The following is a 57,671-nucleotide window of genomic DNA, read 5'->3' on the forward strand; positions in this document are numbered from 1 at the left end:
AACTATGTGTGAAAAATGGTGTATTGTCACAAGAAGAATTAGAGTTAATTCTAGATCCATTCGAAATGACACACCCAGGGATTGCAGGAGCAACTCTTTTAAAGAAAAATTAAAAGAAGAGGGGGACAATCCCCTCTTTTTTGTTTACAATATAGAAATGCTATATATGAATAGAGGTAGGGATGTTATGAGTAAGTTTACAGTGGCTTCTAATGGTGCATTAGAAACAACATTAAGAGGAGCAGAAGTATTATCAACACCACTTTTAAATAAAGGGGTAGCTTTCACACAAGAGGAAAGAGAAGAGTTAGGTTTAAAAGGGTTATTACCGCCAGCGGTTTTAACGTTAGAAGAACAAGCACGCCGAGCATATGAACAATTTAGTTCTCAGCCGGATGATTTATTAAAGAATGTATACTTAACAGCGTTACATGATCGAAATGAAGTGTTATTTTATCGTATTTTAACAGAGCATTTACGTGAAATGTTACCGATTGTATATACACCAACTGTAGGTGTAGCAATTCAAAGATATAGTCATGAATACCGTAAACCACGTGGCATTTATTTATCAATTAACGATCCATCAGGTATTGAAGATGCATTTGCAAATATCGGTGCAACAGCTGAAAACATTGATTTAGTCGTTGTAACGGATGGAGAAGGTATATTAGGAATTGGTGATTGGGGTGTTGGTGGAATTAACATCGCAATCGGGAAATTGGCTGTATATACGGCCGCAGTTGGAATCGATCCTAGCCGTGTATTACCGGTAATTTTAGATGTAGGTACAAATCGTGAGGAATTATTAAACAATCCATTTTATATTGGAAATCGTCACCCTCGTATAACAGGTGAAGCTTACGATGAATTTATTGATACGTTTGTTCAAGCGGTAAATAAACAATTCCCGAAAGCACTTCTACATTGGGAAGACTTCAGTTCTCGAAATGCACGAAAAATTTTAGATAAATATCGTCATGACGTTTGTACGTTTAATGATGATATTCAAGGTACAGGGGCAGTTTCACTTGCTGCTGTATTATCGGCAGTAAAAGCTTCTGGTGTACCGTTAAGTGAACACCGTGTAGTTGTGTTTGGTGCTGGTACGGCTGGAATCGGTATCGCAGATCAAGTAAGAGATGCAATGGTTCGTGTCGGCTTATCAGACGAAGAATCACATAATCGTTTCTGGTGTATTGACCGTAATGGGTTGGTTACAGATAATATGGAAGATCTTCTTGATTTCCAAATTCCATATGCAAGAAAAGAAGCTGAAGTAAGTGATTGGAAACAAAATGATGCTATCGGACTTGCTGAAGTTGTGAAACATGTAAAACCGACAATTTTAATTGGTACATCTACTGTTGCAGGCGCATTTAAAGAGGAAATTATTAAAGAAATGGCTTCTCATGTAGAAAGACCAATCATTTTACCAATGTCGAATCCAACGCCACTTGCTGAAGCGAAACCAGCAGATTTAATCGAGTGGACAGAAGGAAAAGCATTAGTTGCAACAGGAAGTCCGTTTGAACCGGTTACATATAACGGTGTAACGTATGTGATTGGACAGTCAAATAACGCACTTATTTTCCCAGGACTAGGTCTTGGTACAATTGTTGTTCGTGCAAGCGTCATGACGGATGGAATGTTCGCAGCAGCAGCAGAAGCAGTTGCAAGTATGGTAGATACAAGTCAGCCAGGAGCGCCTATTTTGCCAGAAGTTGAAGAGTTACGTAATATCTCTGAACTGGTTGCGATTGAAGTAGCGAAAGTCGCAGTTGCAGAAGGTGTTGCTAGAGAGAACTTAAGTGATGACGATATTAAGATTGCAGTAAAAGAAGCAATATGGGAACCGGAGTATCGCCAAATAAAAGCGGTAGAAAAGGTTAGAATATAGAAATAAAGCCCGTTTATAATTATAAGCGGGCTTTCACTTTTACAATTGAAAAAAAGCATAGGAAGTGGCACCTTTGAATTGGAATCAATTATGGAAGAAAGATATGTATCTTTTAATTATATTAATGGTTGTTGTTCCGATTGCTGGAGAGCTGAATTTTCATCCTTTTAATGATATGTTTCGTGTTAGTTTCGGGACACCGCTTTTCTTCTTTTTATTACTATTTTTAAGAAGAGTGCCAGCAGCAGCTGCAGGTATTCTTGTAGGTATATCTGTAGTCTTATTTCGTGTATGTCTTGACTGGGTATTGCAAGGTTCATTCCATATGACAGAATCATTTTATTTGCGTTATCCTGTGTTCTTTTATTATTTTATTTATGGAAGTCTTTTTTCGCTTTGTAGGGTGAATAAGTTTCATCAGAAGCCACTTGTGATAGGATGTCTTGGAATTACAATTGAAATTATCGCAAGTATGTCTGAACTTGCGTTTTATCATATGTTAGTGCTGGGGACAACGATAACAGTTTCTGAAGTGAATAAACTAATTATTATTGCTATTTTTCGTAGTTTCTTTGCGCTTGGTTTTTTAAATATGATGAACTTGTATGAAACAAAATTAAAAGAATCACAAGTGCGAAAAGAAAATGAAAAAATGTTGCTGCATCTTTCTAACTTATATGTGGAATCTGTTCATTTGAAAAAAACGTTACAAAATGCGGAGTTAATTACACAAACAGCGTATCAATTATATCGGAATTTACAAGCGAACGATGATTCGAGTAGTAAAACAGCATTGAAAATAGCGGGAGAAGTACATGAAATAAAAAAGGATAATCAAAGAATTTTTGCAGGGTTATCTAAACTGTTATTAGATAAAAATGTGGCTGAGTATGTAGAAGGACATGAGCTTGCGGAAATGATTGTGAGAATAAATGAGAAGTACGCTGAAATGTTGGGAAAAGATATACGTTTTTCTAAACATATAGAAGGTGAGCATGCAGAATATCATGTGTACACGGTCTTATCAATTTTTAATAATTTAGTTGCAAATGCAGTTGAAGCAATTGCGGATAATGGCGTTATTATTATTAAGTTATATAAACTTGATAACCATATATTCTTTGAAGTAATTGATGATGGACCTGGTATTGCACAAAAATATAAGAAATTAGTATTTAAGCCTGGATTTACTTCAAAGTATGATCAAACGGGAACACCATCAACAGGAATTGGACTTTCTTACATAAACGAAATGGTAACAGAGCTCGGAGGAGAAGTGAGATTAGAAGACCGAGAAACTGGCGGAGGGTGTAAGTTTGTCGTTTGTTTACCGGAGTGCAGTTTAAAGCGGGAAGGAGAATGAAGTTGTTTTATTATATCGTAGATGATGATGAAGTTTTCCGCTCTATGCTTTCACAAATTATTGAAGATGGTGATCTTGGGGAAGTAATTGGAGAATCGGAAGACGGAGCTTTTATTGAAGCCGACCAACTAAATTTTAAAAAAGTAGATATTTTATTTATTGATTTATTAATGCCAATGCGAGACGGGATTGAAACAGTTCGCCATATTGCGTCCTCTTTTTCAGGGAAAATCATCATGATTTCTCAAGTTGAATCGAAACAGCTTATTGGTGAGGCGTATACACTTGGTGTTGAATATTATATTACGAAACCATTAAATAAAATTGAGGTTATATCTGTTGTACGTAAAGTAATGGAACGTATTCGTTTAGAGCGCTCTATACATGATATTCAAAAATCATTGAATAACGTTTTTAAGTGGGAACAGCCGCAAGTTCGAAATGAGCCAATGCAGGAAGGAAAAAGAATAGCAGATTCAGGGCGCTATTTATTATCAGAACTCGGTATTGCGGGAGAGAATGGAAGTAAAGATTTACTTAGTATGTTGGAATATTTATATGGACAAGAAAAAGAGCAAACGTTTGAATTTGGATTTCCTGCGCTAAAAGATATCTTTCACCATATAACTATAAGAAAATTAGAGAATATAGCTTCAGATGCAGATATAGATAAGGAGAGAAAAGCATCTGAACAAAGGGTACGTAGAGCGATTTATCAATCGTTAAATCACTTAGCTTCCCTTGGATTAACAGACTTTTCAAATCCGAAATTTGAAAGCTATGCTCCGAAATTTTTTGATTTCACTGTAGTTAGAAAACGAATGACAGAAATGACAAAGGATGAAGTAGCAACTTCTGGCCATATACGAATTAATACGAAGAAATTTATTCAAGTGTTGTATTTTGAGGCGAAACGGTTGATGGAGATAGAGTGAAAAAAGGTGCTTATATACAAGCATCTTTTTTTATTAAATCTACATTTTATATTTTCTCTTGGAGCATGTAAAATGTTAGTTAAGAGAAACTGGTTTTAAAGTAAGGAAGTGTCAAAACAATGGGTTTTACATTAAATAAATCGATTATTAAAGAAGTATGCGGAGAAACCTCATATAAAAGAGGCGAAGCTTATTATAAATCAAATAAAGTAATAATAAATCATTATGATGAAAATAAAGAAATTTGCGAAGCGACGGTAAAAGGGAACGAAGATTTTCATGTTACAGTAGAAAAAGCTAAAAAAGGTGATGTTGTTGCGAAATGTAGTTGTCCTTCGTTAGCGTCTTTTCAAACATACTGTCAACATGTTGCGGCAGTATTGATACAAATAAATTATAATCAGCAAACCGGTGGAATGGTGCCTCTTAGTAGCGGGAATATGAGTGGAAATGATCAATTAACAAGCGGGATGTTTCATTTATTTGCAGAAAAACCATTAAGACCAAAAAGTAAACAACACCGTTTTGATACACGTGAAATACTTCATGTTGAATTTATATGTACGCCAGTAGTTACGAAAAATGGTGGGGCACTGCTAGGTATTCAGTTTAAACTCGCCAAGATGTATTTTGTAAATCATATTAGAGAATTTCTTTCCAATGTGGAGAAAAGAGAGTCCTATAATTGTTCGAATAAATTTACATATACACCGGATGTACATAGCTTTAAGCAAGAAACCGATGCGATTATTCAGCAGCTCATTAAAATTTATCATAATGAAAAAATGTATGAGGATACACTGGAAGTACATGCAAAACAAGATGATAGTATGATTTTAATACCGCCAGCTTCATGGAAGGATATGCTTTCTTTACTTTCTAAAGTTGAGTTTGTGGGACTTAATCAAGGTGGAAAATCTTTTCACGGTTTACAAATTTCAAAAGGGCTACTTCCTTTACATTTTGAGTTTAATAAAGGGAGTAACGGTGGGTTTACACTTTATATTGACGGCTTACAACAAGTAGAAGTAATGGATACGTATAGTTATGCTCTATTTGGAGGGAAACTGTATCAGTTGAATGCTGAGGATTGTAAGCGACTTATCGAATTACAAAAAATGATGAATCGTTCTAGTAGTAACCAATTGTATATTCCAGCAGATAAGATGGAGCACTTTGTAGCAAAAGTTGTACCAGGGTTAATGAAGCTAGGAACTGTGCGAATAGATGAGGTAGTATCAGATCGTGTTGAAACACCCGCATTAAAAGCAAAATTGTATTTAGATCGAGTGAAAAATCGTTTGTTAGCAGGTCTCGAATTTCATTATGGAAACGTCGTGATTAATCCGTTAGAAGAGGATGGGCAGCCATCTGTTTTTAATCGTGATGAGAAAAAGGAAAAAGAGATTTTAGACATTATGAGTGAAAGTGCCTTTGCGAAAACGGAAGGCGGTTATTTTATGCATAATGAAGAGGCTGAGTATAACTTTTTATATCACGTCGTTCCAACGTTAAAAGGTTTAGTTGATATTTATGCGACGTCAGCCATCAAATTACGAATTCATAAGGGAGACACAGCTCCTCTTATAAGAGTTAGAAGGAAAGAGAGAATTGATTGGTTATCATTTCGCTTTGATATAAAAGGTATTCCAGAGGCAGAAATTAAAGGGGTATTAGTGGCACTTGAAGAGAAACGAAAATATTATCGTTTAGCAAGTGGTGCTCTACTATCACTTGAGAGTAAAGAGTTTAATGATATTAATCAGTTTATAAAAGAATCTAGTATTCGAAAAGGATTTTTAAAGGGCGAAGAAATAGATGTCCCTCTTATTCGTAGTGTGAAATGGATGAATTCACTGCAAGAAGGAAACGTATTAAGTTTAGATGAGTCTGTTCAAGAATTGGTAGAGAACATTCAAAACCCTAAAAAGCTGAAGTTTGCGGTGCCAAGTGGTTTAGATGCGATAATGAGAGAGTATCAAACATACGGATTCCAGTGGATGAAAACACTTGCCTATTATCGTTTTGGCGGCATTTTAGCTGATGATATGGGACTGGGGAAAACGTTGCAAAGTATTGCTTTTATAGACTCTGTTTTGCCGGAAATTCGAGAGAAGAAACTGCCTATATTAGTTGTTTCTCCGTCGTCCCTCGTTTACAACTGGCTTAGTGAGTTGAAAAAATTCGCTCCACATATTAGAGCAGTTATTGCCGATGGAAATCAAGCAGAGCGCCGAAAAATTTTAAAAGATATAACGAAATTTGATGTTGTCATTACGTCATATCCTCTACTGAGAAGAGATATAAGGTTATATGAGCAGCCATTTCATACGCTATTTCTTGATGAAGCACAAGCATTTAAAAATCATACGACGCAAACTGCAAGAGCGGTAAAAACAGTGCAGGCGGAGTACCGTTTTGGATTAACAGGAACACCTGTAGAAAATTCATTAGAAGAGCTATGGTCTATCTTCCACGTCGTCTTCCCAGAATTATTACCGGGAAGAAAAGAGTTCGGTGATTTAAGACGTGAAGATATTGCGAAGCGGGTAAAACCTTTCGTGTTAAGAAGGTTAAAGGGTGATGTATTACACGAACTCCCAGAAAAAATTGAGCACTTGCAATCATCAGAACTTTTACCAGATCAAAAGAGGCTTTACGCAGCTTATTTAGCAAAGTTAAGAGAAGAAACGTTAAAACATTTGGATAAAGATACGTTACGTAAAAATAAAATTCGGGTTTTAGCTGGTTTAACGAGACTACGGCAAATTTGTTGTCATCCTGCTTTGTTTGTTGATGACTATAAAGGTAGTTCAGCTAAATTTGATCAGCTGCTAGAAATTTTGGAGGAATGCAGAAGTACAGGGAAGAGAATTCTTATCTTTTCCCAATTTACGAAGATGCTTTCGATAATCGGACGTGAATTAAATCGTCAAGCAGTTCCATACTTTTATTTAGACGGGAGTACACCAGCGCAAGAACGTGTAGAGCTATGCAATCGGTTTAACGAAGGAGAAGGGGATCTATTTCTTATTTCGTTAAAAGCTGGTGGCACAGGACTAAATTTAACAGGTGCAGATACAGTTATATTGTACGACTTGTGGTGGAATCCAGCTGTTGAACAACAAGCTGCGGATAGAGCGTATCGAATGGGACAAAAAAATACAGTGCAAGTGATTAAGTTAGTAGCACATGGAACAATTGAAGAAAAAATGCACGAGTTACAAGAGAGTAAGAAAAATTTAATCGCTGAAATTATCGAGCCGGGAGAAGAGAAGTTATCTTCTATTACGGAGGAAGAAATCCGCGATATTCTTATGATTTAATATGCAAAAAGCTATGCTTTCATAGAGATGAAAGCATAGCTTTTTTGTTGTAATAATTATATTTTGTTTTGTACAAAGTAAAGAGATAAAGTGAAACTTTAAATAGTGGGAGTTGTTCGTCTCCCACTATTTATTTTATTTCTTTGTACCTTTACTTTTGTATGGTTTTGCAGCTTTCTTTTTCGCACTTGATTGCCAACGGTTCCATCCTTTACTTCCTGTACCTTGTCCTACACCTTTTTTCGGTTTTGCTTTCGTTTTACTCATATGATCACTCCGTTATATAAAAAATCTGATTTGATAATAGCCAATGTTTTAGAAAAATACTATCGATAAATGACTATGCTTGCTTTAAATAAAAACAAACTGCTTGAATGCTATAGTATATCATGAAATTGCGAGTAAACTGAAAGGAATTATAAAGAAAATGAAAATAATAAGAAATACTGCGGATTCTATATTTCGAACAATCACACTAGTTGTTGTATATATGTTAGTTTCAATTAGTGAAATGTTTTTTGGATTGAAGAGACAAAGGAAATAAAAATGTTATATTAAGAACAGTCGGTAAAGGCATAAAATAAAGAATTGAAAAATATTTTAAAACTTTTTGTTGACTTTATCGATTTTTTGTATAGAATAATCATTAATAAAATGTTTCAGAGATGTGACAATAAAACGACTATGAAAGGACGAGTAGTAGTAGGATGTAGTTTAAGCGAGTCAGGGACGGTGTGAGCCTGATACGAAGCCTATTATGAAGAACCTCCTGGAGTCGCTAACCGAAATCCTTTATAGGAAAGTAGACTTAGCCGGGAACTTCGCCGTTACAAGAAGAACAGTATCGAGATTTTTTAATCTCCGTATTGTATAAGTGAGCAACCTCTGTTGCTAATTTGGGTGGTACCGCGGAACCAAAGTCTTTCGTCCCAGTTTTTTGGGAAAGAAGGGCTTTTTTTGTTGGCTTCTTTTCACAACATCCAAACATTTTAGGAGGAAACCACCATGTATCAATCATTAATGACAGTAAGAGAGACTCAAATCGCAATTAAGGAAGTTAAAACATTTTTTGAGGATCAATTAGCAAAACGACTTGAACTATTCCGCGTATCTGCACCATTATTCGTAACGAAGAAATCAGGATTAAACGATCACTTAAACGGTGTAGAACGTCCAATTGAATTTGATATGTTACATTCAGGAGAAGAATTAGAAATTGTACATTCACTAGCGAAGTGGAAAAGATTCGCATTACATGAATACGGATATGAAGCTGGTGAAGGTTTATATACAAACATGAACGCGATTCGTCGTGATGAAGAACTTGATGCAACGCATTCCATTTATGTTGACCAATGGGATTGGGAAAAAATCGTTCAAAAAGAATGGCGTACTATCGATTACTTACAAAAAACAGTACAAACAATTTATGGAATATTCAAAGAATTGGAAGATCACTTATTTGAAAAGTATCCGTTCCTTGGAAAGTATTTACCAGAAGAAATTGTTTTCATTACTTCTCAAGAACTGGAAGATAAATATCCAGAATTAACACCGAAAGATCGTGAACATGCAATTGCGAAAGAACACGGTGCAGTCTTTATTATTGGAATTGGTGATGCACTCCGTTCAGGTGAAAAGCACGATGGACGCGCGTCCGATTATGATGATTGGAAATTAAACGGTGACATTTTATTCTGGCACCCAGTACTACAAGCTTCGTTCGAATTATCATCAATGGGAATTCGTGTTGATAGTAAAGCACTTGATGAGCAATTAACGAAAACTGGTGAAGACTTCAAACGTGAGTATGATTTCCATAAAGGTATTTTAGAAGACGTACTACCATTAACAATTGGTGGTGGTATCGGCCAATCAAGAATGTGTATGTACTTCTTACGTAAAGCACATATCGGTGAAGTTCAATCTTCTGTATGGCCTGATGATTTACGTGAAGCTTGTAAGAAAGAAAACATTCATTTGTTTTAATATAAGTGAGAGGGAGAATGGCTCGAAAATAGAGTTACTCTCCCTTTTTTATTGTGTAAACTGGTGGTTTACAGTGAGTGTTACTAATAGTTTCTTTCTTTTTTATCTCCTTTTATGTAATAATTTGTTAAAGGAGGGGGCGTTATGAACTTGGGAGAACAATTAAAAAAATTACGAGAGTCAAAGGGTTTTTCGCAAGAGGATGTTGCAAAGAAAATTGGGGTAACTAGGCAAGCGGTGTATAAAGTGAAACTTTAATCAGTGGAGCGATTTATCCCACTGATTATTAGTTGAACCAATCGGGCTTTTATAGGCAGTTAATCCCATCTGGCTTCCTTGATGTATTTAAAAGCTACGATGGGATTTAGTGCCTGTTAAAGCGGGATAAGTGGGAAAATGATAAAAGTTACCCCGACATTGATAATTTAATTTTATTGAGCGAAATGTACAACGTTACGCTCGATGAATTAATAAAAGGGAATCAAAACTTTAAAGAGAAAATACATATTGATGAAGAAGCTGAGGATTTTGAGAAAGAGAATGAGTTTGGTTTTTATATTGGATTTGGTTTGCTAATTATGAGTGCTTTCATTGATTACGAAGGAATTCAAGAGATTTTATTAGGGGCTGCGCTATTCATGATGGTCTTTTATTCCGACGTGAAGAAAGTTATTTTGCATGAATTTCGCTCGTTATTTAAAGGGAAAGATATATATGATAAGAAGTGAGAAGAGTCCGTTATATTTCCTAGGAAAAGGTATTGCGAATAATCTAATTGTTTTATAATGATTTTTAGATATAGGTAATATGTTAAAAAGCTGTTTGTATAGAGTCTTGAAATCTATGTGTAAAATGATAATAAAGTTATTTAATTTTAAAAGCTCAAACGAGTATAGCCCCGTTCTAAAGTTAGGACGGGGTTGAAAATCTAAGTTTTATTGAATAAGAATTTTCTTCAAATATTTTTACTTCAGTAATGTATATTTCAGTAAAGGCCTTTTATAAAACGTCACTTACTTATTTGTTACTGAGTTGTTCCGCCAAACCGATTAGAATTCCTTCGGTTCCACGAATGTAGCAGAGTCGATACGAGTTCTCATACTGAACTACTTCTCCAACGAGCTGAGCACCATGCTTAGTAAGTCTGGATACCATTTCGTCAATGTCCTCGACGGTGAACATGACGCGCAGATAACCGAGGGCGTTTACAGGAGCTGTCCGGTGATCTGCTATAGTAGGTGGGGTGAGAAATCGCGAAAGTTCAATTCGGCTGTGACCATCTGGCGTAACCATCATAGCAATCTCTACGCACTGAGAACCGAGTCCAGTTACGCGACCAGCCCATTCACCTTCGACAGTAGCCCGCCCTTCGAGTTTTAATCCAATCTCCTTGAAGAAAGAGATTGCGTTATCAAGAGATTCTACAACGATGCTGACATTGTCCATTCTTAGTAATCTGTTGTTTGCCATAGTCTTTATCTCCTTATGTGTAAAAATTTATCCCGCTATTTGCGGGCAATAAGACTCCCACCTCAAAATTCGGCGAATGCGAGGAAGTTAGGTGGGAGATAACTGCCCGATTGTTGAATAGAATGACTTGCTTCCGTTTTTTAACAATTTTATTGTTCTTCAAACGACTTTATTTTAAACTAAATAACCTTTTTCTCACTTTCCACTATGCAAACAGCTTTCTATTTATATAGGAAGGAAATAGATTCATATAATTTGTTGTAAGTTTTACTGGTGGAAATTAAATCATTTGCACTAAAGGTTCAATTTTCGCCATAAATGATTGATGAAGTGCTTCAACACCCGTTACTAAATGAAGACGGTCAATAACGACAGATACTTTAATTTCTGATGTACTTACCATTTTAATATGAATATCTTCTTCTTTTAAAGTAGTGAACATATTCGCAGCAACTCCTGGGTTAGATACCATACCAGATCCTACAATTGATACTTTTGCTAAATGATTTTCATGTTCTACAGATTCGTAGTGAAGTGCTTCTTGATTTTGTTCCAATACTTCTAATGTTTCTCTTAAATCATTAGAATGGATTGAGAATGAGAGGTGAACAGTTCCTTCATTTGTAATACTTTGAATAATAATATCCACATTAATATGTGCTGCTGCTAATGTAGAGAAAACTGTTGAAAGTGCACCTTGTTCTAATCCTTTAATTGTGACGCGTGTAATATTATCCTCAAATGCAATACCTTTAACGATTGATTGTTGTTCCATGTTACATTCTCCCCTTACAATTGTTCCGTTTTCTTGTTCCATACTTGAGCGAACTTCTAAAATTACATTATGATTTTTAGCAAATTCAACAGCGCGTGGGTGTAATACGCCAGCACCGAGGTTGGCAAGCTCTAACATTTCGTCATAAGAAATTTCATCTAATTTATAAGCATCTTGTACAACTCGTGGATCAGTCGTATATACGCCGGTCACATCCGTATAAATATCACATTTTTTTGCTTTTAGTGCAGCAGCTAATGCGACAGCAGTCGTATCAGAGCCACCGCGGCCAAGTGTGGTAATTTCATTTTCTTCACTTACTCCTTGGAAACCAGCTACTATAACAATCGTGCCTTCAGTAAGGTGAGACTGAATACGAGTAGTGTTAATGTCAATAATCCGTGCACTACTATGTACAGATTCTGTCGTAATACCAGCTTGCCATCCTGTTAATGAAATTGCGTTATAACCTTTTGTTTGTAGTGCCATTGTTAATAATGAAATGGTTACTTGTTCTCCTGTAGATAGGAGCATATCCATTTCACGTTTACTTGGATTTTCAGTAATAGCGTTAGCAAGTGCTACAAGTTTATCCGTACTTTTTCCCATTGCTGAAACGACAGAGACAATACTATGTCCTCGTTCATATTCTTCAATAATTAAATTTGCTACATGTTGAATGCGTTCGACGCTTCCGACAGAAGTACCGCCAAATTTTTGTACAATCGTTTCCATTACGAATTCCTTCTTTCGTCCATTTTTAAGAATAGGTTAGGACATATACAAATCCCAATATTCCTGTAGTTACCAGAGAGAAAAACAAAAAACACCATCTCAAATAAGTGAGGATGGTGCTGTTACAGGAAAAGGGAAACAGAAAACGGAGCTAATAAAAAAACCGCCAAAAAAGGAATATCATAAAAATGATATCTCTTTTTTGTAGATAGCTCTTCATACGTACACGTCTGTACATATGACAGTTCTGTTTCTATTCGAAAACAGCCCCAATTGATAAATGCAGAGAAATTTATCAATTTCGGCAACACTTCCTTTCCTCTAAAATCATAGACATCTCTGTGTCTCCTTTAGAATACTTATAAGCGTTGCAACCTCTATCTCACGTTTTAGGCGAGAGTGTATGATTTATGAAGTTGTTGGTAACATTTGTTTTATAATAATTTAAATTTTTCAGGGAATCAAGTGTTTTTTGTATTTTTTTGAAATTCTATCTTTTTATTAAATTAGTTTGTGAAAAATGTAGCAAAATCGATTCATTGCATGTACATTGAAAATATAGCGCATGGGAGGTGGAAGGATGGGGAAGAAAAAGCCTATTTATGTAGCCACAGAAATGAACACAACAATGGAGAAACTATGGGCATATACACAAGAGCCTGATATACATACAGAGTGGGATGCTCGTTTTACTGAGATTTCGTATTTAGAAAAAAAAGAGGGAGAACCACAGAAGTTTTTATATAAAACAAAGATCGGATTTGGACTTGAAATAGCCGGAGAAGGGGAATCGATAGGTGAAATAAGAAAAGAAACTGGAGAACGCATTTCCTCTTTAAAATTTTGGACAGACAATCAATTATCACTTATACAAATAGGGCGTGGTTATTGGAAGTATACACCGAATGAAGAACATATTCATTTTGAAACGCAATATGATTATGATACGAGATTTGGTCGTATAGGAAATGTGATAGATTTATATGTTTTTCGTCCACTATTAGGTTGGGCGACAGCATGGAGTTTTGATGCTTTAAAATTATGGTTAGAAAAGGGACTTCATCCTAAGTTGCTAATTAGAAGAACGATGACGTATTGGCTAGTTTGCTTTTTATTTGCTTTCGTATGGTTATATCAAGGGATTGTACCGAAATTGATGTTTACTCATTCAGAAGAAGTAAAGATGCTTTCTGCACTAATCGGATCGAATGAAAGTAGTATTTTTATACTTAAAATAGTTGGATTTTTAGAAATAATATGGGGTGTTATGTGGCTATTGCCACTTCAAAAGCGAAAACTATTTATATTGCATATTATATTGTTGATAGTTTTAACATTAGCGGCAGGATCGACGAATATCGCTAGTTTTACGCAACCGTTTAATCCGATTACATTAAATTTTCTTCTAATAGGGTTATCGATTGTCGGTTATATAAATAGCACTAATTTGCCAAGCGCAAAAAATTGCAAGAGGACGAGAAAGGGATAAGTATATGGTTAATATTTATGAAAGATTATTAGGGGATTCTTATAAAAGGCTTCATCCAAAATTGCAGGAACGATATGCGATAACAAAGGAAAATAGCTTTATTGGGGAAGGGGAAATGGATGAAATTTATGGAGGATCTTTTTTCGTTAAATTAATATTAAAAATTACATCGAAGTTTCGAATGTTTTTCTCTGAGCGAGGGCAAAAAGTTCCGTTTGTGATACATAATACCGCTGAGCGAGATGAACATGGAAATGAGTTTGTACGGTGGAATCGTACTTTTTATTTTCATAATAAGAAAAGATATTTTAACGCTGTTATGCAGTTGGATGAAGAGAATAATGAAATTGTAGATTATTTTGGTGAGCCACATTTACTCGTTTCTACATTGAATTTTTATATTGATGAAAAAAGGCGGGATGCATATTTCTTCAAAGAAACAATGGTTTTTTATGTTTGGAAGAAAAATACCGTTACCTAGATTTTTATACGGAGAGGCAAAAATTGTAGAAAGTTATGATGAAACACTACAATGTTTTCGAATTCATGTACAAGTACGAAATCCGTTAATTGGTTCATTATTTTCATATAAGGGAACATTTGTGGAAAGGAAATAAACGATATGAAAAATATACTATTTGGGCTTGCTTGCTATATTATTTTTCTAATATGTGAGTGGTCAAATGTAAACCCAGTTGAAGCAATTATTTTATTATCTATTTTGTTATTTATACCGATGTCTTTTTGTATTATTGATAAGAAAAAAAGAAATGGATCGTATGTATTATTTTATAAATTTGTATCGTTTTTATATCCAATCGCAGCAATCAGTGCAATGCTAGCTTTCGTAACAAATCACTATTTCTTTGCGCTACTTTGGTTTGCATATACAGGAATCGTTGCGTTATTTGGTGTAAGTAGATTGTTAGAAAGAGGATGGAAACCGATAGAAGAGACGGCTATCGATAGTGCGTTTATTTATTTGTTTTTAGGTGGTTTTTGGTTTTTTGCTTCAGTAGCAAAGGTTTCAATTATGCACTTTAGTTCTGACATTGTTTTACTTACAGCGGCACACTTTCATTACTCGGCATTTCTATTGCCGTTATCAGCTGGTTTACTTGGAAGGAAAAGAGAAAAGAGAAGTAAAGTGTATGATGCTATTATGTTTATCATAGTCATTTCACCTATGACAGTTGCGATAGGAATTACATACTCAAGGATACTTGAATTTTTTGCAGTGTTCATATATTTATGTGCGATTTATGGATATGGAGTTTACGTGTGGAGAACGAAATTCAATGCTATAAGTGCAAAGATTCTCCTTACTCTTTCATCCAGTACACTTATGGTAACAATAATGTTTTCACTCATATATTCATACGGAAATTTCAAACAAGTAATGACGATTACAATTGCACAAATGGTCTGGATTCACGGTGTTGTAAATGGAATTGGAGTAGCGTTACCAGCATTTTTTGGCTGGATGATTGAAAAGAGTACTCCGAATTATAAATATTACGGGAAACCAATGAGCAGGTTAAGAGGAAATGCGACAGTTGGTGAAGTATTTTTACATAACAGAAATTTAATAGATAGCAAGGAATACAAAGGTTTAGTTGATAAAATGAATGATTTTCATAGTGAGGCAGTTGACATGGCGAAGATTCCTTTAAGTATTATTCGTTTTTATGAAAATACAAAAGAGTATGAGTTACAATCGCATATTAAATGGACTCGTTGGTTCCGTCCGGTTGCATTTTGTTATGAGAAAATGAGTAAGCGTGTAGGACAAATACATTTAGGAATGGGCGGCAAGTGGGAAACGATGCATGGCTCTATCATTGGGATAATAGATGAGAAGGATGGAAGAGAGAATGTAAGGGCTTGGCTAAGAAAAAATGAAGCAGGGGAGACAATTTTTGTAGCTCTTTATTCAAAGCATACATACAAGAAAGATACATATATGAATATCGCATTACCTTTACCATATTCGAATATGACAGGTATTTTGAAGTTATGCAATGATGATAATGCTTTAATCATTACAAGTAAGTTAAGAGAGAATGACAGGGGGGATGAGGGGATTTATTTATATACTCGTTTCTTTACAATACGTTTACCATTAGCAGAGACATTTATCATTAAAGAGAGCGCGGACCAAATGTTAACAGCTCACCATAGAATGTGGATATTCGGAGTCAAGTTTTTAGAAATTGATTATGAGATTAAGAAAATAGAGGAGAAGTAAGAGAAGCTTGGAGAGATTCCAAGCTTTTTATGTATGGGTAATTGTCATAGCAACTTGTTTATCCAAGTCTTGGTCCCAAACACGCTGAATTTCAAACGTACCTTTTTCAAAAAATAATGGGAATCTCTCTTTAAACCAATCTTGCATAGGAAGATTGAGTGCTGTATCAATTGGCACCCATAATAATTCGCCTTCAGGAGGATTCAAAAGGAGTTCACCTTCAAATGAATCTGTCCAATAGTTAAATACCATATATCGAACATTTTCCTTAGGATTTACATATTCGTCTAACCCCTTGAAAATTAAATTAGAAACGTGGAGTCCGGTCTCCTCTTTCGATTCTCGTATAGCAGCTTGTAATATGCTTTCTGGGAAATCTACTTTTCCACCAGGAGCTATGTAGCCAGGAAAACCTCGATGGTCGGGGCGTTTTATAAGTAAAGCGTCATTATTTCGCTGGATCATACACATTGTATAGATGCGGTGCTCGATATTATGAGAATTTTGAGGCATAATAATGTATTCTCCTTTATCTTTTTTTGATAATTTTACCATAACATAATAGTTTCTTATATAATTAAAAATAGAATATTATTAATTTTCGGTTATTCATTATAAAGTCTATAATCATTTGAAAAGAGGAGAGAGATATGCAAGGAGAAATACCAACAGAGAAAAATTCAGGTTATGTCGGTAAAGTGTTATTGCCAGTTAAAGTGTCACCGCACTTTAAGTTTTTATGGATTGGGCAATTACTTTCGACTTTAGGTAGTTCGATAACGATGGTTATTCTGCCAGTCGTTGTGTATTCATTAACTGGTTCAACAGTTGTAATGGGAATGACTATGGCAATATACATGCTTCCTAATATTCTTGCGTTACCGTTTGCTGGATTAGTCGTGGATCGAATTGACCGGGTGAAATTGATGTTATTTACAGATATAATTCGCTGTATATTAATGCTCTTATTTGCAACACTTATATTTATGGACATTTTAACAATTCCACTTTTATATGTACTTGTTGCATTATATGGACTTATGGAAGGGATATTTCAGCCGGCATATTCAGCTGTAAGAGCGAAAGTATTTGTACCGGAAATTCGAAATGCAGCTAACGCATTAACGCAAATGAGTAATCAGGGTATACGATTAATTGGACCGGCTCTTGGAGGGTTGATAGTATCAGTTACATCTGCAGGGATAGGCTTCGGACTAGATGCAGCAACGTATTTGTTGTCATTTTTATGTTTATTATTTTTAAAAGAAATAAAGTTTAATAAAATACAGAAATTTGAAAGAAATAAAGTCAATTACAAACAAGATTTTCTGGAAGGGATTCTTGTTCTAAAAAGCCATCCGTGGTTGTGGATTACTATTCTAGTCTTTTCTTTCGTTAATATTTGTTATGCAGGCATTATCGTTGTATTAATTCCATGGTTGTTTAATGTTCATCATCATTTTGAAGCTTACGTATATGGATTGGGTATGGCTGCTTCTGGTGCTGGAGCTGTAATTGCAGCGCTAATTTTTGGTGGGAGGCAGCAGTGGCATAAGAGAGGATTACTTGCGTATGGCGGTGTTTTAATAAGTGGAATGGCACTATTAATTATGCCTCTCGTTTCTTGGGCACCTGTCTTAATTGGATTAATGGCAATTGAAGGATTCGGTATTATGATATTTGGGCTCATTTGGGAAACAAGTTTACAAGAGCTTGTACCAGAAGAAGCATTTGGAAGAGTGGCAAGCCTTGATATGTTAGGTTCATTTGCTTTATTGCCATTAGGATATGTGGTTGTAGGCTGGTTAGCTACTGTAATAGGTGGAAAGATAACAATTATAATGCTAGCTATTTTAGTACTCATAACAATTGGAATGGCATTGTCTGTACCAAGTATTCGGCGGTTCGATTGATTATGTAGGCAAAAAGGGGGGGATGGTATATGACTATAGAAAATCTACATGATTTAGTAGTACATGAGTTGGGATGTAAATACGTTTTGGGAGAAAAGGTATTTGAAGCAAGGAATTTCACGGTGTATATTGCTACTCCTATAGAAAATAAAATGACATATAATCGATTCATCTTAATTAAGCATTTGTCTAATGAAGAGCCTTCCGTACATGTTTGGGACAAAAAAATATGTGTAGACGCTACAAAAATACATATTGCAAAAGAAGTGACAGAAGCAATTCAATCGGGTTTTGTAAATAAAGAGTAAGCCCTAATCAAATTAGGACTTACTCTTCATTAAACACAAATGTTTGATTCATTTTTTTACTCTCATGTACTGGATGACCGTTGTAAGAGAAATTCTTTTCTTCCCAAGTAATGACAACTTTAAAATTATGGCTATTAAAGTCTAATGGGAATACCATGTAGTCAAAGCTTGTATGACTTTTTGAAACGTTGTTATTAGATGAAGTAGGATTAAAGGTAGCTTTAGATGTAGGTGTGTTATCAAGTATTTCCACCGATACATTTGCAACATCATTACCAATATTTTTTAAGAGTAAACTATACGTATCATATACACCTTGTTTTGGCTGCACGGCTTGCTTGTTTGAGTTATGAGATTTGTCAATTTCGATATACCACTGTTTAGACTTTGACGCAATTGGTAGTGATTGAAATGTGTATGCACTAGCTTGTATTGGTAGTGCTAAGCAGATTAGTGCAAAGAGAGAAAATATTTTTCGTTTCATCTTTAGAGAGCTCCCATTCTTTAAAGGATTTATTTGTTATTATCTTCTCTTTTAAGATAATATACCATGTAGTTTAGGGGAGGGTATATTGAAAGAATTAGTAAGTATGGGAAGCAGCATGTTTCTACAACTGTTATTTTTGTATATATTTATTTCTGTTGTTTTATTGGAACTCAATCCATGGTATGCGGTAGTGGTTTATGTGGCTATTGCTATAATCAGTCTTCTGCTAGGAATATACTCGATTGCTTTCCCTATGAAGAGTAGCTTGAATACTATTTTTCTAACACTACCAGGTGGAATTATAATAACATTATTTTCAATATTAATTATTGGATTTACAGTGTTTGCTTACTTTTTACGAGAAGGAGATATTCCGCCTATAATTCGTTTGTAGTATAAGTGAATCGATAGAGCTCCTATCTTTTCGTTATTAATCTTCCCAAGTATGTCACACGCACATTAAAAAAACAAGGAAACTGTGTAGAGATTTTTCGGCATAGTTTCCTTATTTTGTTTTTTTTGATTAATAATAAATGCTTGCTAAAGGATACGAAAAAGCATATCAGGGGGATTAATTTATTAATATAAAGTAGCGTCCAACTTATAAAAGATAGATATAGGTGGAGGGGTACGAGTATTAGTTAAAAGAGATATTAATATGAAAAAATTACCAATAAATATGTTAAAATAACATTGTCATATAACAAGGGGGATTCGTTTGATGGAAAAAGAGCATCTTGCTAAAGTAGATTTAACGAAAAGAATTGATTCGAAATCTAAGTACAATAAGAAACTTGAAAAATATCAAATGCGCTTATTGGCACTACAGCAAATATTAAAAGAAGAGAAAATAGCCGTTATGATGGTTATGGAAGGTTGGGATGCGGCAGGTAAAGGCGGAGCAATTAAGCGAGTGACTGAACATCTTGATCCACGCGGATTCCAAGTAAATCCAATTGGAGCGCCTGCTCCTCATGAAAAACGGTATCATTATTTGCAACGTTTTTGGCGGAAACTTCCTCAGTACGGGCAAATTACTATATTCGACCGTTCATGGTATGGACGTGTATTAGTTGAACGTGTTGAAGGCTTTGCTACAAACGAAGAGTGGACGAGAGCGTATGATGAAATTAATGATTTCGAAAAACTATTAACAGATGATCATTACATAATAGGAAAGTTTTTCTATCATATTAGTAAAGATGAGCAGTTAAAGAGATTTACAGAAAGAGAGAACAACCCTCTTAAAAGGTGGAAAATTACAGATGAAGACTGGCGAAATCGTGAAAAATGGGATGAGTATGTCGAAGCAATAGAAGACATGTTTGAAAATACAAATAAGCCGAATGCAAAATGGCATATTATCGCGAGTAATGATAAATTATACGCCCGTTTGAAAACATTGAAAGTAATTATTTCATTAATTGAGGATTATCTCTTAGAGCATAATATAGAATTACCTTCTTATTATAATGAAATAAAAGAAGGAAAGAAAAAGAAAATTGAATCTGTGCAAGATGCAGGAGTCAAATAGTAAAAAGGTTTGTATAGGAAATATGAAGGGAAGCTGTCTTGTAATTTGGTTTTACCAAATTACAAGACAGCTTTTTAGTTGGAAGTATTTTATATATTTATATAAAGCGAGTGTACCAATTATTTTAGTTTGTGCTGTAGTAAGTTTGTTGTTTTAGGAAAGGGAAGCTTTAAGAAAGAGTAGTAGGGGAATAGGCTAAATATGAATCGCATTTTAATTATGGAACGTTAGCTGTCAAAAAAATTTATAGAGTTATTTTGGGAACTCCTCGGTAATGGGCAAAACGTAAACCGTGGAGTTCTTTATTTTGTGCTTATAGGCATATGTATCACTGTCATTAAGTATTTGCTTTCATTCATTATCCGTCAAGATCAAGTTTTCGAAGTTTAGAAAGATAAACTGAATAATATTAATAAGACGTATAATTGTTTTTTACATGTCATGAATGGGCACGTATCAAGTTCAAATAACGGATGCATAATATTATTTTCATAGGATTTTAAATATATTTTTCAAAGGGGTGTTCTTTAAATGTTTATAAAACCTATAAATTTAGCGATTCGATTTTTTCTAGAATTATGTGCTCTTGCATCACTATGTTACTGGGGCTTTCAATTTTGGGAAAGTGTATATGTGAAATTTATTTTTGGCATTGGCTCACCACTACTTTTTGCGACAATATGGGGGATTTTCATTGCACCTAAAGCATCATTAAAACTGCCAGAACCATATAGGTTTATGTTGGAAATCATATTGTTTGGAGTTACCTCAGTTGCTCTATATGTTGTTGATCAAATAACCTTAGCTATTATTCTTGGAATGGTATTTATAATAAATCGCACTTTAATCATTATTTGGAAACAATAATTTTTTTGCTAAGTTTCTTCACGAAAGGAACTTAGCATTATTTAAGGTGTAGGAGTAACGAAATATGGATAAATTTAAGCGCTTTAAATTTTGGGATTTTGTTGTTTTATAGTACATTAACAAGAGATATTAGTTTCATAGGGAGGGTGAGGAAATGATAGATACAGCAGATGCTTTAATAAGTAAGCGTATGTATACAGAAGAAGACCAACAAAAATTATATAAACGAACATTAATAATCGTAAGTATTTCACAAATGTTTGGCGGAGCCGGGTTAGCCGCTGGAATTACAGTAGGTGCACTTCTTGCACAGCAAATGCTTGGGACGGATGCGTATGCAGGATTACCGGCTGCTATGTTTACAATGGGATCTGCGGTAGCGGCTTTCTTTGTTGGGAAGTTATCGCAAAAATATGGTCGCCGAATAGGACTTGCAACAGGGTTTATAGTAGGAGGACTAGGAGCTATTGGAGTTGTATTGGCTGCGTTAACAAATAGTATTATTCTATTACTAGTTTCTTTACTCATATATGGTGCGGGTACAGCGACGAATCTACAAGCTCGTTATGCTGGTACCGATTTAGCAGATAAGAAACAACGAGCAACTGCTATTAGTATTACGATGGTTATGACGACTTTTGGTGCGGTAGCTGGTCCAAATTTAGTAGGCGTAATGGGAGATTTTGCCCATTCAATTGGAATTCCTAACCTTGCTGGTCCGTTCATATTATCAGCAGCGGCATTTATACTTGCGGGTCTTGTACTTTTTGTTATGCTTCGTCCAGATCCGTTAATTATTGCTAACATAATAGAAACATATAAACAAGAACATACATATAAAGGGCAACCAGTAACAGAAGAAATGATAGAAAATAAACGTGGTGTTACTGTTGGAGCAATCGTAATGATACTTACTCAAATAGTGATGGTTGCGATTATGACGATGACGCCAGTTCATATGGGGCATCATGGTCATGGTTTAAGTTCAATAGGGCTTGTAATTGGTTTTCATGTAGGTGCAATGTATCTTCCGTCTCTCGTTACAGGAATGTTAATTGATAAAATCGGCCGAACTACGATGAGTATAGCTGGTGGAGTAATTTTACTAGCGGCGGGTGTCATAGCTGCGATAGCGCCGAGTGATTCTTTACTATTATTAATTGTTGCTCTGTCTTTACTTGGGTTAGGGTGGAACCTCGGTTTAATAAGTGGTACAGCTCAAATTGTTGATGCAACTATACCTTCTACACGCGCAAAAACACAAGGGAAAATAGATGTATTTGTTGCGTTAGCTGGAGCTTCTGGTGGAGCGATGTCAGGTATGGTAGTAGCTAATTCAAGTTATGCGGCATTATCATTAGCGGGAGGGGCTGTAGCCTTACTGCTTATTCCAGTTGTGATATGGTCTCGGACAGGTAAATAAAATTCAGATAAAAGAAGCGGCGTTCAAAGGGAGATAATCAATCTTTGAATGCCGCTTTTTTGTGATCAACTAATAGTCTAACTGGAATCGTTGATATAATTTCATTTACCGTAATGTTAGTTGTATAAAAGGAAATTTCAGTTTAAATCCCACTCCAAAATAAGCCCTAAATGCATACATCCATCGCCAAATCCCTACAGTAAAAGTGTATCTCCATTATTTAACTTTCCTTCTTTTCTAAATCGTTATTAGATAATATTTGATCTGGAACATAAGTACCAATTGCAGTAATACGAGATTGAGAATTCATAAGAACATCTCCTAACTTATTTTTTATAATCTGATACTAATATTAGATCGTAAAAATATTGATAAAGATTTTCTGTTTAATAAAATTAATATATTTTAATAAACGGAAAGGGATTTGAGGAGTGATGTCCAAATAATATACGGAAAGCTTCTAAAATTGATACTTTGAAGGGGTCTGAGATTCTTGAAAAGAATCATTTATTCGTTGTCTCTTGTTTTAATTTGTAGCTTTACTTTTTTTATTTTGCCAGAGAAATCTTATGCTTGTGACTGTATTAATGTATCACCAGAAGATGCATTCCAAAAAAATGATGTGGTGTTTGAAGGTAAGGTGTTAGAAGTTCAAGAGAAAGGTGAAGGCGGAATTAAAACATTATTTGAAGTGAAGAAAATTTGGAAAGGGACAAGTTCTTCGCAAATTATTATATATACAAGCAGTAGTAGTAGTAGTAGTAGTAGTAGTAGTAGTAGTTGTGCGTTTCGTTTTGCAGAGGGAGGAGAGTACCTAGTGTTCTCTTCTCATAGAGGAGAAGTGAAACTGTTGGAGACATCTAGCTGCAGTGGAACGAAGAGATTAGATGAGGCAGAGATAGAGAAAATGGCTTTACGTCATATTGCAAAAGAGTCTGTTCCGAAGAATAAAGTGGATTTAAAAGATGAAATGGTAAGCGGTTTAAGTTGGTGGCAAGTAACTATCATTTCTATAGGTGTGTTATTGTTAATTGCTGTTGTTATTTTTATTGTGAGAAGAACTCGCAAAAAATGACGATTAAAGTAAAAATATAAAGATTTTCTTTCTGTTTCTATGGGTGGTTTAATCTTGTGAAAGCGAATTACTTATGCTACACTTTATGTAACTTAAAATGAACGGAGGGGCTTCCTTTGATCTTAATCAGATTACGTCTCAATACTTTGTGCCAATAATTGAATAGCGCTCAAAGGCTCTGTCTGTGTGCAGAGTGAACGGGATTGGTCTGCCTATTTTAAAGGAACCCTTTATTAAGCTTATATGTGAAAAAGAGGGAGGGACGAATACGCCCTCTTTTTGTTTTGCCTTTATAAATAGAATGGGATAGTATAGGTGAACACTTGTTGGATACGTATACTATCTTGGGACTTTTTGACCATGTATAGGACGAAAGCACTGCTTTCTTCTATTTCTTTGGTGAACCCTTATCCGTTTACGAAAACACAGGCAGTGACCTGTGTTTTTTATTTTGCGTAATCGAAATGGAGGAATAAATATATGGAAGAATTATTACAAAGAGCAATATTAGTTGGAGTGAATTTAGGTAAGGAAGCTGATTTTGCATATTCGATGGAAGAGTTAGCAAATCTTACGGAAGCTTGTGATGTGGAAGTAATCGGTCAAGTGACGCAAAATTTACAACGAGTAAATCCGTCGCATTATATTGGAAAAGGGAAGATTGAAGAAGTAGCAGCGTATGTGAAAGAAGCAGATGCAAATATGGTCATCTTTAATGACGAATTATCTCCTTCACAAATTCGAAATTTAGAAGAGGATTTAGATTGTAAAGTAATTGATCGTACCATTTTAATTTTAGATATCTTTGCGCAACGTGCGAAAACGAAAGAAGCGCAGTTGCAAGTAGAAGTGGCCCATCTTCAGTACATGATGCCTCGTTTAATCGGTCTTCGTGAATCTTTAGGAAGACAAAGCGGGGGAGTTGGCACGAAAAATAAAGGTGTCGGTGAGAAGAAGTTGGAATTAGATCGTCGTAAAATTGAAGAACAAATTGCGGCTCTAAATAAAGAATTAGAAGCACTTGTTGCACAGCGCCAAACGCAGCGTAAACAACGTAAGAAAAATGAAATTCCAGTTGTGTCGTTAGTAGGATATACGAATGCAGGTAAATCAACGATAATGAATACAATGCTTGAAATTTTTAATGGTACTGTAGAGAAACAAGTATTTGAAAAAGATATGTTATTTGCGACGTTAGAGACATCTGTACGAAATATTGATTTGCCGGATAATAAATCATTTTTATTAACGGATACTGTTGGATTTGTAAGTAAGTTACCGCATCATCTTGTGAAAGCATTCCGTTCAACGCTAGAGGAAGTGGCGGAAGCAGATTTACTTATTCACGTTGTAGATTACTCAAATCCCAATTATGAGCAATTAATTGATATTACAAATGAAACGTTAAAGAAAATTGGCGTGGAAAATATCCCGACGATTTATGCATACAACAAATCAGATTTGGTAGATGTTGAAATTCCGAAAGTGCAAGAAGATCGTGTTTATCTATCTGCGAAGAAACATGTTGGAATTGAAGAGCTTGTAGAAGTAGTTCGTTCACACATTTATAAAGAGTATACGAAGTGTGAACTGTTAATTCCGTATGATCAAGGGCAGGTAGTTTCGTATTTCAACAATCATGCACACGTTTTATCTACGAGTTATGAAAACGAAGGTACGAAAATGGCACTAGAATGTAAGACGAGTGATTATGAGAAATATAAGCGTTTTTCTATTTAATAAAAAAAGGCGACCCTAATATGTTTTAGGATCGTCTTTTTCTTCATAATTGCAAGCCTTCCTTTCGTCCTGCCTTAGTATAAAAGAAAATACAAAGAGTTCATATGAATAAATCCGACAAAGCACATAGAAAAAATATATTTTTTTAGAAGTTGAATTTCTGGAAAAAGAAATGAAACCAGTATAGAATGGAAATGTTTCAAAAATCAGAATTTATTACACCTACTGTAATAAATATATATTTTGTACAGAAAGGAGAAATACACATATGCAGGCAGTTTCACAAAAAAATACAGTAGAAACACCGACAATATATCGAATATTATTTGCGATTAGCTTCGGACATTTTTTAAATGATTCGATGCAAGCAGTTGTGCCAGCGTTGTTTCCTATTTTGGAAAAAACGATGAATTTATCCTATATGCAAGTAGGGTGGATTGCGTTTGCGTTAAATATGACGTCATCGATTATGCAGCCGGTTTTTGGGATGTATTCAGATAAGAAGCCGTCACCATTTTTATTACCGCTCGGTATGTTTTCGAGTATGCTTGGGATGATTGGACTCGCATTTGCACCGAACTTTATAGTTGTTATTATTTCTGTTTTATTTATTGGATTAGGTTCCGCGGTCTTTCATCCGGAGGGCGCTCGTGTTGCTTACATGGCAGCCGGTGCAAAACGAGGTTTAGCACAAGCGATTTATCAAGTGGGGGGAAATACAGGGAATTCTCTAGCACCTATTTTTACAGCATTAATTTTCGTTCCGCTCGGTCAAATTGGTTCTTTAGGTTTTACAGCCTTTGCAGCAGTTGGAATTGTATTACTAATTTTCGTATCAAATTGGTATAAAAATGAATTAGCCACTGGTGCTGTAAGAAGGAAAAAGAGGGCTGCATTTGAGGCTGAAAATGCGATTGTAAGTACGCACATTAAATTTGTTATTATACTTCTTGTTTTTCTAACATTCGTACGTTCTTGGTACGGTGCTGGTATCGGGAATTTCTATCAATTTTATTTAATAGAGCATTACGGTTTATCTATAAAAAATGCACAGTATTTCGTCTTCGCTTTTATGATTGCTGGTGTATTAGGTACTTTCTTTGGTGGTCCGCTAGCGGATCGATTCGGTAAGAAAAAGATTATTGTCTTTTCGATGCTCGGTTCAGCGCCGCTTGCACTATTGTTACCTCACGTTTCTCTTATGTGGGTTGTACCGTTATTTTTATGCATTGGATTTATTAGCTCTAGTAGTTTTAGTGTAATCGTTGTATATGCTCAAGAACTTGTTCCAGGGAAAGTTGGAATGGTGTCAGGATTAATTGTCGGTCTTGCGTTTGGTCTTGGAGCATTAGGTGCTGTAGTCCTTGGGAAATTAGCTGATATGTATAGTCTTCAATTTATTATGCTATTATGTAGTGGTTTACCATTAATTGGACTTACTTCATTGTTACTGCCAAATGATAAGAAAACGATAGAATAGGGGATGCGCTATGAAATTATGTGAAAACGTTACAGAATTAATAGGAGATACACCTGTTGTCCGATTATCTAAATTTATTCCAGAGGACGCAGCGGATGTGTATGTAAAACTGGAAATGTTTAATCCGTCACGCAGTGTGAAAGATCGTGCTGCCTATAACTTAATTCATATTGCCGAGGAACACGGTCTCATTAAGCCAGGTGATACAATTATTGAACCGACAAGTGGAAATACAGGAATTGGCTTAGCGATGAATGCAGCTGCTAAAGGATATAAAGCTATTTTAATTATGCCAGATAATATGTCCAAAGAGCGTATTAATTTATTGAAAGCATACGGCGCAGAAGTAGTTTTAACACCAGCAGAACAAAGAATGCCAGGAGCAATTGCGAAGGCGGTAGAGTTACAAAAAGAAATTCCAAATAGTTTTATTCCGCAGCAATTTGAAAACCCAGCAAATCCGAATATTCATCGTTATACGACTGCACTTGAAATTTATGAACAAATGGATGGAGAACTTGATGCATTTGTAGCAACCGCAGGAACAGGCGGAACAATTACAGGGACCGGTGAAACGTTAAAAGAGAAACTACCAAACTTATATATTGCCGTAGTAGAACCGAAAGGATCACCAGTGTTATCTGGTGGTGTTCCAGGCCCTCATAAACTAGTCGGAACAAGCCCAGGGTTTATTCCCAAAAACTTAAATACAGAAGTGTATAACGAAATTATGCAAATTGCAGATGAAGAGGCATTAACTACAATGAGGAACTTGGCAAGACAAGAAGGATTACTAGTAGGGCCATCTTCAGGAGCTTCTGTTTACGCAGCAATAATGATAGCGAAGCGTTTAGGTGCTGGTAAAAAAGTTTTATGTATTGCACCTGATACAGGTGAGCGTTATTTGAGTATGGGGCTATTTGAATAAAAGTGATAGAAGCACCTTAATAGTAAGGATGAAAATCCCCTATTAAGGTGTTTCTTTTAGAAAAATAGATAATGGGTGAGTGGGGAGAATGACAATGAAGCTATTGAAACCAACATACGAATATAGCGAACAAATTATGGAGTATAGGCAGTCATTTTTACATGCAGGAGAACAACCACACGGCAGTAGCTCTTTACAAAATTTTGATTCACTAGATGAATGGTTTGAAAAAGTGAGTATACAAGAAGTAGGAGAAAACTTACAAGCAAATCGAGTGCCATCTAGTCAGTTTTTAAGTTTTGAAAAAGGAGAACTTATCGGTTTTGTGAATATTAGACATCGATTAAATCCAGAATTATTGCTGGAAAGCGGTCATATCGGTTATAGTATCCATCTGAATAAACGTCGCCTAGGTTACGCGACAAAACAATTGAAACTTGCATTAAGTGAAGCGCAAAAGTTAGGGTTGAAGAAAGTGCTAATAACTTGTGATAAAGCTAATATTGGTTCGGCTAAAACGATTCAAAAGGTTGGCGGTGTGCTAGAAAATGAAGTAGTTTCTTCTAATTCTGGCGAAATTGTTCAGCGTTATTGGGTAGAAATATGATTTAGTGGAAATTTGAAAAGGTAATATAATGTTTAATATCGAAATAGATAAATGAAAAGTAAGGGGAGTACTGCAGTTTTAGGGGGAAATGCAATGGGATTAAAAGAGAAAGCGATAGAGATGTCGGAAATTTATAGGCAAAACCAGAAAGTCGAAGCTATTATTTTAGCAGGATCTGTAGCGAGAAAGTTAGAAGATGAACATTCAGATATTGAATTACATATTTTATGGTCAGAACCACCAGAGGATGAAGAGCGTCTAGGTCCAATTAATAATATTGGTGGAACGATTTTGTCATATCATCCTTACGAGGACGAAGAATGGTCGGAAACGTATTTGACGAAAGAAGGAATTAAACTAGAGATTAGTAACTTTTTAACATTGACAGTAGAAAAAAATATTTCAGAAGTTATAGAGCAGTATGATATAAATTATGAGAAACAATGTATTGTATCATCGCTTCATGATGGTGTGAGTTTGTATGGAGAAGTAAAAGTACATGCTCTAAAAGATAGAGTTGAAGCATTTCCAGAAGAACTGGCGAAAAGGATGATTTCAGAAAACCTTTGGTTAAGCAATCGTTGGCATAATCGAGAGGCGCTTTTAAAACGAAAAGACTGGCTTATGCTTTATGATGTTATTTGTGAAGTACAAAGGGATTTATTCGGTGTTTTATTCGGTTTGAATAGAATGTACGTGCACCATCCTGCATTTAAATGGATGGCTTATAATGTAGAGCGTATGAATATTAAACCTGAAAATCTATATGAGCGTATGGCGGATACGCTGATAGGGGAACCAGAGTATAGTGTACAGGAGTTAGAAGTGTTGATCGAAGAGGTATTACATTTAGTAGAACAATATGCTCCAGAATTAAATATTGCTGAACAACAAAAGCGCATTCAATATGCGAAGTAAAAAAACAAGAGATGTAACAACGCGTTACATCTCTTGTTTTTTTATTTTACTAACTTTCCTAATACAGGTAATCGTCGAATCCTATCACCGAGAATATGCGAAGCAAGTCCACTCGTTAATACGAATAAAAGATAAACAAGTCCTCCTGCGGCGGCGCATATAAACACAATGATCAGTGATTCTATATAAGATTGTCCAGGAATAATCCAGCTTATAATTGCTCTTAATGCAATTACAACAGCAGACATTGCTGCGGAGTAAATCGTAATTAGAAATACTGTTTTTGCTGTTTCGCCAATTTTAAATTTCGCAAACTTAACGATGCAGTACAACATAATAATATTTGAAACGAGATATCCAAGAATTGTTCCAAGTACAGCACCATGTCCACCGAATAAATGTAAGAGCGGTGTGTTCACCACAATTTTAACGAGAATACCGGCTGAGAATGCAATCATTGTTTTTCTTTGATAATCAATTCCTTGTAGTATAGCGGCTGAAACTGTGAAAATCGCACTTAATACAGCAGAAGGTGCAAATGAAATTAAATATTGTGATCCACCAAGTGCAATTTCAGGATTTACATAAACCATGCGGAATGCATCGTAAGCGATACTTGCTAGACCGAATGCGGCTGGGATAGTGAAGAATAACAATACTTGGAATATCTTTGAAATTTGTTCTTGTAATTCTTCTAGTTTCCCGCTTGTAAATGATTTCGTTATAGCCGGAATAATTGTTAATGAAAATCCAGTTGCAAGTGAAGCCGGAATCATAATTAACTTTTGGGCATAGTTCGTTATATAAGCGAAAACTGCATTCGCGGTTTCTAAAGGTTCTCCCATCGCTCTAAGGACATCAGCTACGGTATATTGATCTACTAACGTATAGAGCGGGATTGCAATGCCTACAAATACAATTGGAATTGCATAACGTAGTAACTCCATATAAATACTTCTTAACGGAATGTTTGATGATCTCGTTTTTAGCTCACCTTCAGGAGGTTTTAATCCATTATATTTTTTCCAGTACATCATTAAAATAGAGACGCTTGCAAGTGCCCCGATAACAGCACCAAATGTAGCAACTGCAACAGAAGAAGCTACTGAACCTCCTAATAGTTTTGAGACGATAAAACTACCAACTAAAATGAAAACGACACGTGCGATTTGTTCTACGACTTGAGAAACAGCACTTGGTTTCATATGTTGAAAACCTTGGAAATAACCACGTGTAACACTCATAGCTGGTACGATAATAAGCGCGAAGCTTAATGCTCGCATTGTAAGTGTTACGTCTGCGATAAATTGTGGATCTGGTGTTTTCGAGCGAATAATAAATTGTGATATGTACGGTGCTCCAATAAATAAAGTTAAAAATCCTAAAAAGCCCATAAACATCATTAATTTTACGCTCGAATTATACAATTTTTTACTTGTACTATAATCACCAAGTGCATTATGTTTTGCAACAAATTTTGAGACGGCAATAGGAATACCAGCTGTTGAAAAGCTTAATAAAATACCGTACCAAGAGTATGCGTATCCATATAAAGCGACCCCTTGCGTTCCAACTAATAATTGAAAGGGGAAAAAGTATATAAAACCTAAAATTCGTGAAATCATTGTTGCACCACTTAATAAAGCGGTACCTTTTAAAACTTTTGAAGTAGACAAAATTCTTTCCTCCTACTCGTGCTGTCTTGCATTTATCGTATACTACTATAAACCTGCTAGAGAAGTTAATACAGTATAAACCATAAATGTTCTAATACTATTCATACAAAAGTCATATTTTGAATTTTTAAATAGAATGTAATGCATAAAATTTCAAAATATAAGTTGACACTATTTTTAATGTGTGATAAAAATGATAGTAATCAATTCGGAAAATAATATTTGGGCAATGAAAGGGTATAGTAGTGAAAATCTCCCTATTTCAGAGAGCTGATGGTTGGTGTGAATCAGTATATAGATTATTCATGAAGTTCGTCCTGGAGCATCTTTCATAAATCTCACATTATGAGGAAATGAAAGACGGTAGTTTATACCGTTATCAAATAAAGTGGTGAAGATTGTTTCACAACTAGGGTGGTACCGCGATATTTATCGTCCCTACGTATTTACGTAGGGACGTTTTTTATTTAGGTCCTAATTTTGGTGTGGCTTCATAACTAGGGTGGTACCGCGATATTTTATCGTCCCTACGTATTTGCGTAGGGACGTTTTTTATTTAGGTCCTAACTTTGGTGTATCTTCACAACTAGGGTGGTACCGCGATGTTTTTGTCGTCCCTACGTATTTACGTAGGGACGTTTTTTATTAGGGAGGAAGTGAACGTATTAGAAAAGAGTATGGATAGAACAATATAAATACCGGATTGTAAAACAGAAAAAGATAAAGATAAAGAGAGGAGATTAACAAATGAATTCACAGCAATGGACATCGAAATTAGGTTTCGTATTAGCTGCAGCAGGTTCAGCGATTGGTCTTGGAGCGATTTGGAAGTTCCCGTATATGGCCGGAATTGGAGGAGGCGGCGCGTTCTTCCTTATTTTCATCGGTTTCACATTATTAATTGGTTTACCGCTATTATTAGCTGAATTCGTTATCGGAAGAAGTACACAAAAAGAGGCTGTTGAGGCGTATAGCGAAATCGCACCAAAAACACTATGGCCTTGGTTAGGTAAATTAGGGATTGTAACTTGTTTCATACTACTTTCTTTCTACAGTGTTGTAGGGGGATGGATTTTACTATATTTATGGAATGCAATTACAGGTAGACTATGGGAAGGAAATGGAGCATACGAAGCTACGTTTGGTGAAATCATTTCCAATCCGTATTTAGCAGTTGGATCACAGCTATTATTCATCCTTATTACTATTTTTATCGTAAGTAAAGGTGTACAAAATGGTGTTGAAAAAGTAAATAAATATTTCATGCCAGCATTATTCGTTTTATTCTTTGTATTAATTGTTCGTGCACTTACGTTAGATGGTGCTGGAGAAGGAGTTCGATTCTTCTTACAACCTGATTTCTCAAACGTAACATCAGAAATCATTTTATATGCAATGGGGCAATCGTTCTTCTCGCTATCCGTCGGTGTAGCCGTTATGGTAACGTATAGCTCGTACTTACCGAAAGAAGAAAGTTTACCGCGTTCAGCATTTTCTATCGTAGCTTTAACACTTGTGATTACATTACTTGCAGGGCTAGCGATTTTCCCAGTTGTATTCGCATTTGGAATGGAGCCATCTCAAGGACCAGGGCTATTGTTTATCGTACTGCCAGCTATTTTCAGTAAAATGGCGTTCGGGAAATTATTCTTCATTGTTTTCTTATTACTATTCTTCTTTGCTACTATTACATCAGCAATTTCGATGTTAGAAATTAGTGTTGCGTCTTTAACAACTAAAGGTAAAAGCAAAGGGAAACGTGAAAAAATGGCATTAATTGTTGGCTTGTTAATCTTTGTTGTAGGGGTTCCATCAGCCTTATCATTCGGTTTGTTAAGTGATGTGAAACCATTTGGGAAAACAATTTTTGATTTAGCAGACTATGCGGTTAGTAACATACTAATGCCACTTGGTGTTTTATTAGTTTCCATCTTTGTCCCTTTAAAAATGAAGAAAGATGTATTAATGAAAGAACTTGGTGTAAGTAAAAATAAAGGCTATAAACTGTTCGTATTATGGTTATTCTTACTTCGCTATATTGCACCAATTGCGATTATTATCGTATTCCTAAATGTACTTGGAATTATATAAAAGAAAGGTAGCGTATCGCTCTATGATACGCTACCTTTTTATTTTTCTCTTTTTTGTAATTCGTTTACTGTTACGAATTGATAGCCCTTTTTAGATAAAGAGTCTAAAATACCTTCAATAGTTTGCAGATTTTCATTAGACTCATCATACATAGAGTGTAATAAAATGATAGAACCTGGTTTTACATTTTTACTAACATATTCAATTTTATCAGCTGTAGATGTATAAAAAGTATCAGGTTCAAGGTCCCATGTGATTGTTTCGATATTGTTTTTATTTAAATAATAGGGCAGACCCATTAGCTTTTTACCGTTAGGTGGTCTAAAATCAATTTCGCCTGTAAATCCTGTTTGGCGGATTAATGAATTCGTTTTTTCTATTTCTTCTTTAATAAAAGAAGGTGTTTTAAAAACCATTCTGTTATGAGAGTATGTATGGTTTCCAATTTGGTGTCCAGATTGTACGATATCTTCTCCTAACGATAGGTTTTTCCCTAGTTCATTTCCGACTAAAAAGAAAGTAGCTTTTGCATTGTATGTATCTAGTAGTGGTAATATTTGTTTTACATTGTTCGTAGGGCCATCATCAAAAGTTAAAGCAATCACTTTTTCATTTGTTTCTACTCGGTTTGTTAAACCTCCAAACAATTGAAAACTTCTTGCGTTCATCAATTTGTATGTTCCGAATAATGCTACAGTAATAATGAATAATGTAACGATTGTAATGATAATATTCTTTTTCATAACGCAACCTCACTATACTTTTGGATTGGACTAAAAAGTATTATATCAAACTAAGTAACTTCGTGCTTTAAAAAGGATGTGGATGCAAGGGGAAGAAATTTATCATATAATAAAATGCAAAAGGTATATTAGGAGGTGTTTATATGGCGATTATAATTCAATTGCCAGACACTGCAGCGTCTCATGCAAAGCCAAGTATGGAAATGGCGATACTTTGCGTGGGGTAGACAAGTAATATACAATCGCCTAAATGAGCTCGTATCATTTTTTATATTTGGCTTTGCACCTTATTGAAATGAACCATAAAAAATAAGGGGCGAGCAGAAATGAAATACGTTAAAGCTGCGACGGTTTTACCAGAAAGTTTAATTGCTGAAATTCAAAAGTATATACAAGGTGAAACAATTTACATTCCAAAACAAGAAACAAAACATTGTAAATGGGGTACACAATCTGGAGGAAGAAAACAACTAGATGAAAGAAACAAAGCTATTAAAGAAGCGTTTAAAAGTGGAATTTCCATTCATCAACTTGCGGAGGAGCATTTTCTTTCCGGAGAAACGATTAAAAAGATTGTGTATTCTAAATGAAAATAAAAGAGTCTAGTTCAATTATTAAATTGAACTAGACTCTTTTTGTTTTGTATCTATTGGATATGAATGGGCAAGATAATAGAAAAAATGTGCCGGCTTTTTACTAAATAGAATATAGAGCATTTGAGTGAAAAGCAGAAAGGTGAGCATATATGAATCATCTAGGACAAATAACGATAGAACTATTTTTTGGTTTTTTTGTGCTATTGATTGCTACTAAAATATTAGGGAAGACACAAATATCTCAGTTAACGCCATTTGATTTTATTTCTGCCATAGTTCTCGGAGAATTAGTAGGAAATACTATATATGATCCGGAAATAAAAGTATGGTCTATTTTATATGCAGTACTTGTATGGGTAGTGTTAATTTATACAATAGAAGTGATAACGCAAAAATTTAGGGGGACGAGAAGTTTTTTTGAAGGCTCTCCGTCAATCATTATCCGTAATGGATATATTGACCGGGAACAACTAAGTTCAAATCATTTGGATATTAATCAACTACAACAAATGCTAAGACAACAAAAAGATATATTTTCAATCCGAGAAGTTGAATATATGATTTTGGAACCTAATGGAAACATAAGTGTTCTGAAGAAAAGCAAATATGAATTTCCTACTATAAATGATTTAAGCTTAAAACATAAACCTGTATACTTACCGATTTCATTAATTAGTGATGGAAAAGTAGTGAAAGATAATTTGAGGGAAGCAGGTTTTGATGAAGGATGGCTTTATAAACAAATAAAGCAAAAAGGGATTACTAAATTTGAAGATGTATTATATGCAGAATGGAAAACAGATGATGGTTTCTTTTGTCAGGAAATGCCTCGGTAGAACATAGTCAGAGTATGTAATGTTCATTTCTAAGTTATCTTTTACATATCAAAAAGCTGAATCATTGTATACAATAAGACTAGATCAACAATTTGTATGGAGTGATAAAGATGGAAGCTTTTATTAGAAGTGATCAATATAATTTTATAAAATCACAAGCTTATATTTTAGCAAATGGGCACGCAACGGCAAATGATAGAGGTGTAATTCAAGCATTAAAATCACTTGCGATTGAAAAAATAATACATGTATTTGAAAATTTAACAGATGAACAGAAAGAGTTAATTGATACGGTATTAACAGTTCAAAATAGAGAAGATGCAGAATCGTTTTTACTGAAAATAAATCCGTATGTCATTCCGTTTCAGGAAGTTACAGCGCAAACATTAAAAAAATTATTTCCTAAAGCGAAAAAATTAAAACTTCCTGATATGGAAGAACTGGACATGAAAGAATTATCTTATTTAAGCTGGATTGATAAAGGGTCAAGCAGGAAATTTATTATAGCGAAAAATGATAAAAATAAGTTTGTTGGTCTGCAAGGAACGTTCCAAAGTTTAAATAAAAAGAGCATTTGTTCATTATGTCATGGACATGAAGAAGTAGGGATGTTTTTAGTTGGAATTAAAGGTAATATACCAGGAACTTTCGTGAAAAAGGGAAACTATATTTGCAAAGATGGTGTAGCTTGTAATCATAATATGAAATCGCTTGATAAGTTACAGGATTTTATTGAGAGACTAAAGAAATAAAAATAGAAGACCTCTAGTATTTAAACTGGAGGTTTTTATTTTTTGAAGAAGAAGTAATAGGTTCTTTTGGAGATGTAGATTTATAAAAAAGTTAGTTCATTTATAATGAAATTTGATGAAAATATCTATTTGGATACAGCTGCTTATATGCAAGGAGGTAAAACATGAATTACATTTCACCGAAAGAAGAGGTGTTAAAAGTGAAAAGGTGGCCTAAAAATACGATAGCAGCGGGTCGTGGTCATACCGTTGCTCTTAAATCGGATGGCACGGTGGTAGCAGTGGGCCGAAATAAAGAAGGAGAATGCAATGTAAGTGGCTGGCGTGATATTGTATCGGTCGCAGCGGGCAATGTTCATATGGCGACGAACACGGGTAATGCTCATACAATCGGTCTTAAATGTGACAGTACTGCGGTTGCAGTGGGTTGGAATAATCATGACCAATGTGATGTAAATGATTGGCATAATATTGTATCGGTTGCGGCGGGGTGGCGCCGTACCATTGGCCTTAAACCGGATGGCACGGTGATAGCAGTGGGCCGAAATAAAGAAGGAGAATGTAATATAAGTAGCTGGCGTGATATTGTGGCGGTCGCGGTGGGTGACTGGCATACAGTCGGTCTTAAATTGGACGGAACGGTGACGACTGTGGGTAATAATCGATATGGCCAATGCAATGTAAGTAGCTGGCGTGATATTGTGGCGATAGCGGCGGGATATCTTCATACAGTTGGTATTACATCTGACGGTATGGTGACGGCAGTGGGTAATAATAAACGGGGGCAATGTGATGTAAGCGATTGGCGCGATATTGTGGCGATAGCGGCAGGGAGTAATCATACAATTGCTCTGAAATCAGATGGTACTGTGGCGGCAGTAGGTTGGAATGAGTATGGCCAATGTAATGTAAGTGATTGGCGTGATATTGTAGCGATAGCGGCTGGTTGTGCGCATACGGTTGGACTTAAATTAGATGGCACGGTGGTAGCAGTAGGTGATAATACATACGGTCAATGCGATGTAGGTAGTTGGCGCAGTATCCGATTGCCTGGTAAATAGTTAATTTATAATAAATCACTAGTAATATTATTCTAGTTTAGGAGTAATTATGGAATAGGATATGTAGATAAGAATCCCTTTTTAAAAGAGGTTCTTATTCTTTTTCCGTAAAATGAGTGTCTAAATGGAATTTTTTAAAGCTACAGTAGAGGATATGATTTATAAATAAAGCATAGGAGAGGTGAAAAATTGTATAAAAAGCTTTTATTTTCTTTACCAGATATTTTACTTGTGTGTATTGTTTTCTACATAACATATACAAAATCTTTTAGTTTTGGACAGACGTTAGTAATTTCAATTGCAATCGGAATCATCGGTGGTCTTGTTATAAGAATTTGTAAGGATGTATTCACGTATATAAGGTGGACAATTAAACAGAGGAAATGTTGAATAAGTTGTATTGCTATTAGGAGGAGATGAAATGACTAATAAAAAGAATAGAGTAAAAAACGAGATAGTACTTTGGACATTAACAGCGGTTGTTCTTTTAATTGTATGGTACTTTTTTCAAAGATAAAAACGCATCGCACTTTGAAAAAAAAGCACGATGCGTTTTTATTATTTTTTTTGCCAATTTTCTTTTATAAAGTCTTCACGGCCAGATTCTTTTTGCTCAGTAGCATATTTCTCTGGATTCTTTTTATAGAAATGTTGATGGTATTCTTCGGCCTCATAAAAAGGTGCAGCCGGGCGAATTTCAGTCACGATTGGATCTTTAAACATACAGCTTTCTGCTAGCGTTTGCTTCGATTTTTCTGCAAGCTCTTTTTGTGTTTCATTATGATAAAAAATTGCTGTGCGGTAAGAGGGACCACGGTCAAAAAATTGTCCGCCATCATCAGTCGGATCGATTTGTGGCCAATATAAATCTAGTAATTTTTGATACGGGAAAATAGAAGGATCGAATGTAATTTGAACGACTTCTAAATGGCCAGATGTTCCAGCTTTTACTTGTTCATATGTTGGATTTTCTATATGACCACCTGCATAGCCAGAAAGTACTTTATGAATACCAGGAAGTTCATCAAATGGTTTTACCATGCACCAAAAGCAACCACCTGCGAAGGTTGCGAGTTCGTATGTTTTTTCGGACATTGCTGTAATCCTCCTAAATGTATATGTCTTATATAGTATTATATAAATTGTTTTATTGCGCAATAAAAAAGATTTGAAAATATATGTTTTTTATAAACAAGATCCTCCGCTCACATCAATTAATTGTCCAGTAACCCAGCGGCTGTCTGGAGAGGCAAGAAAAGCAGCGGTATCGGCAATATCTTCTACTTCACCTAAGCGATTGAAGGCGGAAATAGTAGTAGCGTACTGTTTCATCATTGGGTCGCTCAATAGTTCTGCATTCATATCTGTTTTAATAAAGCCTGGAAGTATTGCATTTACTGTTATTCCTCGTGCTCCGAGTTGTTTTGCAAGCGTGAAAGTCATCGTGTTAATTGCACCTTTCGTCATACTATATGCAACGAAATCAGGCAAAGAAATGCGGGTGGCAGCTGATGAAATATTAATAATTCGGCTATTATCACGTAAACGTGGTAGTGCTTGTTGAATGATAAAGAATGGTGCTTTTGCATTTACTGAAACCATTCTATCAAAAAATTGTTCAGTCGTTTCTTCAATAAAAGCACCAGGACCGATTCCAGCGTTGTTTATTAAAATATCAAATTGTGTTCCACCAGTTCTTTTTTGTAGTTCGTTATCTAGAGAAATATACAGGTTATCTACACCGTGTAAAGATTCAAGATTTGCACCGATAGAAAAAGCTGATCCGCCATTTGATTGAATTTCATGAACAGTTTCTTCAGCATCTTCTTTTCGATTTCCATAATGAACAGCAACTAATGCACCGTCGTTTGCTAACCGTTTTGCGATAGCACGTCCAATTCCTCGGCTTGCTCCTGTAACTAATGCTATTTTACCTTTTAACATAGTTTTCTCATCTCCTCATAAATTGTATATGTTTTTAAGTTGTTTTTCTTTATGTAGTAATGCGAACATACTTAAGTAATATATGAGTATGTGTAAGAAGTTCATTCCGATTTTGTTTTGAGAAAAAATAAATATATTTCTGGTAAATAGAATGAATTTTAATGTTTTTCTAAAAACATGTTGACAATGGAAAGAACCGCGTCCTATAATACGTGTAACAAATAAAAGTTAATTAAGAATTTTCTAACTTTATATGTTGTATATGCAAAGAAGAGGAAAGTAGATGATTATGGTCGTTTCAGAGAGCTACTCCTAGGCTGTGAGAGTAGTAGCAATCGAATCATTGAAGATCACCTCGGAGCATCGCTTGCGAAAGGGAAACTGAGTAGAGGGCGGCGGCATCGTCTCCGGTAAAAGGACGGAGGTCTGATTGGACCTATGAAGCTTATATTTCGTGAGAAGTATAAGGAAGCTGAGTGGTAACGCGAAACTCTCGCCTCAGCAATCAAAGCTACTAATTTGTAGTAGTTGATTGCTGAGGCGAGAGTTTTTATTTTAAAAAATAGAATAAAAGAATGCGAGGAAGAGGAGAGTAAATGATAAAGATTGTTTCAGAGAGCCGCCCAAAGGCTGTGAGGGTGGTAACAATTGAATCATTGAAAATCACCTCGGAGCACTGCTTTTGAAGTTAGTAAAAAGTAGCGGAGTTGTTTCCGATAGAAAAACAAAAGTCTAATTGGACTTGCAGAGCTTATATTTCGTGAGAAGTGTAAGGAAGCTGAGTGGTACCACGAGTCTCTCGTCTCAGCAATGGATTGCTACAAGTGTGTAAGTAATCGATTGTTGAGACGAGTATATTTTTAAGGTTAGTATACTGAATATTCTGTTAAAAATACTCATCTCAGCAATCGATATAGAAATAGGTTGCAAAAATAGAGAGAAAAAAGAGGAGAGATGTGAGATGGGAAACCAGTACATTTATATGAATGGGGAATTTGTAGAAAAAGAAAAGGCAGTTGTTTCAGTATATGATCACGGCTTTTTATACGGGGACGGTGTATTTGAAGGGATTCGTAGTTACGGAGGAAATGTATTTTGTTTAAAAGAACATGTGAAACGATTATATGAATCGGCGAAATCTATTTTACTTACAATTCCAATGGCGGTTGACGAAATGGAAGAAGCAGTTTTACAAACATTGCAAAAAAATGAATACGCGGATGCCTACATTCGATTAATTGTTTCAAGAGGAAAAGGTGACTTAGGACTCGATCCGAGAAGTTGTGTGAAACCGAGCGTAATTATTATTGCAGAGCAATTAAAGTTATTCCCGCAGGAATTTTATGATAATGGACTAAGCGTTGTATCTGTTGCATCAAGACGTAATACACCAGATGCATTAGACCCACGTATTAAGTCAATGAACTATTTAAATAACGTACTTGTGAAAATTGAAGCCGCACAAGCAGGCGTACTTGAGGCACTTATGCTCAACCAACAAGGATATGTTTGTGAAGGATCTGGAGATAATGTTTTCATTGTGAAAGATGGAAAAGTGTTAACACCTCCTTCGTACTTAGGGGCGCTAGAAGGTATTACGAGAAATAGTGTGATTGAGTTATGTGAGCGACTTAATATTCCGTGTGAGGAAAGGCCGTTTACTCGCCATGACGTATATGTAGCAGATGAAGTGTTTTTAACAGGAACTGCAGCGGAACTAATTCCTGTAGTGAAAGTAGATTCAAGAGAAATTGGAGATGGAAAACCAGGAGATGTAACAAAAAGATTAACCGAAGAATTTAAAAAATTAACGAGAGAAAGAGGAGTACGTGTTCCAGGATTGGCGGAAAGTTTAGCGTAAATAGGGAGAGGAGTTAATTGAAATGGAGGAACAGTATACAGCATATGATGAACTGCAGAGTGAAGAAGCTACAGGTGCTGGACACGTTATTCAATGTTTGAAGAAATTAGGTGTAACGACTGTTTTCGGTTATCCGGGCGGCGCGATTTTACCAATATACGATGCGTTATACGAAAGTGGTTTAAAGCACGTGTTAACTCGTCATGAACAAGCTGCCATTCATGCGGCAGAAGGATATGCGAGAGCTTCGGGAAAGGTTGGGGTAGTCTTTGCTACCTCTGGCCCAGGGGCGACGAATTTAGTTACGGGTTTAGCAGATGCTTATATGGATTCGATTCCTTTAGTTGTCATTACAGGGCAAGTTGCAACGCCTTTAATTGGTAAAGACGGATTTCAAGAAGCGGATGTTGTCGGAATTACAGTACCTGTTACGAAGCATAATTACCAAGTTCGTGATGTAAATCATTTATCACGAACTGTGCAAGAAGCTTTTTACATCGCCGAAAGCGGGCGACCGGGACCGGTATTAATTGATATTCCAAAAGATGTTCAAAATGCAAATGTAACAAGTTTCTTTAATGAAGAAGTGGAGATTCTAGGATATAAACCAGAACCTTTTCCAGACAGTTTGAAACTGAGAGAGGTAGCAAAATCAATTTCAAAAGCAAAACGCCCACTCCTTTATATCGGGGGAGGCGTCATTCATTCAGGCGGATCTGAAGAACTCATCAAGTTTGCGAGGGAGAATCGTATTCCAGTCGTTTCAACTTTAATGGGACTGGGGGCATATCCGCCGGGAAATCCGTTGTTTTTAGGAATGCTCGGTATGCATGGAACGTACGCTGCAAATATGGCAGTAACAGAATGTGACTTATTACTGGCGTTAGGTGTTCGTTTCGATGATCGTGTAACAGGGAAATTAGAACTTTTTTCTCCGCATTCGAAAAAAGTACATATTGATATTGATCCTTCTGAGTTCCATAAAAATGTAACTGTAGAGCATCCGATTGTTGGTGATGTGAAAAAGGCGCTACATATGCTGTTACATATGTCTATTTATACACAAACAGATGAATGGCTTCAGAAAGTGAAGAAGTGGCAAGAAGAATATCCACTTTCATATAAGCAAAAAGAATTTGAGTTAAAACCACAGCATGTTATCAACTTAGTAAGTGAATTAACGAATGGTGAAGCGATTGTCACGACAGAGGTAGGACAGCATCAAATGTGGGCTGCTCACTTTTATAAAGCGAGAAAACCACGGACTTTTCTAACATCAGGGGGATTAGGGACGATGGGATTTGGTTTTCCAGCAGCAATTGGTGCTCAGCTTGCAAAAGAAGAAGAACTTGTCATCTGTATTGCTGGTGATGCTTCTTTCCAAATGAACATTCAAGAGCTGCAAACAATTGCTGAAAATAATATTCCTGTCAAAGTATTCATTATAAACAACAAATTTTTAGGAATGGTAAGGCAATGGCAAGAAATGTTTTATGAAAACCGTTTGTCGGAATCGAGAATTGGGTCAACAGATTTTGTGAAAGTAGCAGAAGCTTATGGTGTAAAAGGGCTAAGAGCAACAAATTCGTTTGAGGCGAAAAAGGTAATGTTAGAAGCGTTTTCTCATGAAGGTCCTGTCGTAGTTGACTTTTGTGTAGAAGAAGGTGAGAACGTCTTTCCAATGGTTCCGCCAAACAAAGGGAATAACGAAATGATTATGAAGAGGTGGGAAGAATGAGTCATACTTTTTCATTAGTTATTCATAACGATCCGAGCGTCTTATTACGTATAAGCGGAATTTTTGCTCGGCGTGGTTATTATATTTCTTCTTTAAATTTAAACGAAAGAGATACAAGTGGTGTTTCTGATATGAAACTAACAGCAGTTTGTACTGAAAATGAAGCAACGTTACTTGTCAGTCAGTTGAAAAAATTAATCAATGTACTGCAAGTAAATAAATTATAAGGAGTGTATGGAATATGAAAACTTATTATGAGAAAGATGCAAATTTAGAGCTATTAAAAGGGAAGACAGTTGCGGTAGTTGGATATGGATCTCAAGGTCATGCTCAAGCACAAAACTTACGAGATTCTGGTGTGGAAGTTGTAGTTGGTGTTCGTCCTGGTAAATCATATGAAGTAGCAAAAGCAGATGGGTTTGAAGTAATGTCCGTTTCAGAAGCGGTTCGAACCGCACAAGTTGTACAAATGTTATTGCCGGATGAACAGCAAGCGTATGTATATAAAACAGAAGTAGAAGAGAATCTTCGTGAAGGACAAATGTTACTTTTCTCACATGGATTTAATATTCACTTCGGGCAAATTAATCCGCCAAGTTACGTAGATGTAGCGATGGTCGCACCGAAGAGTCCAGGTCATCTCGTTCGCCGTGTCTTCCAAGAAGGAAATGGTGTTCCGGCATTAGTCGCAGTGCATCAAGACGCAACGGGAACAGCACTACATGTAGCATTAGCGTATGCAAAAGGTGTAGGTTGTACACGTGCAGGTGTAATTGAAACGACATTCCAAGAAGAAACAGAAACAGACTTATTCGGTGAGCAAGCAGTGCTTTGCGGAGGAGTAACAGCACTTGTGAAAGCTGGTTTTGAAACGTTAACGGAAGGTGGATATCGTCCTGAAATTGCATACTTTGAATGTTTACATGAATTAAAGTTAATTGTTGATTTAATGTATGAAGGCGGATTAACGAATATGCGCCATTCTATTTCAGATACGGCAGAGTTTGGAGATTATGTAACAGGATCGAGAATTGTTACAGATGAAACGAAGAAGGAAATGAAACGTGTTCTTGCAGAAATTCAGCAAGGTGAATTTGCGAAGAAATGGATTTTAGAAAATCAAGCAGGGCGTCCAACGTATAATGCGATGAAAAAAGCAGAACAAAATCATCAGCTAGAAAAAGTAGGAGCAGAGCTTCGTGAAATGATGAGCTGGATTAAGGAACCAGAAAAGAAAACGTTAGTAAAGAAATAGATTGAGAGAATATAAGTGAAAAATACGTAAGAGGGGATTTGACAAGATGAGAAGTGACATGATTAAAAAAGGTTTTGATAAAGCTCCGCATCGTAGTTTATTAAAAGCAACTGGTTTAAAAGATGAAGATTTTGATAAACCATTCATAGCAATTTGTAATTCTTTTATTGAAATTATTCCAGGTCATAAGCACTTAAATGAGTTTGGGAAACTTGTTAAAGACGCAGTACGTGCAGCAGGTATGGTTCCATTTGAATTTAATACAATTGGAGTAGATGACGGTATTGCGATGGGTCATATCGGTATGCGTTATTCGCTTCCGAGTCGTGAAATCATTGCAGATTCAGTAGAAACAGTTGTAAATGCACACTGGTTTGATGGAATGATTTGTATTCCAAACTGTGACAAAATTACACCAGGTATGATGATGGCTGCACTTCGAATAAACATTCCAACTGTTTTCGTTTCAGGTGGTCCGATGGCAGCGGGGAAAACATCTAAAGGGGAAGTTGTCGATTTAAGTTCTGTTTTTGAAGGGGTAGGAGCCTATCAATCTGGGAAAATTTCAGAAGAAGAATTAAAGGATATTGAAGATCATGGCTGTCCATCTTGTGGTTCTTGTTCCGGTATGTTTACAGCGAACTCTATGAACTGTTTATGTGAAGTGTTAGGTTTAGCTCTTCCTGGTAACGGGAGTATTTTAGCGATTGATCCAAGACGTGAGGAGTTAATTAAACAAGCAGCAGAAAAATTAAAAATTTTAATTGAAAGAGATATTAAACCACGCGACATTGTAACAGAAGAAGCAATTGATGATGCGTTTGCACTTGATATGGCGATGGGTGGATCAACGAATACAGTATTACACACGTTAGCACTCGCACAAGAGGCGGGATTAGATTACGATATGAACCGCATTGATGCAGTTTCAAGGCGTGTACCGCATTTATGTAAAGTAAGTCCAGCTTCTAATTGGCATATGGAAGATATCGATCGCGCAGGCGGGATTAGTGCAATTTTGAAAGAGATGAGCCGAAAAGAAGGGGTACTTCACCTTGATCGTATAACTGCTACTGGGCAAACATTAAGAGAAAACATTGCTCATGCAGAGATTCAAGATAAGGAAGTTATTCATTCTCTCGAAAATCCTCATAGTGAAGAAGGAGGATTACGTATATTAAAAGGAAACCTTGCGAAAGACGGAGCGGTTATTAAAAGCGGAGCAACAGAAGTAAAACGATTTGAAGGACCTTGCGTTATCTTTAATTCACAAGATGAGGCGCTTGCCGGCATTATGCTTGGGAAAGTTAAGAAAGGAGATGTAGTTGTTATTCGCTATGAAGGACCAAGAGGCGGACCTGGTATGCCGGAAATGTTAGCACCAACATCAGCAATTGCTGGTATGGGATTAGGAGCAGATGTTGCACTTTTAACTGATGGTCGCTTCTCTGGTGCTTCACGTGGTATTTCGGTAGGGCACATTTCACCAGAAGCAGCAGCTGGCGGAACGATTGCACTTCTTGAACAAGGAGATATTGTATGTATTGATGTTGAGGAACGCTTGTTAGAAGTGAGAGTTAGTGATAAGGAATTAGAGAAGCGTAAAAAAGGGTGGAAACGACCAGAACCAAAAGTGAAAACTGGGTGGCTTGGACGTTATGCACAAATGGTAACATCGGCGAATACAGGTGCGGTTCTGAAAATTCCGAATTTTGATTGAGCCAATATAAAAAGAGATAAGGATGATATAAAATGGTGCAAAATGTAAAGGAGAGAGTGAAAATTGAAGATATCTTAATGGCTCATAATTGCATGAAAGATATCGTTATTAAAACACCGTTACAACGAGATTCAGTTTTATCTGAGAAATATGAATGTGACGTATATGTTAAGCGAGAAGATTTACAAGTTATTCGTTCTTTCAAAATTCGTGGTGCGTATAATTTAATTCAAAGTTTACCGAAAGAAAAGTTACAAAATGGTGTTGTTTGTGCAAGTGCTGGTAATCATGCACAAGGAGTTGCTTATACGTGTAATTTATTGAAGATTCCGTCAAAAATTTTCATGCCGACAACGACACCTAAGCAAAAAGTATCACAAGTTGAATTTTTCGGTGGTGATTTCGCAGACATTGTATTAGTTGGTGATACATTTGATAGTTCTTTCCAAGAGGCGCAGCGCTATTGTGTAGAAAATAGGATGACATTTGTACATCCGTTTGATGATCCGTATGTCGTTGCTGGTCAAGGAACAGTCGCTGTTGAAATTATGCATGATATGGAGAAACCAGTTGATTATATATTTACAGCAATTGGCGGTGGTGGATTAGCATCTGGTATTGGTACATATGTAAAGGGGGTTAGTCCTACTACAAAGGTAATCGGTGTAGAACCGATGGGAGCTGCATCTATGAAAGAAGCTTTTCTTCAAAATGAAAATGTTGCATTAGAAAAGATTGATAGTTTTGTTGATGGAGCAGCTGTTAAGAAGGTAGGAAAGTTAACTTTTGAAACATGTAAAGATGTAATTGATGACATAGTTTTAGTACCAGAGGGAAAGGTTTGTACAACGATTTTAGAACTGTATAAGAAAAATGCAATTGTAGCAGAGCCAGCTGGTGCGCTTTCTATTGCGGCACTTGATCTATACAGAGATGAAATAAAGGGAAAAACAGTTGTATGCACGTTAAGTGGTGGAAATAATGATATTGATAGAATGCAAGAAATGAAAGAACGATCCCTTATTCATGAAGGATTAAAGCACTATTTCATCATTGAATTTCCGCAACGTTCAGGAGCACTACGAGAGTTTCTTGATAAAGGATTAGGACCGGAAGATGATATTACTCGCTTTGAGTATATTAAGAAACATAATAAAGAAAATGGTCCAGCTTTAGTGGGGGTAGAATTAAAGCATAAGGAAGACTATGAAGCTTTAATTACTCGTTTTCAAGAAAATAACATTCAATTCGTGGAGCTTAATAAAAATCCTGTGCTGTTTGATTTACTTATTTAATAAAAGAAAAGAGTTAACATACAATTCTACTTGAAATAAAAAAGATAGATACAGGAGGGAAATCCTGCTTGTTCTATCTTTTTTATTCTTTGAAAGTTAAACGAAATACGCTCCATATTCAAGAAGGATAAAGCTAGTTAACCAAAAAAGTATTGCAATACGAATGATTACATACATTGTAAATTCAAAGGGAGTAAGTTTTCTCTCTCGCTTTATTTTTCTTAGAAGTCTAACAGAAAAAAATGAACATAAAAGCAGGATTGCTATAGATATTTTATACACGTTTTCTAACAGACTTATATTTTCTAATAAGTTTTTCAGCATATTCATCACCTATCCCGTAATGTATGTTACAGAGAAATGAATTTCGTGCTGTTTAGTTGCGTTTGTTTATTATTTTCCCAGTATCATCAATTTCTACATCAGTTGAAACCGTTTGTAAATATTGCAGTGCTTTTTTCTTTTCTTCTTCATTTACAGGAGAAACTTGGTTGTTGCGAATGATGTAAGGATTGAATGACATTTGGACATCCTTACCTTTAAAGGTTAAAGTTAATACGCCTGTTTCGGCACTCTTTCCATTTACATAATTCGGGAATAAAAAGTTTCCTAACGAGTATGCGATAGGAACTTTATTGTAATACTCAAATCCTTGTAACCAATGCGGGTGACTTCCAACGATTGCATCAGCACCCGCCTCTACCATTTTTGGAACATATTGTTTCTGGTATTCTATTGGACGATTAGATTTTTCGACGCCCCAATGCATATAGACGATTACATAATCAGCATCTTTCTTTTGCTCTTGAATCGTTTTTGTTACAAGATCTAGGTCATATCCGTTTGCAACGCCGGGTTTATTGTCACCAGCTACCCAATTAAAGTTGGGCATAAAGCGTACAAAGGAAAGAAATTTAAACTTTTTTCCTTTTACAGTTAGTTCACGAGCAGTATAAGCATCTTCAGCATTTTTTCCGGCTCCAGTGTAAGGTAGTTTTAATTTTTCGACGTGAGAAATGGTGTCTAGTAGTCCATCTTGCCCATAATCAAGCGTATGGTTATTGCCAATGTTCACGATGTCATATCCGGTGTTTTTAATGGCTTGTAGTGTGGATGGATCACTTTTAATCCAAAATTGTTGCCCAGGTACTCTTTTTTCTCTCGTTGTAAATGCTGACTCTAAATTAACAAAAGAAATATCAGCTTTCGTTATTTCTTCTTTTACGTGTTGGAATGGATAATCAGCCCCATTTTTTTCGATTACGGGACGTAATTGCCAATCGAACATTGTATCACCAGAGAAGGTGAGTGTGATTTCAGGGTCTTCGGTTTTCTTTTCGCTTTTTGAAGCTGTTTTACTAGATTTGTTCTGCATATCAGGTTTGTCTTTCGCTTTTGAAATAAAAGAGTAGTTGATTAATAAAACAATTGGTGTAATGAAAAAGGCTATTAACAGAAATCGTTTTAGTAAAGTTTTCATAAATACCTTCCCTTTTGAGTTTATCCCGCAATTAGATTAACAATGAATCTACTAAAGGCAATCGGTCTTTGTATAGTTACAAAAAATAGCGGGTTATGTAGTGAAAAACGTTTGTTAATATTCACAATATTACGTTAACATATAGGTAACCTGTAAATCAATGTATAAACCAAAATATAGAAATAAAGAATTCGAAGGGTGAAGAATGAGAAATGGTTATATTAGGAGCAGTTGTAAATGGGATTTGTATTATATTTGGTACTTTACTTGGTAAATTATTTAGTGCAATTCCAGAAAGTATGAAGGGAACAATTATGCATGCAATTGGTTTAGCGGTTACTGTACTTGGACTTCAAATGGCATTAAAAAGTGAAAATTTTCTTGTTGTCATACTAAGTTTAGTTATTGGTACGGTAATCGGAGAATGGCTACAATTAGAAGAAAGGTTAAAACTGTTAGGGGATTGGCTAGAAAATAAAGTTGGATCGAAAGGGAAAGGGAGCATATCAGAAGGCTTTGTAACAGCCACGCTTATTTTTGCAATCGGAGCGATGGGGATACTTGGTGCATTGGACAGTGGGATTCGCGGAAATCATGATATTTTATTTACAAAGGCGATTATCGATGGATTCATTTCTATTATATTAACGACAACTCTAGGAATTGGCGTAGTATTTTCAGCGATTCCAGTGATTTTATATGAGGGAGGTATTGCAGTTTTTGCAACACAAATTAATAGTTTTGTTCCAAAAGAATTAATGAATCAATTTATAGTGGAAATGACGGCTACTGGCGGTATTATGATATTCGCAATCGGATTAAACTTACTTGGATTTATTAAAATTAAAGTGGCAAATTTACTTCCAGGCATATTAATGGTTGGAGTAATTGTTTCTATTATATACGGTTATGGTTTGATAATAAGTCATTAGGGGAATGGATATAGATGATGGAATTCCAATTTACAAAACGTGCATATAAAATATTGGAGATTGCAGCAGAAGAGGCTGAGTGTAGTAAAGGTATTATCCATCCAGTTCATCTATTTATAGGAGCTTGTAAGGAAGGTAATGGAGTTTGCGCGGAGTTACATATGTATTTATTTCACACGGTGGGTATGGATTTTTTAGCAAAAATATCATTGCTCCAACAATATTATGCAAATGAAATAGAATACATAAATGTTGGGGAGTTTAAAGTTTCAAATAAGACGATAGAAGTTTTACAAGTAGCAAAGAAACGGATGGACCGTTTTCAGCAAGTATTAATAAATGAAGGGCATGTTTTATATGCACTGTTTCAAGTTGATACAGTTATTGAAAAGGTTATAAGTAAAAACGTGCAAAAAGAGCTGCTGAGTATTACATCTGAGTCAAGAGACTTAACCGTTGATTTAAAAAGATTTAATCCTATTTATAATAATTTTAATTTTAATGTTAGAAGAGCTGTCTTTTCTGATTTTGAAAAGTTGGCACGTTTTGTTAAGGATGAATTTGGTGAACATTGGTTAAAATCTTTAGATTATGGATTTCGGACATATAAAGAGGAGTTACCTATTTTTATTGCTGAGCAGGAAGGAGCAATCATTGGTTTCGCTTGTTACGATGTTGTGAGAGGAAAAAAAGGGTTGTTTGGCCCGATGGGTACAGCGAAACATAATCGTGTGAACGGTGTTGGGAAGACGTTATTGAATCATTGTTTATATAACATGAAGAAAAGCGGATATGAGTATGCAATTATAGGACAAGCAGGTCCGATTGAGTTTTATGAGAGGTGCTGTAATGCACGTTTAATACCCATAGGAGATAATTAACTCTATCCCTTTGCAAAGAATGCAAAGGGATAGAGTTTTATTATGTATAAATCAAATTACTAAACTTTTTCCAGGAAACGGTGTAGAATGGGTATCTAATGAAAGAAGGTGTGAAAATGGCCAGCTGGAAACGAAATTTAATGATTTGTTGGCTAGGTTGTTTTACCACTGCAGCCGGTATGAGTTTAGTAATTCCTTTTTTATCTTTTTATATTGAGGAATTAGGGGTGACCGGCACTTCTAGTATTGCACAGTGGTCGGGACTTGCATTTGGTGTAACATTTTTAATGGGTGCGATTGTATCACCGATATGGGGAAAGCTCGGTGATATACATGGACGGAAATTGATGCTTATACGTGCTAGCCTTGGTATGACGATAATTATGACGCTTATGGGGTTTGTGACAGATGTGTATCAATTAGTCGCACTTCGGTTTTTAATGGGATCGGTATCAGGTTTCCTTTCTACAGCGATGACACTTATTGCTGCAGAAACTCCGCAAGAACATTCAGGTTGGGCAATTTCTACAATCTCAACTGGAGGCGTGAGCGGTTCGTTACTTGGGCCGATACTCGGAGGTTATTTGTCAGAGTTAATCGGAATGCGCCATGTTTTTCTAGTTACAGGAGCTTTCTTATTCCTGTCCTTTCTTATCGTCTTTTTCTTCTTACATGAGGAGAAACATTCTGCTAAAGAAAAAAAGGCACAGCCGAAAAAAGTATGGACGATGGTCCCTGCAAAACATTTAATAATAAGTTTATTTGTAGCAACGTTTATTATTCAGCTTGCAAATATGTCGATTCAACCTATTATTACGTTGTATGTAAAGCATTTGGCAGGACCAGGAACAGATCATATTGAAATACTTGCAGGTGCAGTCATGTCTGCGACAGGATTAGCAGTTATTTTAGCAGCTCCTAAGCTAGGAAGATTATCAGATCATATTGGACCTCAAAAAACGTTAGTTGTAGCGTTGTTTGCTGCAGGAATTATTTTTATTCCGCAAGCATTTGTAACCTCAGCTTGGCAACTATTAATTCTTCGCTTTTTATTAGGTATTGCACAAGCAGGACTATTACCTTCCGTACAAACTCTACTAAAACAACATACGCCAACCCATGTAACGGGACGAATATTTGGATATAATCAATCATTTCAGTTTTTAGGAAATATGATTGGGCCAGTACTTGGTGGACAAATTGCAGCTCATGCAGGCTTCCAATATGTTTTCTTCTCTACATCATCACTATTATTTATTGCGTGCATTTGGGTTTATTTTCATAGTAAGAACGAAGAGGTATCAGAGAAACGACATTTGGAAGTTAGTTAACTATGTGAATGAAAAACAGAAAAAGGATGAAGCAATATTGCTTCATCCTTTTTCATTAAAATTGAAGGCAAAGATAACTTAATGTACCAAGCTCGTAGCTACGGTGAATGACCGTACCGTCGTTCTCACCACTACCCATCGCGATAAATAGAGGAACAAAATGTTCCGCTCTTGGTACAGCTAATTGTGCATGAGGAGCATTTCTTTCCCAGTTAAACAATGCATCTTTATCGCTAGTATGCATATGATTTATAATCCAATCATCAAATTCAATCGCCCATTGTTCCGGAGTTGTTTCATTCCATTTTAATGCTCGTAAATTATGAACAGTAACTCCGCTGCCGATTACTAAAATATCTTCTTGTCCAAGTCCTTTTAGTGCTTCTCCAATTTCAAATTGTTCTTTTGCAGGAAGGAATGGATTTACTGATATTTGTACGACAGGAATATTGGCTTCTGGGTACATACGATGCAGGAGTGTCCATGAGCCATGATCTAAACCTCTCGTCATATTATGATGGACTGGAATGCCTTTGTTTTTAAATTTTGTTTCTAGCATAGACGCAATGCTAGAAGAGCCTTTCGCATGATATTTGATTTCGTATAACTCAGGAGGAAAACCTCCAAAGTCATAAATTGTTTCATATACTTCATCTGAAGAGGAGATCGTTAATACTTCACTTTCCCAGTGAGCGGTAAAAATAACAATAGCTTTCGGTTTATATGTTTCTCCAAGTGTCTTTAAAAAGCGTGTATAGTCTGTATCTTGAATAGCAAGCATAGGTGATCCATGTGCTAAAAATAGTGAGGGCATCATGATTAAAACCTCCTAAAAATATATTAATTACTTTATGTAAGTAACTATATAATTTTATTTTAAATTCGTCAAGATAATAGTTTAATATGTAATCGGAAAAATAGATTATTTGTCATAATGAAAGCAATTGCATATAATACATAATAAGAATAATGAATGTTTATTCATTATAAAAAAAGATATACATAATAGATTTGGAGGCTGTCGGAATGAGCATACAGGAAAGTTTCGTTACGGCATTGGATAAATCGGAAATTTACTTGCGTAAATGGTTACCAGAAGGAAATCCGCGGGGAATTGTTCAAATTGCACATGGTATGACAGAACATGCAGGTGTTTATACAGAATTTATTGATGCTTTATTAGAAGCAGGATATGGTGTTTATGCTCATGATCATAAAGGGCATGGAAAAACAGTGAAAAGGGAAGAAGACTATGGTCATTTTGAACCAAATTTAGGTTGGAATCAGGCTGTGTCTGATGTTATCTTTGTTTCGGAAATGATAAAAGAAGAGCAGACATGCCCGTTATTTTTACTTGGACATAGTATGGGTTCTTTTTTATCAAGACGTGCTGTACAACTTAAAGGTGAATTATATGATGGATTCCTTATTTCAGGAACTGGTGGAAATCCAGGGCTTTTAGGAAGTATCGGTCATAAAGTAGCGACAATTGAGATGAAACTTCGCGGAAAGAAAACGAAAAGTCCGATGCTGAACTTCTTATCTTTCGGAAACTTCAACTCACACTTTAAGCCAAATCGTACGAAATTTGATTGGTTATCTTCAGATATTCATCAAGTTGATAAGTATATTGCGGATCCGTTATGTGGATTCATTTGCACGACTAGTTTTTACCGAGAATTGTTTCATGGAGTTCTAGAAGTAAATAAAATAGAAGAATACAAGAAGACACCAAAAAATCTTCCCATACATATATTCTCTGGTGATCGTGATCCTGTTGGGGATATGGGGAAAGGTGTAAAAGAAGTATACGAAAACTATAAAAAATGTGGTGTGAAAGATGTAACACTTCGTTTATATGAAAATGGTAGACATGAAATGTTCCATGAAGTGAATAGAGAAGATGTATTTCAAGATTTGATTTCATGGTTAGATGAGCATATTGTATAAGAAGAAACCTCACTTCATGCTGAAGTGAGGTTTTTTGAAAAATTGGAGGATTGATTATGAGTGAATTTGTAAATAAAGAATATGTAGAAATAGATTTTCAAGATGTCTGGATAAAAGACGAGGAATTGAAAAATTGTACCTTTATAAAATGCCGTTTTAGAGGGATAGATGCATCAGAAGTTTTTACTAAAAATTGTAATTTCATAGAATGTGATTTTACTGGTACTCTTTTTAATGCTTCTATCCATCAAGGAACTACGTTTGCTAATTGTAGGTTTTTTGGTGCGAATTTATTTGTATCTAAGTTTGAAGAATGTAAAATGACTGGTTCGGATTTCGAAGAGGCGAATTTAGACGGAATAACAATTACATCAGGCGATTGGTCATATACGAATTTAAGGTTTGCGAACTTAAGTAAACAAATGTTAAAGGGTAACTAACTGTTACGATTTATTTAACCAATTATAACTAAAGTTAATTAAATATATCAGTAAGCCCTGCTAGTCAAGTGATTGGCTAGTAGTGAGGGTTAACTGCGGGCAATCCCTAAAGCTGATTGAACTACAACGTGGCTAGAAATGGTGAGCGTGAATGTTGCGAAAGCAGAAAAAATCAATCAGATGGTGCAAGGTTAAATCCTAAACATTAGAACAATGGGTCTTCCGCATCGAATCATCTAAGTTAAAATTGATAAGATGAACGTTCAACGACTATCTCGTATAACTGACGAGAGTACATCACAAGCCTATGGTGGTGGAAAAATCCTCTATCTCTAAAGAGATAAACATATAGTCTGCGCTCATGTGAAAACATGAGAAGTTCATAAGAGAACTGGCTAAGGAATTGCGCCCTTAGTTGAACAAGATAAATCTAATTAAATCTATCAAACTTCATTGAATCTATCGAAGGTAGGTACTATTGCGGATTCAATGAGGTGAGAATAATAATGAAATTTTTACGAGTTAGTCAAGTATCGGAATTAACAGGCTTGCATCCTAGTAGTCTTAGGAGAATGCACAAAAGCGGTGAATTAGTACCTGAAAAGGTGACTGCTGGTAGGACACGCTACTACTCAGAAGAGCAAATCTTTCATTATCTAAAAGGGGAGCGCCCAAATAATCGCACAGTAATTGGCTATTGTAGAGTCAGTTCTTCGAGTCAAAAAAACGACCTAGAAAGACAAGTCGATAGAATGAAGCAATATCTTATCGCGCGAGGTTATCAATTTGAAATTATCGAAGATATTGGTTCTGGAATCAACTATAAGAAAAAAGGCTTTAACAAGTTAATGGAACGCATTGAGAATAATGAGGTTGAAAAAATTGTTGTCATGCACAAAGATAGACTTGTGAGGTTCGGTTATGAGTTGGTTGAAAAGATTTGTCAACTACACGGAACAGCGATTGAAGTAATTGACAATACTACTAAGACAGAAGAACAGGAGGTCGTAGAAGACCTTGTTCAGATCATTACAGTATTTAGTTATAAACTTCAAGGCAAGCGCTCTAAAAAGACCAAACAGATAATCAAGGAGTTGATTTCTGGTGATATTGGCGAAGAAAGTCAGATTGATTCCAACGCCTGAACAAGAAAAAGTGCTTAGAAACCATGCTGGAGCTTCAAGATTCGCTTATAACTATTGTAAAAGAATGAGTGATAGATACTATAAGCTATTTGGAAAATCTGTTTCACAGTTAGCTTTACAGAAACGATTTACAAAGATCAAGAAGCGAAAGCGATATGAGTGGTTAAATGACATCAACGCACAAGTTCCAAAACAGGCTTCAAAAGATTTTGACAAGGCGCGAAAAAATTCGTTCAAAAAGTACAAAAATGGCTATCACACTTCTTATAAAACCAAAAAAGATTTAATCCAAGGATTTTATGCCAATTATGAAAGACTGATTATAGGAAAGAAAGTAGTTGATATTCAGTCTATTGGAGAAGTGAAAACAAGCCAACAACTACCAAGAAACAAAAAACCATCAAATCCAAGAGTTACATTTGATGGTCGTCACTGGTGGATTAGTGTAGGGTTCAAAGAAGAATTCGAACCACCAGAACTAACCAATGAGTCGATTGGTGTGGACGTTGGTTTAAAAGAGTTGTTTGTAGCTTCTAATGGTACGAAAGAACGAAATATAAACAAAGATGCTAAGGTTAAAAAACTTTTGAAAAGGAAAAAGTCAGCGCAAAGAGATATGTCTAGGAGATTTAAAAAAGGTGTAAAAATTCAATCTGCCGGATATGAAAAAGCTAAAACTGAGCACCTTCGGTTATCTAGGAAAATTACGAATATCCGAAATAACCATATCCATCAAGCAACAGCTAAATTGGTGAAAACCAAACCAATGAGGATTGTTGTGGAAGACTTACCTATCTCAAACCTGTTAAAAAACAAAAAACTATCGAAAGCATTTTCATTTCAAAAATTAAACTTCTTCTTTCAATGTTTATCATACAAGTGCGAGAAGTATGGCATTGAGTATGTAAAAGCCGATAAATGGTTCGCCTCAAGCAAGATTTGCTCATGTTGTGGCGTTAAATACGACCATTCAGTTCAACCAGAAGGACAGTGGAGTTTAAAGATTCGTGAATGGTGTTGTGTTGGGTGCAATAGCCATCACGAGAGGGATTTAAATGCTGCGATAAATTTATCAAGATGGGTAAAATAAATGCTTGATAATATGAGGTAACGATACTGCCTCGTGTGGAGTGTTATACCCCTCGTCCCTTCGGGGTTGCGAGAGCACTTTGAAGCACTAACTTGTGTAAATTTGATTGAATTGTATAGATTTAGTTAAGTTTATCGTATCGGTATTCGTTTAATTGAAGCTGACCTATATGAATGTAATTTAGAAAAAGCAGACTTACGTGAAGCAGATTTAACGGGCGCACAATTAGGCAAGGTAAAACTTAGCGGAGCAGATTTAAGAGGAGCTGTAGTTGATAGAGTTGATTTTAAAGCTTTTGATTTAAAAAACGTGAAATTAGATATAGCGCAGGCGGTTGCAGTTGCGAGATGTTATGGAGCAAAGGTGAATTAAATCATTTGTAACACCGTTCAATATATTGAACGGTGTTACAAATAGTAATGATTTTTAAAGATTGCCTTTTACCGCTTTTATAATATGATGTGTGAAATTGCTAATGTCAGGAGATGCTGAATATGGATAGCATAAAGATTAAACAACTATATGAAGCATTAAGAAAATCTTGGTCAATAGAAACGAGTTCTAAGTGGACGAGCGAAAGCCCAGCAAAGGGACAATGTGGTGTAACGGCCCTTATTGTCCAAGAATTGTGCGGGGGAGAGATAATAAAGACGAAGATAGGTGAAGTATGGCATTTCTAAAATAAAGTAGATGGGAAAAGGTATGATTTTACTAGGACCCAATTTCATGAAACATTAAACTATATGGACATGAAGTCGAGCCGTGAAGAAGCATTTGCAGATACAAATGAAAAACAATATAGCATTTTGAAGGAAAAGACAACGAAAGAATTAAAATTATCTTTTGACTCTTAATCTTCAATAAGTTACTATAATGGTGGTAACTAATTAAAGGGAACTTCATAGAGTTGAAAGGGGAAATACTTTTGAAAACAACTTATGTAAACGCTACAATTGCAACGATGAATGAACAAAATGAAGTGATAGAAAATGGATATATCATTGTAGAAAATGATCAAATTATAGATGTAAATAGCGGAGAATTCGCTAACGATTTTGAAGTAGATGAAGTAATTGACATGAAAGGAAAGTGGGTTTTACCAGGGCTTGTCAATACACATACACATGTTGTTATGAGCCTTTTGAGAGGTATCGGAGATGATATGTTATTGCAGCCATGGCTTGAGACGAGAATTTGGCCACTTGAAAGTCAGTTTACGCCAGAGCTTGCGGTCGCTAGCACGGAATTAGGATTACTTGAAATGGTGAAAAGTGGTACAACATCATTCTCTGATATGTTTAATCCTATTGGAGTAGACCAAGATGCAATTATGGAAACGGTATC

The 57,671-nt window shown here is 35.7% G+C and carries 52 protein-coding genes, 7 pseudogenes, 1 riboswitch and 4 other annotated features (2 of these 64 cut by a window edge); of the genes and pseudogenes, 45 read left to right on the forward strand and 14 right to left on the reverse strand.

What is annotated here, in order from left to right; genetic code table 11:
* The 5 genes from aspA to JFT95_RS07060 form a co-directional block, all read left to right on the forward strand.
* Positions 1 to 113 carry the end of an aspartate ammonia-lyase gene (gene aspA, locus JFT95_RS07040; RefSeq protein WP_002012229.1) on the forward strand. The gene continues 1,327 nt to the left of window position 1, outside the view, so the window shows 113 of its 1,440 coding nt (coding positions 1,328-1,440); its start codon lies beyond the left edge, outside the window; it ends in the stop codon at positions 111 to 113.
* Positions 114 to 187: 74 nt separating this feature from the next.
* Complete coding sequence (gene malS / locus JFT95_RS07045; protein WP_002012227.1) at positions 188 to 1,900, forward strand: oxaloacetate-decarboxylating malate dehydrogenase; 1,713 nt, start codon at positions 188 to 190, stop codon at positions 1,898 to 1,900.
* A 64-nt stretch (positions 1,901 to 1,964) separates the two neighbouring features.
* Positions 1,965 to 3,263, forward strand: a complete 1,299-nt coding sequence (locus JFT95_RS07050; protein WP_085963319.1) for an ATP-binding protein — start codon at positions 1,965 to 1,967, stop codon at positions 3,261 to 3,263.
* A gap of 2 nt (positions 3,264 to 3,265) precedes the next feature.
* Entirely contained in the window at positions 3,266 to 4,198 is a 933-nt protein-coding gene (locus JFT95_RS07055; RefSeq protein ID WP_002141232.1) for a response regulator, read from the forward strand.
* 119 nt (positions 4,199 to 4,317) lie between these two features.
* Positions 4,318 to 7,524, forward strand: a complete 3,207-nt coding sequence (locus tag JFT95_RS07060) for a DEAD/DEAH box helicase (RefSeq protein WP_201051809.1) — start codon at positions 4,318 to 4,320, stop codon at positions 7,522 to 7,524.
* 135 nt (positions 7,525 to 7,659) lie between these two features.
* Here the strand turns inward: JFT95_RS07060 and JFT95_RS07065 are convergent, their stop codons facing one another.
* Complete coding sequence (locus JFT95_RS07065) at positions 7,660 to 7,791, reverse strand: DUF3934 family protein (protein ID WP_000047589.1); 132 nt, start codon at positions 7,789 to 7,791, stop codon at positions 7,660 to 7,662.
* A 408-nt stretch (positions 7,792 to 8,199) separates the two neighbouring features.
* Positions 8,200 to 8,459, forward strand: a binding site (T-box leader).
* A 70-nt stretch (positions 8,460 to 8,529) separates the two neighbouring features.
* Here JFT95_RS07065 and asnA point away from each other — a divergent pair.
* From asnA to JFT95_RS07080, 3 genes and pseudogenes are all read left to right on the forward strand, one after another.
* Positions 8,530 to 9,513 (forward strand): aspartate--ammonia ligase, encoded by a 984-nt coding sequence (asnA, locus tag JFT95_RS07070; RefSeq protein WP_002126735.1) that lies wholly within the window; start codon positions 8,530 to 8,532, stop codon positions 9,511 to 9,513.
* A 144-nt stretch (positions 9,514 to 9,657) separates the two neighbouring features.
* A complete protein-coding gene (locus tag JFT95_RS07075; protein WP_002031128.1) occupies positions 9,658 to 9,771 on the forward strand; it encodes a helix-turn-helix transcriptional regulator in 114 nt (37 codons plus the stop codon).
* Positions 9,772 to 9,899: 128 nt separating this feature from the next.
* Positions 9,900 to 10,241: pseudogene (locus tag JFT95_RS07080) on the forward strand (helix-turn-helix domain-containing protein); the annotation flags it as partial.
* 289 nt (positions 10,242 to 10,530) lie between these two features.
* On the opposite strand, the gene JFT95_RS07085 reads toward JFT95_RS07080, so the two are convergent.
* Together JFT95_RS07085 and JFT95_RS07090 are read right to left on the reverse strand one after the other, a co-directional pair.
* Complete coding sequence (locus JFT95_RS07085; RefSeq protein WP_088039161.1) at positions 10,531 to 10,983, reverse strand: VOC family protein; 453 nt, start codon at positions 10,981 to 10,983, stop codon at positions 10,531 to 10,533.
* A gap of 280 nt (positions 10,984 to 11,263) precedes the next feature.
* Positions 11,264 to 12,493, reverse strand: a complete 1,230-nt coding sequence (locus JFT95_RS07090; RefSeq protein WP_002141239.1) for an aspartate kinase — start codon at positions 12,491 to 12,493, stop codon at positions 11,264 to 11,266.
* A gap of 201 nt (positions 12,494 to 12,694) precedes the next feature.
* Positions 12,695 to 12,881, reverse strand: a riboswitch (Lysine riboswitch).
* Between the two features lie 192 nt (positions 12,882 to 13,073).
* Between JFT95_RS07090 and JFT95_RS07095 the strand changes: the two genes are divergently transcribed.
* The 3 genes and pseudogenes from JFT95_RS07095 (at position 13,074) to JFT95_RS07105 (ending at position 16,230) form a co-directional block, all read left to right on the forward strand.
* Positions 13,074 to 13,982 (forward strand): DoxX-like family protein, encoded by a 909-nt coding sequence (locus JFT95_RS07095; RefSeq protein WP_002126739.1) that lies wholly within the window; start codon positions 13,074 to 13,076, stop codon positions 13,980 to 13,982.
* 4 nt (positions 13,983 to 13,986) lie between these two features.
* Positions 13,987 to 14,599 (forward strand): annotated as a pseudogene (locus JFT95_RS07100) (DUF4166 domain-containing protein).
* 5 nt (positions 14,600 to 14,604) lie between these two features.
* Entirely contained in the window at positions 14,605 to 16,230 is a 1,626-nt protein-coding gene (locus tag JFT95_RS07105; protein ID WP_201051811.1) for a YndJ family protein, read from the forward strand.
* 27 nt (positions 16,231 to 16,257) lie between these two features.
* Here the strand turns inward: JFT95_RS07105 and JFT95_RS07110 are convergent, their stop codons facing one another.
* Positions 16,258 to 16,743, reverse strand: coding sequence for an 8-oxo-dGTP diphosphatase (locus tag JFT95_RS07110; protein ID WP_012260721.1), 486 nt, complete (start codon positions 16,741 to 16,743; stop codon positions 16,258 to 16,260).
* 137 nt (positions 16,744 to 16,880) lie between these two features.
* Here JFT95_RS07110 and JFT95_RS07115 point away from each other — a divergent pair, with 137 nt between their 5' ends.
* Together JFT95_RS07115 and JFT95_RS07120 are read left to right on the forward strand one after the other, a co-directional pair.
* Positions 16,881 to 18,143 carry an MFS transporter gene (locus JFT95_RS07115; protein ID WP_088039166.1) on the forward strand — a complete coding sequence of 421 codons (1,263 nt, stop codon included), beginning with the start codon at positions 16,881 to 16,883 and terminating at the stop codon, positions 18,141 to 18,143.
* A gap of 29 nt (positions 18,144 to 18,172) precedes the next feature.
* Positions 18,173 to 18,451: a hypothetical protein gene (locus JFT95_RS07120; protein ID WP_002135550.1), complete on the forward strand. Its 279-nt coding sequence runs from the start codon at positions 18,173 to 18,175 to the stop codon at positions 18,449 to 18,451.
* Positions 18,452 to 18,470: 19 nt separating this feature from the next.
* Here the strand turns inward: JFT95_RS07120 and JFT95_RS07125 are convergent, their stop codons facing one another.
* Positions 18,471 to 18,935: a hypothetical protein gene (locus JFT95_RS07125; RefSeq protein WP_201051814.1), complete on the reverse strand. Its 465-nt coding sequence runs from the start codon at positions 18,933 to 18,935 to the stop codon at positions 18,471 to 18,473.
* 88 nt (positions 18,936 to 19,023) lie between these two features.
* On the opposite strand from JFT95_RS07125, the gene JFT95_RS07130 reads away from it, so the two are divergent.
* From JFT95_RS07130 to JFT95_RS07145, 4 genes are all read left to right on the forward strand, one after another.
* Complete coding sequence (locus JFT95_RS07130) at positions 19,024 to 19,332, forward strand: alpha/beta hydrolase (protein WP_088039168.1); 309 nt, start codon at positions 19,024 to 19,026, stop codon at positions 19,330 to 19,332.
* A gap of 327 nt (positions 19,333 to 19,659) precedes the next feature.
* Entirely contained in the window at positions 19,660 to 20,472 is an 813-nt protein-coding gene (locus JFT95_RS07135; RefSeq protein ID WP_088039169.1) for a polyphosphate kinase 2 family protein, read from the forward strand.
* A 531-nt stretch (positions 20,473 to 21,003) separates the two neighbouring features.
* Positions 21,004 to 21,339: a YrdB family protein gene (locus tag JFT95_RS07140; RefSeq protein ID WP_002064764.1), complete on the forward strand. Its 336-nt coding sequence runs from the start codon at positions 21,004 to 21,006 to the stop codon at positions 21,337 to 21,339.
* A 154-nt stretch (positions 21,340 to 21,493) separates the two neighbouring features.
* Positions 21,494 to 22,762 carry an MFS transporter gene (locus JFT95_RS07145; RefSeq protein ID WP_201051816.1) on the forward strand — a complete coding sequence of 423 codons (1,269 nt, stop codon included), beginning with the start codon at positions 21,494 to 21,496 and terminating at the stop codon, positions 22,760 to 22,762.
* A 137-nt stretch (positions 22,763 to 22,899) separates the two neighbouring features.
* On the opposite strand, the pseudogene JFT95_RS07150 reads toward JFT95_RS07145, so the two are convergent.
* Positions 22,900 to 23,001 (reverse strand): annotated as a pseudogene (locus JFT95_RS07150) (ketoacyl-ACP synthase III); the annotation flags it as partial.
* Positions 22,995 to 23,072 (reverse strand): annotated as a pseudogene (locus tag JFT95_RS07155) (3-oxoacyl-ACP synthase); the annotation flags it as partial. The pseudogenes JFT95_RS07155 and JFT95_RS07150, both read right to left, overlap by 7 nt.
* A gap of 183 nt (positions 23,073 to 23,255) precedes the next feature.
* On the opposite strand from JFT95_RS07155, the gene JFT95_RS07160 reads away from it, so the two are divergent.
* The 6 genes from JFT95_RS07160 (at position 23,256) to JFT95_RS07185 (ending at position 29,510) form a co-directional block, all read left to right on the forward strand.
* Complete coding sequence (locus JFT95_RS07160) at positions 23,256 to 23,837, forward strand: cobalamin biosynthesis protein CbiN (protein ID WP_201051818.1); 582 nt, start codon at positions 23,256 to 23,258, stop codon at positions 23,835 to 23,837.
* Positions 23,838 to 24,317: 480 nt separating this feature from the next.
* Positions 24,318 to 25,577, forward strand: coding sequence for a GTPase HflX (hflX, locus tag JFT95_RS07165; protein ID WP_201051820.1), 1,260 nt, complete (start codon positions 24,318 to 24,320; stop codon positions 25,575 to 25,577).
* Positions 25,578 to 25,845: 268 nt separating this feature from the next.
* Positions 25,846 to 27,057 carry an MFS transporter gene (locus tag JFT95_RS07170; protein WP_201051822.1) on the forward strand — a complete coding sequence of 404 codons (1,212 nt, stop codon included), beginning with the start codon at positions 25,846 to 25,848 and terminating at the stop codon, positions 27,055 to 27,057.
* 10 nt (positions 27,058 to 27,067) lie between these two features.
* Positions 27,068 to 27,985 carry a cysteine synthase A gene (gene cysK, locus JFT95_RS07175; RefSeq protein WP_002012169.1) on the forward strand — a complete coding sequence of 306 codons (918 nt, stop codon included), beginning with the start codon at positions 27,068 to 27,070 and terminating at the stop codon, positions 27,983 to 27,985.
* Positions 27,986 to 28,079: 94 nt separating this feature from the next.
* Positions 28,080 to 28,592 (forward strand): GNAT family N-acetyltransferase, encoded by a 513-nt coding sequence (locus JFT95_RS07180; RefSeq protein WP_201051824.1) that lies wholly within the window; start codon positions 28,080 to 28,082, stop codon positions 28,590 to 28,592.
* A 93-nt stretch (positions 28,593 to 28,685) separates the two neighbouring features.
* Entirely contained in the window at positions 28,686 to 29,510 is an 825-nt protein-coding gene (locus tag JFT95_RS07185) for a DUF4037 domain-containing protein (protein WP_201051825.1), read from the forward strand.
* A gap of 41 nt (positions 29,511 to 29,551) precedes the next feature.
* Here JFT95_RS07185 and JFT95_RS07190 read toward each other — a convergent pair whose 3' ends face one another.
* The gene (locus JFT95_RS07190; protein WP_201051826.1) at positions 29,552 to 31,186 is read right to left on the reverse strand and encodes a putative polysaccharide biosynthesis protein; all 1,635 of its coding nucleotides are present in this window, start codon (positions 31,184 to 31,186) and stop codon (positions 29,552 to 29,554) included.
* Positions 31,187 to 31,406: 220 nt separating this feature from the next.
* Positions 31,407 to 31,629: a binding site (T-box leader), on the forward strand.
* Positions 31,630 to 31,933: 304 nt separating this feature from the next.
* Here JFT95_RS07190 and JFT95_RS07195 point away from each other — a divergent pair.
* The gene (locus tag JFT95_RS07195) at positions 31,934 to 33,277 is read left to right on the forward strand and encodes a sodium-dependent transporter (protein WP_061675714.1); all 1,344 of its coding nucleotides are present in this window, start codon (positions 31,934 to 31,936) and stop codon (positions 33,275 to 33,277) included.
* Between the two features lie 38 nt (positions 33,278 to 33,315).
* Here JFT95_RS07195 and JFT95_RS07200 read toward each other — a convergent pair whose 3' ends face one another.
* Positions 33,316 to 34,020: a polysaccharide deacetylase family protein gene (locus JFT95_RS07200; RefSeq protein WP_201051827.1), complete on the reverse strand. Its 705-nt coding sequence runs from the start codon at positions 34,018 to 34,020 to the stop codon at positions 33,316 to 33,318.
* 326 nt (positions 34,021 to 34,346) lie between these two features.
* Here JFT95_RS07200 and JFT95_RS07205 point away from each other — a divergent pair, with 326 nt between their 5' ends.
* From JFT95_RS07205 to JFT95_RS07225, 5 genes are all read left to right on the forward strand, one after another.
* Complete coding sequence (locus tag JFT95_RS07205; protein WP_002031213.1) at positions 34,347 to 34,610, forward strand: CD3324 family protein; 264 nt, start codon at positions 34,347 to 34,349, stop codon at positions 34,608 to 34,610.
* 155 nt (positions 34,611 to 34,765) lie between these two features.
* Positions 34,766 to 35,452, forward strand: a complete 687-nt coding sequence (locus JFT95_RS07210) for a DUF421 domain-containing protein (RefSeq protein WP_201051828.1) — start codon at positions 34,766 to 34,768, stop codon at positions 35,450 to 35,452.
* A 110-nt stretch (positions 35,453 to 35,562) separates the two neighbouring features.
* The gene (locus JFT95_RS07215; protein WP_201051829.1) at positions 35,563 to 36,204 is read left to right on the forward strand and encodes a FusB/FusC family EF-G-binding protein; all 642 of its coding nucleotides are present in this window, start codon (positions 35,563 to 35,565) and stop codon (positions 36,202 to 36,204) included.
* A 164-nt stretch (positions 36,205 to 36,368) separates the two neighbouring features.
* Positions 36,369 to 37,265: an RCC1 domain-containing protein gene (locus JFT95_RS07220; RefSeq protein WP_001106807.1), complete on the forward strand. Its 897-nt coding sequence runs from the start codon at positions 36,369 to 36,371 to the stop codon at positions 37,263 to 37,265.
* Between the two features lie 189 nt (positions 37,266 to 37,454).
* Positions 37,455 to 37,655, forward strand: coding sequence for a hypothetical protein (locus JFT95_RS07225; protein WP_002012157.1), 201 nt, complete (start codon positions 37,455 to 37,457; stop codon positions 37,653 to 37,655).
* A gap of 168 nt (positions 37,656 to 37,823) precedes the next feature.
* Here JFT95_RS07225 and msrA read toward each other — a convergent pair whose 3' ends face one another.
* On the reverse strand, positions 37,824 to 38,360 hold the full coding sequence (msrA, locus tag JFT95_RS07230; RefSeq protein ID WP_088039181.1) for a peptide-methionine (S)-S-oxide reductase MsrA: 537 nt from the start codon (positions 38,358 to 38,360) through the stop codon (positions 37,824 to 37,826).
* 90 nt (positions 38,361 to 38,450) lie between these two features.
* Positions 38,451 to 39,209 carry an SDR family oxidoreductase gene (locus JFT95_RS07235; protein WP_000911713.1) on the reverse strand — a complete coding sequence of 253 codons (759 nt, stop codon included), beginning with the start codon at positions 39,207 to 39,209 and terminating at the stop codon, positions 38,451 to 38,453.
* A 258-nt stretch (positions 39,210 to 39,467) separates the two neighbouring features.
* Positions 39,468 to 39,713 (forward strand) — a binding site (T-box leader).
* 67 nt (positions 39,714 to 39,780) lie between these two features.
* Positions 39,781 to 40,019, forward strand: a binding site (T-box leader).
* A 151-nt stretch (positions 40,020 to 40,170) separates the two neighbouring features.
* Here JFT95_RS07235 and ilvE point away from each other — a divergent pair.
* From ilvE to ilvA, 6 genes are read left to right on the forward strand one after another with little or no spacing between them, the layout of a single operon-like run.
* Positions 40,171 to 41,070 (forward strand): branched-chain-amino-acid transaminase, encoded by a 900-nt coding sequence (gene ilvE / locus JFT95_RS07240; RefSeq protein ID WP_000528143.1) that lies wholly within the window; start codon positions 40,171 to 40,173, stop codon positions 41,068 to 41,070.
* A gap of 22 nt (positions 41,071 to 41,092) precedes the next feature.
* On the forward strand, positions 41,093 to 42,808 hold the full coding sequence (gene ilvB / locus JFT95_RS07245) for an acetolactate synthase large subunit (protein WP_201051830.1): 1,716 nt from the start codon (positions 41,093 to 41,095) through the stop codon (positions 42,806 to 42,808).
* Positions 42,805 to 43,035 carry an ACT domain-containing protein gene (locus JFT95_RS07250; RefSeq protein ID WP_002165980.1) on the forward strand — a complete coding sequence of 77 codons (231 nt, stop codon included), beginning with the start codon at positions 42,805 to 42,807 and terminating at the stop codon, positions 43,033 to 43,035. Before ilvB ends, JFT95_RS07250 begins: the two co-directional genes overlap by 4 nt.
* 14 nt (positions 43,036 to 43,049) lie before the next feature.
* Positions 43,050 to 44,063, forward strand: a complete 1,014-nt coding sequence (gene ilvC / locus JFT95_RS07255) for a ketol-acid reductoisomerase (RefSeq protein ID WP_002012152.1) — start codon at positions 43,050 to 43,052, stop codon at positions 44,061 to 44,063.
* 46 nt (positions 44,064 to 44,109) lie between these two features.
* On the forward strand, positions 44,110 to 45,783 hold the full coding sequence (ilvD, locus tag JFT95_RS07260) for a dihydroxy-acid dehydratase (RefSeq protein ID WP_201051831.1): 1,674 nt from the start codon (positions 44,110 to 44,112) through the stop codon (positions 45,781 to 45,783).
* Between the two features lie 32 nt (positions 45,784 to 45,815).
* Positions 45,816 to 47,078, forward strand: coding sequence for a threonine ammonia-lyase IlvA (gene ilvA / locus JFT95_RS07265; RefSeq protein WP_002012149.1), 1,263 nt, complete (start codon positions 45,816 to 45,818; stop codon positions 47,076 to 47,078).
* Between the two features lie 96 nt (positions 47,079 to 47,174).
* Here ilvA and JFT95_RS07270 read toward each other — a convergent pair whose 3' ends face one another.
* Entirely contained in the window at positions 47,175 to 47,402 is a 228-nt protein-coding gene (locus tag JFT95_RS07270) for a hypothetical protein (protein ID WP_012260734.1), read from the reverse strand.
* A gap of 52 nt (positions 47,403 to 47,454) precedes the next feature.
* On the reverse strand, positions 47,455 to 48,558 hold the full coding sequence (locus JFT95_RS07275) for a CapA family protein (RefSeq protein WP_002141275.1): 1,104 nt from the start codon (positions 48,556 to 48,558) through the stop codon (positions 47,455 to 47,457).
* Between the two features lie 212 nt (positions 48,559 to 48,770).
* On the opposite strand from JFT95_RS07275, the gene JFT95_RS07280 reads away from it, so the two are divergent.
* From JFT95_RS07280 to JFT95_RS07290, 3 genes are all read left to right on the forward strand, one after another.
* Positions 48,771 to 49,490 carry a DUF554 domain-containing protein gene (locus tag JFT95_RS07280; RefSeq protein ID WP_000236011.1) on the forward strand — a complete coding sequence of 240 codons (720 nt, stop codon included), beginning with the start codon at positions 48,771 to 48,773 and terminating at the stop codon, positions 49,488 to 49,490.
* 14 nt (positions 49,491 to 49,504) lie between these two features.
* Complete coding sequence (locus JFT95_RS07285; protein ID WP_201051832.1) at positions 49,505 to 50,371, forward strand: GNAT family N-acetyltransferase; 867 nt, start codon at positions 49,505 to 49,507, stop codon at positions 50,369 to 50,371.
* A gap of 116 nt (positions 50,372 to 50,487) precedes the next feature.
* Entirely contained in the window at positions 50,488 to 51,702 is a 1,215-nt protein-coding gene (locus JFT95_RS07290) for a multidrug efflux MFS transporter (protein ID WP_201051833.1), read from the forward strand.
* Positions 51,703 to 51,757: 55 nt separating this feature from the next.
* On the opposite strand, the gene JFT95_RS07295 is transcribed toward JFT95_RS07290, so the two are convergent.
* Positions 51,758 to 52,519 (reverse strand): DODA-type extradiol aromatic ring-opening family dioxygenase, encoded by a 762-nt coding sequence (locus tag JFT95_RS07295; protein ID WP_002012144.1) that lies wholly within the window; start codon positions 52,517 to 52,519, stop codon positions 51,758 to 51,760.
* Positions 52,520 to 52,728: 209 nt separating this feature from the next.
* Between JFT95_RS07295 and JFT95_RS07300 the strand changes: the two genes are divergently transcribed.
* The 7 genes and pseudogenes from JFT95_RS07300 to JFT95_RS07330 form a co-directional block, all read left to right on the forward strand.
* Positions 52,729 to 53,652: an alpha/beta fold hydrolase gene (locus JFT95_RS07300; RefSeq protein ID WP_201051834.1), complete on the forward strand. Its 924-nt coding sequence runs from the start codon at positions 52,729 to 52,731 to the stop codon at positions 53,650 to 53,652.
* 56 nt (positions 53,653 to 53,708) lie between these two features.
* A pseudogene (locus JFT95_RS07305) lies at positions 53,709 to 54,086 on the forward strand (pentapeptide repeat-containing protein); the annotation flags it as partial.
* A gap of 512 nt (positions 54,087 to 54,598) precedes the next feature.
* On the forward strand, positions 54,599 to 55,237 hold the full coding sequence (locus JFT95_RS07310) for an IS607 family transposase (RefSeq protein WP_201051835.1): 639 nt from the start codon (positions 54,599 to 54,601) through the stop codon (positions 55,235 to 55,237).
* Positions 55,197 to 56,327 carry an RNA-guided endonuclease InsQ/TnpB family protein gene (locus JFT95_RS07315; protein ID WP_201051836.1) on the forward strand — a complete coding sequence of 377 codons (1,131 nt, stop codon included), beginning with the start codon at positions 55,197 to 55,199 and terminating at the stop codon, positions 56,325 to 56,327. The genes JFT95_RS07310 and JFT95_RS07315 overlap by 41 nt, the downstream gene beginning before the upstream one ends.
* Positions 56,328 to 56,468: 141 nt before the next feature.
* Positions 56,469 to 56,699, forward strand: a pseudogene (locus JFT95_RS07320) (pentapeptide repeat-containing protein); the annotation flags it as partial.
* A gap of 122 nt (positions 56,700 to 56,821) precedes the next feature.
* Positions 56,822 to 57,181 (forward strand): annotated as a pseudogene (locus JFT95_RS07325) (YunG family protein).
* A 53-nt stretch (positions 57,182 to 57,234) separates the two neighbouring features.
* Positions 57,235 to 57,671: the 5' end (the start) of a bifunctional S-methyl-5'-thioadenosine deaminase/S-adenosylhomocysteine deaminase gene (locus tag JFT95_RS07330; RefSeq protein WP_012260737.1), read on the forward strand. The gene runs 889 nt beyond the window's last position; 437 of the gene's 1,326 nt are visible here — the first part of the coding sequence; it begins with the start codon at positions 57,235 to 57,237; its stop codon lies beyond the right edge, outside the window.

Origin of the sequence: Bacillus sp. TH17 (assembly GCF_016651125.1) — a bacterium.
GTDB lineage: Bacteria > Bacillota > Bacilli > Bacillales > Bacillaceae_G > Bacillus_A > Bacillus_A mycoides.

What these genes read in the sequence shown, in the direction of transcription:
- malS (WP_002012227.1), top strand. Translation starts at nt 188, where the DNA reads ATGAGTAAGTTTACAGTGGCTTCTAATGGTGCATTAGAAACAACATTA.
- JFT95_RS07060 (WP_201051809.1), top strand. Translation starts at nt 4,318, where the DNA reads ATGGGTTTTACATTAAATAAATCGATTATTAAAGAAGTATGCGGAGAA.
- JFT95_RS07065 (WP_000047589.1), bottom strand. Translation starts at nt 7,791, where the DNA reads ATGAGTAAAACGAAAGCAAAACCGAAAAAAGGTGTAGGACAAGGTACA.
- asnA (WP_002126735.1), top strand. Translation starts at nt 8,530, where the DNA reads ATGTATCAATCATTAATGACAGTAAGAGAGACTCAAATCGCAATTAAG.
- JFT95_RS07075 (WP_002031128.1), top strand. Translation starts at nt 9,658, where the DNA reads ATGAACTTGGGAGAACAATTAAAAAAATTACGAGAGTCAAAGGGTTTT.
- JFT95_RS07085 (WP_088039161.1), bottom strand. Translation starts at nt 10,983, where the DNA reads ATGGCAAACAACAGATTACTAAGAATGGACAATGTCAGCATCGTTGTA.
- JFT95_RS07090 (WP_002141239.1), bottom strand. Translation starts at nt 12,493, where the DNA reads ATGGAAACGATTGTACAAAAATTTGGCGGTACTTCTGTCGGAAGCGTC.
- JFT95_RS07095 (WP_002126739.1), top strand. Translation starts at nt 13,074, where the DNA reads ATGGGGAAGAAAAAGCCTATTTATGTAGCCACAGAAATGAACACAACA.
- JFT95_RS07105 (WP_201051811.1), top strand. Translation starts at nt 14,605, where the DNA reads ATGAAAAATATACTATTTGGGCTTGCTTGCTATATTATTTTTCTAATA.
- JFT95_RS07110 (WP_012260721.1), bottom strand. Translation starts at nt 16,743, where the DNA reads ATGCCTCAAAATTCTCATAATATCGAGCACCGCATCTATACAATGTGT.
- JFT95_RS07115 (WP_088039166.1), top strand. Translation starts at nt 16,881, where the DNA reads ATGCAAGGAGAAATACCAACAGAGAAAAATTCAGGTTATGTCGGTAAA.
- JFT95_RS07120 (WP_002135550.1), top strand. Translation starts at nt 18,173, where the DNA reads ATGACTATAGAAAATCTACATGATTTAGTAGTACATGAGTTGGGATGT.
- JFT95_RS07125 (WP_201051814.1), bottom strand. Translation starts at nt 18,935, where the DNA reads ATGAAACGAAAAATATTTTCTCTCTTTGCACTAATCTGCTTAGCACTA.
- JFT95_RS07135 (WP_088039169.1), top strand. Translation starts at nt 19,660, where the DNA reads ATGGAAAAAGAGCATCTTGCTAAAGTAGATTTAACGAAAAGAATTGAT.
- JFT95_RS07140 (WP_002064764.1), top strand. Translation starts at nt 21,004, where the DNA reads ATGTTTATAAAACCTATAAATTTAGCGATTCGATTTTTTCTAGAATTA.
- JFT95_RS07145 (WP_201051816.1), top strand. Translation starts at nt 21,494, where the DNA reads ATGATAGATACAGCAGATGCTTTAATAAGTAAGCGTATGTATACAGAA.
- hflX (WP_201051820.1), top strand. Translation starts at nt 24,318, where the DNA reads ATGGAAGAATTATTACAAAGAGCAATATTAGTTGGAGTGAATTTAGGT.
- JFT95_RS07170 (WP_201051822.1), top strand. Translation starts at nt 25,846, where the DNA reads ATGCAGGCAGTTTCACAAAAAAATACAGTAGAAACACCGACAATATAT.
- cysK (WP_002012169.1), top strand. Translation starts at nt 27,068, where the DNA reads ATGAAATTATGTGAAAACGTTACAGAATTAATAGGAGATACACCTGTT.
- JFT95_RS07180 (WP_201051824.1), top strand. Translation starts at nt 28,080, where the DNA reads ATGAAGCTATTGAAACCAACATACGAATATAGCGAACAAATTATGGAG.
- JFT95_RS07185 (WP_201051825.1), top strand. Translation starts at nt 28,686, where the DNA reads ATGGGATTAAAAGAGAAAGCGATAGAGATGTCGGAAATTTATAGGCAA.
- JFT95_RS07195 (WP_061675714.1), top strand. Translation starts at nt 31,934, where the DNA reads ATGAATTCACAGCAATGGACATCGAAATTAGGTTTCGTATTAGCTGCA.
- JFT95_RS07200 (WP_201051827.1), bottom strand. Translation starts at nt 34,020, where the DNA reads ATGAAAAAGAATATTATCATTACAATCGTTACATTATTCATTATTACT.
- JFT95_RS07205 (WP_002031213.1), top strand. Translation starts at nt 34,347, where the DNA reads ATGAAATACGTTAAAGCTGCGACGGTTTTACCAGAAAGTTTAATTGCT.
- JFT95_RS07210 (WP_201051828.1), top strand. Translation starts at nt 34,766, where the DNA reads ATGAATCATCTAGGACAAATAACGATAGAACTATTTTTTGGTTTTTTT.
- JFT95_RS07215 (WP_201051829.1), top strand. Translation starts at nt 35,563, where the DNA reads ATGGAAGCTTTTATTAGAAGTGATCAATATAATTTTATAAAATCACAA.
- JFT95_RS07220 (WP_001106807.1), top strand. Translation starts at nt 36,369, where the DNA reads ATGAATTACATTTCACCGAAAGAAGAGGTGTTAAAAGTGAAAAGGTGG.
- msrA (WP_088039181.1), bottom strand. Translation starts at nt 38,360, where the DNA reads ATGTCCGAAAAAACATACGAACTCGCAACCTTCGCAGGTGGTTGCTTT.
- JFT95_RS07235 (WP_000911713.1), bottom strand. Translation starts at nt 39,209, where the DNA reads ATGTTAAAAGGTAAAATAGCATTAGTTACAGGAGCAAGCCGAGGAATT.
- ilvE (WP_000528143.1), top strand. Translation starts at nt 40,171, where the DNA reads ATGGGAAACCAGTACATTTATATGAATGGGGAATTTGTAGAAAAAGAA.
- ilvB (WP_201051830.1), top strand. Translation starts at nt 41,093, where the DNA reads ATGGAGGAACAGTATACAGCATATGATGAACTGCAGAGTGAAGAAGCT.
- JFT95_RS07250 (WP_002165980.1), top strand. Translation starts at nt 42,805, where the DNA reads ATGAGTCATACTTTTTCATTAGTTATTCATAACGATCCGAGCGTCTTA.
- ilvC (WP_002012152.1), top strand. Translation starts at nt 43,050, where the DNA reads ATGAAAACTTATTATGAGAAAGATGCAAATTTAGAGCTATTAAAAGGG.
- ilvD (WP_201051831.1), top strand. Translation starts at nt 44,110, where the DNA reads ATGAGAAGTGACATGATTAAAAAAGGTTTTGATAAAGCTCCGCATCGT.
- ilvA (WP_002012149.1), top strand. Translation starts at nt 45,816, where the DNA reads ATGGTGCAAAATGTAAAGGAGAGAGTGAAAATTGAAGATATCTTAATG.
- JFT95_RS07270 (WP_012260734.1), bottom strand. Translation starts at nt 47,402, where the DNA reads ATGCTGAAAAACTTATTAGAAAATATAAGTCTGTTAGAAAACGTGTAT.
- JFT95_RS07275 (WP_002141275.1), bottom strand. Translation starts at nt 48,558, where the DNA reads ATGAAAACTTTACTAAAACGATTTCTGTTAATAGCCTTTTTCATTACA.
- JFT95_RS07280 (WP_000236011.1), top strand. Translation starts at nt 48,771, where the DNA reads ATGGTTATATTAGGAGCAGTTGTAAATGGGATTTGTATTATATTTGGT.
- JFT95_RS07285 (WP_201051832.1), top strand. Translation starts at nt 49,505, where the DNA reads ATGATGGAATTCCAATTTACAAAACGTGCATATAAAATATTGGAGATT.
- JFT95_RS07290 (WP_201051833.1), top strand. Translation starts at nt 50,488, where the DNA reads ATGGCCAGCTGGAAACGAAATTTAATGATTTGTTGGCTAGGTTGTTTT.
- JFT95_RS07295 (WP_002012144.1), bottom strand. Translation starts at nt 52,519, where the DNA reads ATGATGCCCTCACTATTTTTAGCACATGGATCACCTATGCTTGCTATT.
- JFT95_RS07300 (WP_201051834.1), top strand. Translation starts at nt 52,729, where the DNA reads ATGAGCATACAGGAAAGTTTCGTTACGGCATTGGATAAATCGGAAATT.
- JFT95_RS07310 (WP_201051835.1), top strand. Translation starts at nt 54,599, where the DNA reads ATGAAATTTTTACGAGTTAGTCAAGTATCGGAATTAACAGGCTTGCAT.